We start from the raw sequence: 54675 nt of genomic DNA on the forward strand, positions 1-54675 counted from the left end.
GGCTCAGGATGCCGGACTCGGCGTGATCTTCGGCTGCATGATGGAGGCGCACGTCGGCGTGACCGCGGCAGCACATCTCGCCGCGGCCCTGTCGCCGGACGTCGTGCACGATCTGGATGCGGCACAGTGGCTGCGCACGTCTCCCGTGATCGGAGGCGTCGCCTTCGACGCGGACGAGATCATCCTTCCGGCGGGCGCGGGGCTTGGGATCGCCGGGCTCGCCGCCGACGCCGAGGCTGTCGTGCTCGCAGATGTGCGGGCATTGTCGAGAGGAAGGATCGCATGAGCGCAGCATCCGCCCTTGCCGCCGTCCTCGCGCACCCCGCCGCACCCCTCGGTGCTGTCGTCGGGGTGGACTCCTCTGCAGAGCGCGATGTCGCCGTCGGGGGTTCGGCGACCCCGGACGGCGTCGCCGTCACCCGCGACACCTCGTTCGACCTCGCCTCGGTCACGAAGGTGGTGGGAACGACCACGGCCGTGCTGCGCCTGGTGCATCTCGGCCTGCTGCGCCTCGACGATCCGGTGTCCCGGTTCCTGCCGGATTCGCCGTGCGCCCCCGAAGCGACCGTGCGTCATCTGCTGCTGCACCGCGCAGGGCTCTGGGAGTGGCAGCCGCTCTACTTCGCCGACACCGACCCCTTCGCCACGATCGCCGGGCTCCCGCCGCGCTACGCCCTCGATGCGGGCAGGCACTACTCGGATCTCGGGTTCCAGCTGCTGGGCCGTGTCGTCGCGCAGGCGGCCGCGGCGCCGCTCGACCAGTCCATCCGGGCGCTCGTCACAGAGCCCCTCGGGCTGGCCCGCACGGCATTCGGCCCCGCAGACGCGCCGGTGGCATCGAGCGCCATCGGCGACGCCGCAGAACAGCAGATGACGCGCACCGGCATCCCGTACCCGATCCTGATCGACGATCCGGGCTTCGCCTGGCGCGACAGCGAGATCACCGGCGCCGCCAACGACGGCAACTGCTTCCACGCCTTCGGCGGTATCGCCGGCCACGCGGGTCTCTTCAGCACCGTCGATGACCTGCTCGACCTCGGCTCCGCGCTCGCCGCACCGGACGAGAACGCCGACCTCTGGCATCCGGATCTCGTCGCCGAGTTCTTCCGTGACGGCCCCGACGACGGCCAAGCGATCGGGTGGCGATCCGAGAACGTCGTCATCGACGGTCGAGAAGAGCGGACGCTGTGGCATCCAGGATTCACCGGCTGCGCTCTCGGCATCGTCCCTGCCCTCCGCACCACCGCCGTCCTCCTGAGCAACAGACTTCTCGCCCCCGAACCCATGCCGACCCAGACGCTCTGGCACACCGCACTTCCCGAACTCCTCGGCGGACGCACCGCCACCGAAGAAAGAACGACACCATCATGAGCACCGAGCCCGTTCTGAGCATCCGCGGCCTGGCAGTCGCGTTCCGCACCGGCGCCGACCTCGTCACCGCGATCAGCGACATCAACATCGATGTCGCCGCCGGTGAGACCGTCGCCATCGTCGGCGAATCCGGTTCCGGGAAGTCGACGACGGCGGCCGCCGTGAACCGTCTGCTTCCGGAGAACGGTGTGATCACGGCCGGAAGCATCCGCTTCGACGGCAAGGAGATGACCGAGCTTCCGGAGAGCGCGCTCGTCTCGCTGCGCGGTGCCGGCATCGGCCTCGTCCCGCAGGATCCGATGTCGAACCTCAACCCGCTCATGCGCGTCGGCACGCAGATCGGCGAAGCCCTCGAAGTGCACGGCTACACGTCGGGGGAGGCGACGCAGGCCCGCGTCGTCGAACTGCTGGAGATGGTGGGAATCCCGGATGCCGCGCAGCGCGCCAGCCAGTACCCGCACGAGTTCTCCGGAGGCATGCGCCAGCGCGTCCTCATCGCGATGGGGCTCGCCTGCCGTCCGCGACTTCTGATCGCCGACGAGCCGACCTCCGCGCTCGACGTCACGGTGCAGCGCCGCATCCTGGATCAGCTCGACACGCTCACCACGGAACTCGGCACGGCGGTGTTCCTCATCACCCACGACCTCGCGCTCGCCGCAGAGCGCGCGGACCGCATCGTCGTGATGTTCCGCGGAAAGATCGTCGAGGAGGGGACCTCCGCGCAGGTGCTCGGCAACCCGCAGCACGAGTACACGAAACAACTGCTGGCCGCCGCCCCCAGCCTCGCCTCACAGCGCGAGATCGAGGCGCGCCCCGCCGATGCCTCCGAGGGGCAGCCGTTCGTCGAGATCCGCGACCTGCGCAAGGAGTTCGCGCTGCGCTCGCCGAAGGCGGGCCAGCCGCAGACCTTCACCGCCGTTGACGGCGTGAGCTTCGAGATCCGCCGGGGAACCACGGTCTCGATCGTGGGCGAGTCCGGTTCCGGCAAGTCGACGACGGCGAACATGGTGCTCGGCCTTGAGGACGTCACGAGCGGATCCATCCTGTTCGACGGACTGGATCTGACGAAGCTCCGCCGCAAGGAGCTCTTCGCCCTGCGCCGTCGAGTGCAGCCGGTCTTCCAGAACCCCTACGCCTCGCTCGACCCGCGTTACACGGTCGAGCAGTCGATCGCCGAACCCCTGAAGGTGCATAAGGTCGGCACAGCGGCAACGCGTCACGCCCGCGTGCTCGAACTGCTGGAGCAGGTCGCACTGCCTGCGGCGATGGCCGAGCGTCTGCCGCATGAACTCTCGGGCGGACAGCGCCAGCGTGTCGCGATCGCGCGCGCCCTGGCTCTGGAGCCTGAGCTCGTCGTGCTCGATGAGGCCGTGTCGGCCCTCGACGTGCTCGTGCAGGCGCAGATCCTCGATCTGCTCAGCGATCTGCAGAAGCGCCTCGGCCTCAGCTACCTCTTCATCAGCCACGACCTCGCCGTGGTGCGGATGATCTCCGACGAGGTGCACGTCATGCAGCGCGGCGTGATCGTCGAGAGTGGCACGCCGGAGCGGATCTTCGACGCGCCCCAGCATCCGTACACCCGCGAACTGCTCGCGGCGATCCCCGGAGCGTCGCTGGCGTCGTGATGGCGCGCTCTAGACTGATTCCGTGACCGCGCGTACCCCTGAACTCGAAGCCGACCGCCAGGCCCTCATCGCCCTCATCAAGGATGAGGCGGTGTTCCACGGTGACTTCACGCTCTCCAGTGGCAAGAAGGCGACGTACTACGTCGACATGCGCAAGCTCACCCTCGACCACCGGGCGGCTCCGGCGATCGGCCGCATCATGCACGATCTCGTCGCCGACCTCGACGTCGTCGCCGTGGGCGGTCTGACGCTCGGCGCCGACCCGATCGCGAACGCCGTCATGCACGCGTCCGCGGGCCTCGACAAGCCGCTCGACGCGTTCGTCGTGCGCAAAGAGCCGAAGGATCACGGCCGTGGCCGTCAGATCGAGGGCGCAGACGTCAAGGGCAAGCGCGTCGTCGTGCTCGAAGACACCTCGACGACGGGCCAGTCGGCACTCAAGGCGGTCGAGGCTCTGCGCCGCGAGGGTGCAGAGGTCGTCGCCGTCGCCGTGATCGTCGACCGCAAGACCGGCGCGCAGGCCGCGATCGAAGACGCAGGACTCACCTGGTACGCAGCCATCGACCTCGACGACCTCGGGCTCGCCCCGCAGTAATCGTGGCGCAGCGATCGGGGGAGGGCTCGGGTCGCTCCGGCCGTCCGACGATGAAGGATGTCGCGGCGCACGCCGGCGTCGGACTCTCCACCGTCTCCCGAGTCGTCGCGGGCTCTCCGGGCGTGAGCATCGAGAAGACGCAGGCCGTCGAAGATGCGATCGCTGCTCTCGGCTTTCGCCGCAACGACTTCGCGCGCACACTCCGCACGGGTGCCACGCACACGATCGGCGTCGTGGTGACGCGGATCTCGGATCCGTTCTATGCCACCCTCGTCGGCGCGATCGAGCGACGCGCGCAGGCGCAGAACATGCTCGTGCTCGTCGCCTCCGGCACGGATGACCCCGACGAGGGTGTGCGGGTGCTGCAGCGTGTGCTGAGCCGCCAGCTCGACGGACTGATCCTCGTCGCGCACGAGGACGCCGACTATGCCTTCCTCGCTCAGGAGCAGCGCGCCGGTGCGCCGTTCGTCTTCGTGGATCGACCGCCTCGGGGAATCGTCGCCGACCTCGTGACGGTCGGCAACGAGGAGGGGGCGGCCGCGGCAGTCGCGCACCTCGTCGCCGCGGGCCATCGTCGGATCGCGTGCATCGCGCATGTGTCCGGCCGGTTCACCTCGGAACGGCGGCAGGCCGGGTACCGCGCGGGGTTGCGCGCCGCGGAGATCCCGGTGGATCCCGAACTGGTCGTGGCCGTCGAGGACGACGTGGATGCCTGCGTCGACGTGCTGCGAGCGCTTCTCGCCGCGGATGCTCCGCCGACGGCGCTCTTCACGACGAACAGTCGTACGACCACCGCGGTGCTGCAGGCACTTCGGGCGCTCGGTGAGGCACCGGCGCTGGTGGGTTTCGACGACTTCGCACTCGCGGACCTCATGACGCCACCGACGACGACGGTCGCGCAGGATCCGATCGCGATCGGTGAAGCGGCCGTCGATCTGCTGTTCGAGCGCATCGCGGGGACGGCCGGTCAGCCGCGGCACGTGGAACTCGGAACCCGGCTCGTCGCCCGCGGCTCCGGCGAGATCTCGCCTCGCTAGAAGGCGGCTTCCGCGCTGCACTTTTCGCTCTGCGTGAGGGATGGTAACGTTTTCAAGATTCCGTGGAGACGTGCCGCGGACGCGCGCCTGGAGGATCCCGTGACCCGTTTCGCCCTCGCCATCGACGTCGGTGGCACCAAGATCGAAGCCGCGCTCGTGAGCGAGCGGGGCGCCGTCATCGAGGGCACGCGCAGCCGCCGGGCGACGGGACCGACCGCCACTCCCGACGACATGCGTGCCGCGATCGCCGCCGTCGTCGACCACGCGCTGTCGTCGGATGCCGCCCGCGGGGGCACGCTCCTCGGCGCGGGCGTAGGAAGCGCCGGGCCGATCGACAAGACCACCGGCACGATCCACCCGGTGAACATGGTGCAGCTGCGCGGCTTCCCTCTCGAAGAGACCGTGCGCGACGCCGCATCCGCCTCCTGGGGCAGCGATGTGCACACGGTCTTCGCGCACGACGGCGGATGCCTCGCCCTCGCCGAATCGTGGCTCGGCGCCACCCGTGATGCACGGGTCTCGTTCTCGATGGTCGTCTCGACCGGGATCGGCGGCGGATTCGTCCACGACGGTCGCTACGCTCCCGGCGCCTCCGGCAACGGCGGGCACATCGGTCAGATGCGCGGCGGCGAGGGGTTGCGACTGGAGCCCACCGCCTCCGGGCCTGCGAGCGCCGCCTGGGCGCGGGCGCAGGGCTGGACGGGCGAGACCGGCGAAGACCTCGCTCGGGATGCGGCTGCGGGTGATCCGATCGCCCGTGCGGCCATCGAGCGCTCGGCCCGGGCGGTCGGTGCGGCCCTCGCTGACGCCGTCACGCTCGTCGACGTCGACATGGTCGCGATCGGTGGCGGTTTCTCGCACGTGTCCGAGGACTACGTCGACCTCGTGCACGCAGCTCTTGTCGAGAACGCGGTCCTCGATTACGCAGCGCGGGTGCAGGTCGTGCGCGCGGGACTGGGCGGAGAAGGCCCGCTGATCGGCGCGGCCGCGCTCATCCTGCGCCAGGGGTGACCGTCGGCGTGGTTCGATAGGCGGATGACTGCAGGGATTGTCGAGCGCTCCTTCGAAGGCTTCTACGCGGATCTCGATCAGGTGCGCTCCGCGACGGGCGCACGGCACATGGTCAAGCGGTTCCGCCGTCGCGGCATCGCCGAACCCGAGTCGCGTGCCCTCGCGCTGCTGCGTGCGCACACCCCGGCCGAGATCGCCGTGCCCGCGCTGCTCAGCATGGACCTCGACGGCGCGGACGAGACGCTCGTGCTCAGCTACATCGACGGTGAGCCCGCAGAGGACGCTCAGAACCTGGATGCTGTCGCCGAGCAGATCATCGACGTTGTGACCTACTGGCACGCCCAGCGCGGCAGCACCTTCGAGGATCTCGACGGCGCGCAGCATCCGGACTTCGTGAGCGCCTACCGCGCCGACATCACGCGGCTGAGCGACTGGCTGCGCACGGCTGACCGCTTCGACGAGACCGTGCGCCATCGGATCCTCGCGCTCGTCGCCGACGTGCCCGTCCTGCTCGCACCGCTCGCCGACGACGCCCCGGTGTTCATCCACGACGATGCGCACGCGGGCAACTTCCTCGCCGCGGACGACCGGCTCGTCGGTGTGATCGACCCGGGCCGCGCCCGCTTCACACATCGCGAACTCGACGTCTTCCACCTCGCGGACGCGGGGGCCGCGCTTGACCTCCTGCCGCGCTACCTCGCCCGCGCACCCCTGGCCGCCGGATGGGAACAGCGACGGCTGCTGTTCAGCATCTGGGACGACGTGAAGCATGCCCGTGACGCCGACTGGCGTGACGACGCGTGGTTCACGACGAAGCTCGACGCCTTCGGAAAGACGTCGAGCTCGTTCGGGTAATGGCGCGGATCAGCGCACGACGGCGGTGACCGACGCCAGGCGCTGCAGCACCTCGTGGCTGATCGAGCCGAGCAGGAAGGTTCGCAGGCGGCCGTGTCCACGCGAGCCGACGACCGTCAGACGTGCGCTCTCACCGAGCTTGTTGAGCACTTGCGAGGGATACCCCTCAACGACGCGCTCGGTGATCTCGAGGTCGGGGTAGCGGCTGCGCAGCCCCCCGAGCGACAGTGACAGCGCCTCCTGGGCTGCGCCCTGCATGCCCGAGCGGTACATCTCCGGAACCACGGCGAGTGAGTTGCGGGGTGCGGAGATGGGCGTCCACACCGTGACGGCCGTGAGCGGTTCGCCCAGTCGGTCGGCCTCGGCCGCGGCGAAGGCGATCGCCCCCTCAGAGACGGGGGAGCCGTCCACGCCGACGACGACGCCGCGGCGATCGGCCACGTCAACATCGAAATCGGGGACGACGATCACCGGGCTGTGTGCGGCAGCGGCGATGCGGATGCCGTGCGCACCGCGGGCGGGACCCTGGCCCGGGCCACGGTAGTCACTGCCGATGACGAGGAGCGCCGCGCTTCGGGACGCCTCGATGAGAATGTGCACCGGGTTGCCGGCTTCGACACGGGTCATGACGACGAGCCCATCGGTGGCGATGCGCGCTGCTTCAGCCTCGAGATTCGCGCTTGCCTCGGCGAGGGTCGCGGTGAGGATGTCGGCTTCGCCGACGGCCCCGATGGCCCCTCCGACGATGCTCACGAGCTCCAGCTGCTGCTTGCGCGCGATCGCTCGGGCGGCCGCCCAGTCGACAGCGCGACGGCTGGCTGCGGCTTCGGTGACGCCGACGACGATCTTCTCAGTCATTGCGGTTCCTCCTCGTTCGGTGCGGCAAGTCTACGAACAAAGTGCGAAGCGGGGGTGGGCTGAGCGCCGTGGAAATCGGCGCCGCCTAGCGCTCGTCGTCCCAGGGGCCTTCCCACCAGTTCCCGCCGTTGCCGCGTCCGCGGCGGGAACGCACCCATTGCACGATCACGACCACGAGGGTGGTCGAGATGATGCCGATCATCACGAGGAACATGACATCGCGACTGTTCATGGGCGCTTCCCCTCTGCGGCGTCGGCGACGATCTTGGCGATCCGTGCGGCGCGGGTCTCGTCTCGCTTGGCCATGGCGATGTTCGTCAGGCCGAGCTTCTTGACCGACTTCGGAAACGCATCCCAGTGCGCGCGGGCGGCGGGCAGGGCGTCGAGTGCGACGGTCAGCGCGGGCGGTTCGATGCCGGCTTCGGGGCCGTCGAGCATCGTCCACGAGCCGTCCTGTCGTGCCTTCTCCAGCACGCGGATGCCCGCCGGGGCGAGCAGGCCCGCCGCCTCCAGCTCGACGAGGCGAGCCTTGTTCGTCGCCGCCCAGCCGCTGCCCGGGCGGCGCGGCGAGAACCACTGGCCGTTCGAACCGTCGTCGAACGTGCGCACGGGCCCGTCGATCCACCCGAAGCACAGTGCCTGGCGGACCGCGTCCTCATAGCTGACGCCGTCGATGGCCGCGCCGCGGACGTTCAGCAGCCATACGCCGGCTGTACGCGTGTGATTCTCTTCGAGCCAGGCGCGCCAACGCGTAGCATCCGCCGCGCTGATGCGCTCGCCCTCGTCGAGAACACCCATGGTCAGTCCTCGGTGGACGCGCTCTCGCGAGGAAGCAGATCGGCCACCGAGTTCACGATCTCATCGGGACGGAACGGGTACTTTTCGATCTCGGCCTGGTCGCTGATGCCGGTGAGGACGAGCACCGTGTGCAGCCCCGACTCGATGCCGGCGACGATGTCAGTGTCCATGCGGTCGCCGATCATGCCCGTCTTCTTCGAGTGCGCATTGATCTTGTTGAGGGCCGAGCGGAACATCATCGGGTTCGGCTTGCCGACGACGTACGGCTCTTTGCCGGTGGCCTTCGTGATGAGCGCGGCGATCGCACCGGTCGCAGGCAGCGGGCCATCGGCGCTCGGTCCCGTGGCATCCGGGTTCGTGACGATGAAGCGCGCACCCTTGTTGATGAGGCGAATCGCCTTGGTGATCGCATCGAAGGAGTAGTTGCGGGTCTCGCCCACGACGACGAAGTCGGGGTTCGTCTCGGTCATGATGAAGCCCGCGTCGTGCAGAGCCGTGAGGATGCCCGCCTCGCCGATGACGAAGGCCGAGCCGCCGGGCACCTGCTGCTTGAGGAAGTCGGCGGTCGCGAGCGCGGAGGTCCAGATGCGGTCTTCCGGGACGACCAGGCCGCTCGCGCGCAGGCGAGCCGACAGGTCGCGCGCGGTGAAGATCGAGTTGTTCGTGAGCACAAGATACGGGATGCCGCGAGCCTCCCAGCCCGCGAGAAGCTCGGATGCCCCAGGGATGGCGATGTTCTCATGGACGAGAACGCCGTCCATGTCGGTCAGCCAGCATTCGATGTCATCGCGGTGTGCCATGTGCCCAGCCTATTGGGCGGGGGCGACGCAGGAGATCACGTGTCGGCACGCGGCGCGGTGGACGAGTCCCCTCGTCTCAGACGCTGAGCCACACCACTTCGGCCGTGCCCTCGGGCAGTTCCACGGCGACGCCGTCGAGCTCGATCCCCGAAGCCGTGATCGCGATCGTGGAACCGACCGTCAGCCCCAGAGCCTCCAGCGAGCGCAGCAGGGCGGGATCGCGGTCGCTGACCCGCAGTACGCGGCCGCTGTGACCGGGGGTGGCGTGCGCGAGCAGGACGAAATCCTCTCGGATCACCGCACCCCTGGCATCCGGAATCGCATCGCCGTGCGGATCGAATCGCGGTCGCCCCAGCCGCACGTCGATGCCCTCGAGTAACCGATCGCTGATCGCGTGCTCGAGCACCTCGGCCTCGTCGTGCACCTCATCCCAGGCGTAGCCGAACTCGCGCACGAGCCAGGTCTCGATCAGGCGGTGGCGGCGGATGACGGTGAGCGCCCGCTGCTCGCCCTCGTCAGTCAGGCGCACAGCCCCGTAGGGCACATGCGAGACCAGGCCCGCCGCGGCGAGCTTCTTCACCATCTCCGTCACGGACGACGGGGCGATCCCGAGGCTTGCGGCGAGCACCGACGGGGTGATCGGAGCATCCTGCCATTCCGTGTGCGCGTAGACCGTCTTCAGGTAGTCATCGGCGGCGGGGGATCGCATGTCAGCTTCCGAGGGACAGAAGGACGTTGAACGCTGCCGCGCCCGCGAAGAACAGGGTGATGAATCCGAGGATCGCGGCGAGCAGTGACAGGCGTCCGTCGTAGTCGTTCACGCCGCGGCTGCCGATCGAACGCGCACGGAACGCGAGCACGAGCGTGATCACGCCGAGTGCAAGCTGCACCCAGGGGGCGCCGACGGTGAGCAGATCCGGCCAGGTGATGAGCACGACGCCGAGGACGCCGGTGCCGACGGCGAACCAGGTGCTCAGGCTCATCGCCCGCCGTGCGGCGGAATCATCGCGGGCGGGCGTCTTGTCGCGGGCGGAAGGCATGCATCGAGCCTACCCGCGCGGCGACTCAGCCGCCGGTCGTCACCAGCCACAGCAGCGTCGCGTTCAGCGCGATCAGCAACACGGAGGCGATCACACCGGCGACCGTCGTCAGAATGCGGTTGCTGAACGCCCCGAGCGTGCGCCGCTGCGCCGTCAGAGCCACCAGCGGAATCAGGGCGAACGGGATGCCGAACGACAGCACGACCTGGCTGAGAACGAGAGCGAAGGTGGGATCGACACCGAGGCCCAGGATCAGCAGAGCCGGGATGAGCGTGACCAGGCGCCGGGCGAGCATCGGGATGCGAACTTTCAGGAGCCCGTGCAGGATCTCCCCACCCGCGTAGGCGCCGACCGCGGTGGATGCCAGGCCGGATGCGAGCAGGCCGACGGCGAAGAGCGCGGCCACGACCGGGCCGAGCCCTGCGGCGAGTGCGGCATGCGCGCCTTCGAGGGAGTCGGTGCCCTCGACGCCGGCGAGGTTCGCGGCGGCGAGCAGCAGGATCGCCAGGTTCACGGAGCCGGCGATGAGCATCGCGACCGATACATCCCAGCGGGTCGCGGTCAGCAGGGTGCGCACGCGTCCGGCGTCGGTGGTGTGGATGCTGCCACCGAAGCGATCGCGCGTGAGGGCGGAATGCGCGTAGATCGCGTGCGGCATGATCGTCGCGCCGAGGATCGAGGCTGCGAGCAGCACCGAACCGGTGTCCGCGAAGCGCGGCACCAGACCGCCGACCACGCTCGCGGGATCGGGCGGCCCGACGAAGACCCCCGCGGTGAACCCGACGGCGATGATGACGAGCAGTCCGATGATCGCGAACTCGAAGGGCCGCGCACCGCGGCGCGCCTGCACCAGGAGCAGCCCGATCGAGACGGCACCCGTGATCGCCCCGCCGAGCAGCAGGGGAATGTCGAACAGCAGGTACAGGGCGACAGCTCCGCCGATGACCTCGGCGATGTCGGTCGCCATCGCGACGAGCTCGGCCTGCAGCCAGTATGCGCGACGAGCCCACGGATTGCGGATGCGCTCGCCGAGGACCTCGGGAAGGCTCTTGCCCGTGACGATTCCCAGCTTCGCGGACAGGTACTGGATGAGCCAGGCCATGACGTTGCCGACCACGACGACCCAGACGAGCAGATAACCGTAGCTCGCGCCGGCGGTCATGTTGCTGGCGACGTTGCCGGGGTCGAGGTAGGCGACGCCGGCGACGAGGGCGGGGCCGAGCAGCCAGAGGCCGCGCGGAAGGGGCGTCGCGGGCCGGGTGTCGGTCAGCGAGCGAGGGACCACGATGTCCGACGCAGAATTCTTCGGCATGCCGAAATCATAGGCTGTTTTCGGTGCACCTAAAAGCGGACCCTGCGCTCGGCGTCAGCCAGTCTCGAGGCGCGGGATACGCTTCTGAGATGGAAGAGCGGATGCCCGAGCCCGTCCCGACCACCCCGGCGGATGTCCCTGCGACCCCCGAGTTCTCGACCCATGGGGTCGGCCCCTGGCCCGGCGGTGAGGCCGAATGGCCGCGCGAGGAGTGGTTCGATCCGGAGCTCCTCGCGAACGGCGACACCCGCAACGTCATCGACCGCTACCGGTACTGGCGGATGGAGGCAATCGTCGCCGATCTCGACACGCAGCGGCATCCGTTCCATGTCGCGATCGAGAACTGGCAACACGACATGAACATCGGCTCGATCGTGCGCAGCGCCAACGCCTTCCTCGCGGACACCGTGCACATCATCGGTCGCCGTCGCTGGAACAAGCGCGGGGCCATGGTCACCGACCGCTACCAGCATGTCGTGCACCACGAGAGCGTCGAGGCGTTCACCGAGTGGGCCGCCGTTGAGGAGATCCCGATCATCGCCGTCGACAACGTCGGTGATGCGGTGCCGGTGGACAGAGCCGAACTGCCCCAGCGGTGCGTGCTGCTCTTCGGTCAGGAAGGGCCGGGGCTCACGGACGAGGCCATGGCCGCCGCATCCGGACATATCGAGATCACCCAGTACGGATCGACCCGGTCCATCAACGCGAGCGCCGCGGCGGCCGTCGTCATGTACGAGTGGTGCCGTCGATACGCGGCCTGACTCTCAGCCCCCGGCGGTGACCCAGCGCCCCGTGCGGATGCGTGCGCCCAGGGTGATCAGTCGGGCGATCAGGTAGACGCCGAAGAACGCCACGGCGAGCCAGATCAGGCCGACCGTGCCATCGACGCCGGTCGCGGCGACGACCCAGAGCGCGGGCAGGAACGGCACGAGGTTGAGGCCACCGGCAATCGCGAGATATCGGGCATCGCCCGCGCCGATCAGGACACCGTCCAGGACGAACACGATGCCGGCGATAGGCTGCGCGATCGCGAGCACCAGCATCGCGGGTTGGATGAGGGCGGCTACAGCGGGATCGCCCGTGAAGACGAGGCCGATCACCCCCGACAGCGCCGCCAGCAATCCGCCGACCAGCACGCCGAACCAGGTGCCCCAGGCGACCGTGCGCGCGAGCACATGCTTCGCGTCGTCGACATCGCCAGAGCCCAGGCTCTTGCCGATGAGCGCCTGTGCGGCGATCGCCAGTGCATCGAGCGCGAATGCCGCCGCAGAGAAGATGGTGAAGACGATCTGCCATCCTGCTAGCTCGTCCGTGCCGATGCCCGTCGCGACGGCGACCGTCGCGAGCAGGGCGATGCGCAGACTGAGCGTGCGCAGGAACATCCAGCCGCCCGAACGTGCGGACCCGCGGATGCCCTCGCGCTGTGCGCGCACCGACGCGGAGTGCGTGCGGGCCAGGCGGCCCACCACCACGACGTAGGCCGCCACCATGCCCCACTGCGCGAGCACGGTGCCGACCGCGGAACCGGCGATGCCCCAGCCGAGTCCGTAGATGAAGAGCACGTTCAACGCGGCGTTCGCGGCGAAGCCGAGACCTGCGATCCACAGCGCCGTCATGGTGTCTTGCATGCCGCGCAGCAGACCCGTCGCAGCGAAGACGATGAGCATGGCCGGCAGACCCCACACCGAGATGATCAGGTAGGTGTTCGCCTGCTCGGCGACCGCGTCGCTCGCCCCGAACAGGCTCACGAGCCAGGGGGACAGCAGCGCACCGGCCGCAGCGAGAACGGCGCCGAGGCCGAGTGCAAGCCACATTCCGTCGATGCCGACCGAGACCGCATCTCCGGGCTTCCCTGCGCCGAACTTGCGCGCGACGGCGGGCGTCGTGGAGTACGCGAGGAAGACCATCAGGCCCACGAAGGTTTGCAGCACTGCGCCCGCGATGCCCAGACCCGCCAGCGGAACGGTGCCCAGGTGGCCGACGAGAGCCGCGTCGATCATCAGGAACGCCGGTTCGGCGATGAGAGCTCCGAGTGCCGGGACCGCGAGTCGGACGATCTCGCGGTTGAGCGAGGAGGAGCGAGTGGTCACGGTGACGAGCCTAGACGGGGGTTCGGACACCTGCCGCCGTCGCTAGGCTTGCGCCGTGAACGCCCGATCACTGCCGCACCATCCCATCAGGGTGCTGGCGCATGCGGTCGCCCGACTTCCAGAGCCGCTCGTCCTGGTCATGGCCGTGATCGGCCTCGTCGCCGGCGGCTTCCTTCTGGTGCGCCCGACGACCTCGCTCGACGTCCTGGTGTCGGTGATCGGGATAGGGCTGATCGCCGCAGGCGGGATGGAGCTCGCGCTGCCGGGCACGCGGCGCGAGGGGAGCCGCGGCGTGCTGTCGATCGGATGGGTCGTCTCCGGCGTCGCCATCCTCTTCCTGCCGGGATTGACGGTACGCGCCCTTGCTGTGCTCGTCGGGTTGCTGCTGATCGCGCGCGGCGTCGTCGGCCTCATCTCGCCCTGGCGCTCGACGCTCGGTGCGCCACGTCCGATCGATGCGCGGATCGCCTCGGGGCTGCTGGGCGTCGGCGGCATCGTGTTCGGGGTGCTGGCGATCGTGTGGCCCGATATCACGCTGCTCATCGTGGGCGTGCTCTTCGGTGTGGCGTTGATGACCGCCGGTGCCGTCGTGCTGCTGCGGGCACTGCGTCGGCGTCGCGCCCGCCGCGCGGCGGCTGCGGCCGAGGGGGACATCCTGGACCTCACGGTGCAGCCGACGCCTGGCGCTGGGGAATGGGGAGCGCGGTCGCGGTGGGTGCGCACGATCGGGGCCGTGCTGGTCGTGGCGATCGCCACGACGGCCGCAGGGCTCACGATCACACTGCACGATGCGACGACCGTCGCCGACGAGTTCTACGCGCCGCCTCGCGGGGTGCCGGACGAGGCGGGGCAGCTCATCCGAGCAGAGCCGTTCACCCGCGGAGTACCTGAGGGGGCGATCGGCTGGCGGATCCTCTACACGACGTCGCTCGATGACGATGAGCCCACGGTCGCGAGCGGCCTCGTCGTCGTGCCTGAGGAGGGCACGGATCATCCGGTGATCGCGTGGAACCACGGCACGACCGGTTTCGATCGCTCCTGTGCGCCCTCGCTCGCGGAGCAGCCCTTCGAATCAGGCGCGCTGTTCACGCTCGATCGGATCGTCGACCACGGCTGGGCCCTCGTCGCGACCGACTACATCGGGCTGGGTACGCCCGGACCCCACCCGTACCTCGTCGGGGAGGCGAGCGGTCGCGCCGCGCTCGACGCGGTGCGGGCCGCGCGTCACCTCGAAGACGTCACCCTGGGCGCGCAGACGGTGCTCTGGGGGCATTCACAAGGCGGGGGATCGGCGATGTGGGCAGCGGCGATCGCCGAGGACTACGCCCCTGACCTTCCCATCGCCGGTGTGGCTGCCTTCGCGCCCGCGAGCGACCTCGTGGGGCTCGTGGGCAATCTGCCGAATGTGACCGGCGGCAGTGTGTTCGCCTCGTTCGTGCTCGCCTCGTTCACCGAGATCTACCCCGACATCACGCACAGCGGCTATGTGCGACCCGGTGCGGAGGTGACGGTGCGCGAGCTCGCGAAGCGCTGCCTGTCGGGCCCGAGCATGATGGTCATGCTGCTCAATGTCGTGGCGCTCGCCGACGATCCGAATCTGCTCACCAGCGATCCCACGGCGGGGGCGATGGGCGCGCGACTGCAGCAGAACGTCCCGCCGAGCAGCATCACCGTGCCGTTGCTGCTCGGGCAGGGTGAGGACGACACGCTCATCGCGCCGGATGTGCAGTCGCGCTTCGCGGATCGACTCTGTCGCGCCGGCGTCGACGTCGACTTCCGACGCTATCCGGGTCTTGATCACGTGCCGCTCGTGGAGGCGGACTCTCCGGCGATGACCGATCTCTTCGCTTGGACGACCAAGCTGCTCGCGGGCGAAGACGTGCGCGTCGACTGCCGCTGATACACCGGGGCTCGAGCATCCGCCGTGAGATGACTGCGCCTGCGGTTGCTTTCGGTGTGCCTAAAGCCTATGTTTTCGGCATGCCTAAAAATTCTTCCATCGGTGTTGTCTTGGGGATAAGCGCACTCGCGCTGCTGTCGCTGTCGGGGTGTGCTGCTGCGCCCGTTGAGGCTGCGGGTGAAGAGCGTCCGGTCGTGCTCACGACCTTCACGGTCCTCGCCGACATCGCCGCGAACGTCGGGGGAGACCACATCCAGGTCGAGTCGATCACCAAGGCCGGTGCCGAGATCCACGGCTACGAGCCGACCCCAGGCGACGTCGCCAAAGCCTCGAAGGCCGACCTGATCCTCGACAACGGACTCAATCTGGAGTCGTGGTTCGCGCAGTTCGTCGAGGCGGTCGACGTGCCGCACGTGGTCGTCACCGAGGGCATCGACGTCATCGACATCTCCGGAGACGCCTACGCCGGGCTTCCCAACCCGCACGCCTGGATGAGCCCCGCGAACGTCGAGATCTACGTCGACAACATGGTCCGCGCCTTCGGCGAGCTCGCCCCCGAGCATGCCGAAGACTTCGCGATGAACGCGGGGGCCTACAAGGCCGAGCTGCGCGACATCCGGACCGATCTGACGGATGCGCTGTCTGTGCTCCCTCCGAACCAGCGCGCGCTCGTGACCTGCGAGGGGGCATTCTCCTACCTGGCCCGCGATGCCGGGCTGACCGAGGCCTACATCTGGCCCGTGAACGCCGAGCAGCAGGCGACGCCGAAGCAGATGGCCGCCGCGATCGACTTCGTGCGCGCGAATGATGTGCCCGCGGTGTTCTGCGAGTCGACCGTGTCGGACAAGCCGATGCAGCAGGTCGTCTCCGCCACGGATGCGGTCTACGGAGGCGTGCTCTACGTCGACTCCCTCTCCGAGGCTGGCGGGCCGGTGCCGACGTATCTCGACCTCATCCGTCACGACGCCGACACCATCGTCGCGGCTCTCACAGGAGGTGCACGATGACCGCGGCCATCGAGGTCGCCGACGTCAGCGTCCGCTACGACAGTGTCGCCGCGCTCGACGGCGTGACGCTCGCGGTCGAGGCGGGACGCGTCACGGGGCTGATCGGCATGAACGGATCGGGCAAGTCGACGCTCTTCAAGAGCATCACGGGCGTCGTCAAGCCGGGGCGCGGCAGCGTGCGCATCGATGGTGCAGCACCGGCCCTCGCGCGCAGGCGGGGACTTCTGGGGTATGTGCCGCAGAGCGAGGACGTCGATTGGACGTTTCCCGTCTCGGTGCGGGATGTCGTGATGATGGGGCGGTACGGACACCTCGGCGTACTGCGCTCGCCGCGCGCGCGCGACCGCGCCGCCGTGGACGAGGCGCTTGCCCGTGTCGAACTGAGCGACTTCGCCGACCGTCAGATCGGGCAGCTGTCGGGTGGGCAGAAGAAGCGCGCCTTCGTCGCACGGGCGCTCGCCCAGGATGCGCGCATCCTGCTGCTCGATGAGCCCTTCGCGGGCGTCGACAAGAGATCCGAGGGCACAATTGTTCAGCTGTTGCGCGAACTCGCCGCTGACGGCCGCACGGTGCTGGTGTCGACGCACGATCTGCATGCCCTTCCCGCACTTGCCGATGAGGCGGTGCTCCTGCGCCATCGGGTGCTGTTCCACGGATCTGTGCGCGAGGCACTGCGACCCGAGCGGCTCGCGCAGGCGTTCGGGCTGAATCTCGCCCTTGAGGAGGAGGCGGCATGACCGTGATCGACATCCTCTTGGAACCCCTGCAGTACGAGTTCATGACGCGTGCACTCGTGACGACCGTGATAGCCGCAGTCGTGTGCGCTGTGCTCTCCTGCTGGCTCGTGCTCGTCGGCTGGTCTCTCATGGGAGATGCGGTGTCGCACGCGGTGCTCCCCGGTGTCGTGCTCGCGTATGTCGTGGGGGCGCCATTCGCTCTCGGTGCGCTCGTCTTCGGCGTGCTCGCGGTCGTGCTGATCGGGGCGATCCGTGGGACGAGCCGCGTCAAGGAGGATGCCGCGATCGGCATCGTGTTCACGACGCTGTTCGCCCTGGGGCTCGTGCTGATCTCGGTCACACCGAGTCAGACCGACCTCAACCACATCATCTTCGGCAATGTGCTCGGTGTCTCGGTGAGCGACATGGTGCAGATCGGGGTGCTGGCGGCGATCGCGTTCGGCGCTCTCATGATCAAGCGGCGCGACCTCACCCTCTACGCCTTCGACCCCATGCACGCCTTCGCGATCGGACTGTCGCCCAGGTTCCTCGGCGCGCTTCTCCTCGGGGTGCTCGCACTCACGGCCGTCGTCGCCCTGCAGGTGGTGGGTGTGATCCTCGTCGTCGCGATGCTCATCATCCCGGGAGCCACCGCCTATCTGCTCACCGACCGCTTCGGACGGATGCTGGTGATCGCGCCGACTGTGTCTGCGCTGTCGTGCGTGGTCGGAATCTACCTGAGCTACTGGATCGATGCTGCGTCGGGCGGACTGATCGTGGTCGTGCAGGGGGCGGTGTTCTTCCTGACGTACCTGTTCAGTCCGCGCCAGGGCGTGATCGGGCGTCGAATCGCTCGGCGACGTGCCTCCATGTCGCAGCCCCCGCATATCCTGGTCGCATGACCGATGCTCTGCCCGCAGGCCTTGCCCTCGATGACCTCAGCTCCGACATCCGCCCCCAGGACGACCTGTACCGGCACGTCAACGGCGCCTGGTTCGCGCGCACCGAGATCCCGGAAGACAAGGCGCGCTGGGGGTCCTTCCACCTGCTCGCCGAGCAGGCCGAGAAAGACGTCCGCGCGATCATCGACGAGTCGCAGACGGCCGAGGCGGGCAGCGAGCAGCGCAAGATCGGCGACCTGTACGCGAGCTTCATGGACACGACGCGCATCGACGAGCTCGGCACGCAGCCGCTCGCCGCGACCCTCGAAGAGATCGACGCGATCTCCTCGGTCTCCGAGTTCCTTGCCGCCGTCGGTGCGTACGACCGTGATGGCCGCGCCTCGGTCATCGGCCTCTACGTCGACGGCGACCCGGGCAACCCCGAGCGATACCTGCCGATTCTCGTGCAGGCGGGACTCTCGCTGCCCGACGAGAGCTACTTCCGGCTCGACACATTCGCGGGCACGCGTGCCGCGTACCACGTGCACCTCGAGCGCCTGCTCGTGCTGGCGGGAGTGGCGGATGCGACGGCGAACGCCGACCGTTCGATCGCCCTCGAGACCGAGCTCGCCGGCCACCACTGGGACAACGTGCGCAGCCGTGATGCGGTGGCCACCTACAACCTGAAGACCTGGGACGAGCTGCAGGCGCTCGCCGGTGTCGACCTCACACCGTGGCGTGAGGCCGTGACGCCGTCCAACCCCGCGGCCTTCGACGAGGTCGTCGTCGCGCAGCCGAGCTTCTTCGAGGGGCTCGGATCCCTCCTCACCGCGGAACGCCTGGACGACTGGAAGGCGTGGCTGCGCGCGAAGGTTGTGCACACGGCTGCCGCCTATCTCACCGACGATCTCGTGCAGGAGAACTTCTCGTTCTACGGCACCGAGCTCACCGGCGTCCCCAGCATCCGTGAGCGCTGGAAGCGCGGCGTCTCGCTCACCGAGGGCGCACTCGGCGAGGCGATCGGCAAGGTCTACGTCGCCCGGCACTACCCGCCGACGGCGAAGGCCGCCATGGACGAGCTGGTCGCGAACCTCATCGAGGCGTACCGCCAGAGCATCACCGATCTCGAGTGGATGACTGCCGAGACCCGCGAGCGCGCGCTCGCGAAGCTCGACTCCTTCACTCCGAAGATCGGTCACCCGGATGTCTGGCGCGACTACTCCACCCTCGAGATCGACGCGGCCGACCTCATCGGCAACGTGCGGCGAGCCGCGATCTTCGAACACGACCGCAACATCGACAAGGTGGGCGCGCCGATCGATCGCACCGAGTGGCACATGCCGCCGCAGATGGTCAACGCCTACTACAACCCGTCGATGAACGAGATCGTGTTCCCGGCGGCGATCCTCCAGTACCCGTTCTTCGACGCCGAGCGCGACGCCGCTGCGAACTACGGCGGCATCGGCGCGGTCATCGGGCATGAGATCGGCCATGGTTTCGACGACCAGGGCAGTCGCTACGACGGTTCCGGAAAGCTCGAGGACTGGTGGACGGACGCCGACCGCGCCGCCTTCGAAGAGCGCACGAGCTCGCTCATCGCCCAGTACGACGCGCTCGTGCCCGAGGGTCTCGACTCCGAGCATCACGTCAACGGCGCGCTCACGATCGGTGAGAACATCGGAGACCTCGGCGGTCTGGGTATCGCGCTGAAGGCCTACGAGCTGTCGCTGGGGGCGGATGCTCCTGCGGAGGGCCCGGTCGTCGAGGGCTACACCGGCGTGCAGCGCCTGCTGCTGTCGTGGGCGCAGGTGTGGCAGCAGAAGAGCCGCGACGCCGAGACGCTGCGCCTGCTGACGATCGACCCGCACTCGCCGAACGAGTTCCGCTGCAATCAGATCGTCCGCAACATCGGCGCGTTCTACACGGCGTTCGGTGTCACCGAGAGCGATGAGCTCTGGCTGGCGCCCGAACAGCGCGTAGAGATCTGGTGACCAACAGGGGCGGCTGAGAGTCGCCCCTGTGAACCTGCACTCGTGCAGGGTTACGATGTCCGTGACGTTTGAGGGAACGCGCGTAGTTGTCTGTGCCTGTGGCGTGGGTCCGCAGGTTTCATCCCTCGACTTTCCGCGGAAGGAGCATGCGTGGGCACCTCCTCCGAGCCTTCGCCGTCACGTGTCACGGTGCGCCGATCGCAGCGCTCGACGCGCCGACTGCCACGCCGTGCGGCGCTGGGGCGCCGCTCGTTCGACACCACGTTGCGCACGCTGGATCGGCTTGCCGCATCCGGTGCGCAGGTGGGCGTGCATGTCGTCGATCTCGACAGCGGCGAGGAGGTGCTCCTCGGCGACGATCACGTGACGCTGCCGATCGCCGGGTTGGGCATCGTGCCGCTGTTGATCGAAGTCGCGGCGGGTTTCGCCGACGGCACGCTCGAGCCGTTGGAGATCATCGAGCGCAGCTCGCTCGACCCGGTGACGACCGCGGGAACGTGGCGGCATCTGAAGGCACCGGCCTTGCCGTTGTGCGATCTCGCGGTGCTGGCGGCGGCGACGGGCGACCCCCTGGCGTCGAATGCGCTCCTGGAGCGGGTGACGCACGAGAAGGTCCGCGCCCGCATCGAGTCGCTCGGTCTGACGCGGACGGCACTGCTCGACCGCTACCGGGACCAGCGCGGACCCGATGACGCGCCGCGGCTCGCGGTGGGGTCGGCGCGCGAACTGGCCAGGCTGTTCTCGGAGCTCGTGAACACGCGCGTCGTAGACCCCGCGGTGAGCGCGCAGGTCTCGGAGTGGCTGAGCCTCAACCACGATCTGAGCCTGGTGGCATCGGCGACGGGGCTCGACCCGTTCGCGCACGACAATGACGCGCACGGGGTGCTCTTCGTGAACAAGACGGGCCGCGAAGCGGGCATCCGCGCAGAAGCAGGCGTGCTCGCCGGGCCGCGCGCCGGAATCTCCTACGCGCTGATCGTGGCCTTCGATGATCTGTCGATCATGCACCGCCTGCGCGTGCACGATGCCTTCCGCGTGCTGGGTGTCGAACTCATGGAGTACGCCTTCTAGTCGCCACTCTCGTCCGGCGCCTGATCGGGCATCGGTCCGAAGCGGTGCTGTGGATCGAGTCCTGCGACGATCGGCGCGAGGGCATCGGCGAGCGTGTTCAGCTGGGTCTCGTCCAGGTGATCGAGGACGAGCCGGTGCACGGTGTCGAAATGTCCGGGCGTCGCGTGCACGAGCTGACGGCGTCCCGTGCCGGTGAGCCGGATCTCCACGCTGCGGCGGTCGGTCGTGTGGTCGACGCGTTCGACGAGGCCGCGTTCACGCAGGCGGGTGACGACTTTGGATGCGCGGGGGAGGGTGGCGTTGGTGGCCGCGGCGAGGTCGCTCAGGCGCTGCGGCCCGCGCCGTTGCAGCGTGCTGAGCAGGATGAACTCGTAGTGCGTGAGGGCGTCGTCGCGTTGGAGCTGCGCGTCGAGTGCGACGGGGAGCAGCTCGGCGACGGTGATCAGTGACAACCATGCGCGCGACTGCGCGGGGGTCATGCGGGCGAGCTTCTCGGACATGGATCCATTCTGCCGGGAATAGTTGCCGATGCAAGTGAGTTGTTGTTGATAGTTGCCAAGGCAACAAATTTGAGACTCTCTCTGAGGAAGGCAAGACAATGACTGCGATCACCGTCATCGGAACAGGAAACATGGGCCAGGCCATCGCCGGCATCGCCGTCAAGGGTGGTGCGTCGGTGCAGATCCTGGGACGCGATCTGGAGAAGGCCGGATCGGCGGCTGCGCCGCTGCGTGCGAGCGCCGGAGTCGTGGGAGATCCGATCACCGGCGAAATTGTCATCGCCGCAGTGCCCTACCCGGCGCTGGCGGAGCTTGCCGAGACCTACGGCGCACAGCTCGCCGGGAAGATCGTCATCGACATCACCAACCCGCTCGACTTCACGACCTTCGACGCGCTGGTCGTTCCCGCGGACTCCTCCGCGGCAGCTGAGCTCGCCGCGATGCTGCCCGGTGCTCGCGTGATCAAGGCGTTCAACACGAACTTCGCCGCGACCCTGGTCGGCGGAGAGCTGGGCGGCGAGCCCACTACGGTGCAGCTCGCCGGCGATGATGACGCTGCGAAGAAGCTCCTGGCAGACGTCATTGTCGCTGCCGGGCTTCGTGCTGTGGATGCAGGCGCGCTGAAGCGAGCGCGTGAGCTCGAAGCTCTCGGCTTCCTGCAGCTCGTTCTCGCTGCGCGTGAGCAGATCGGCTGGACCGGCGGCTTCGCGGTTCGCGCCTGAGCGAGCTGGCACGGTGAGCGCCGGAACGCAGGTCCCGGCGCTCACTCGCGCGGCTACGCTGGGGCGCATGGTTGCAGCCGACTGGACTCCGCACCGTCGCGATGACGGTGAACTTCTCGGATGGATCCACCCCGACGGTGAACTGTGGGTGTCTGTCGACGTGCTCGGGCGCCCCGTCTCCGAGCCGAGCGAGTGGCTGGACGCGGAAGCGGCGCTCGACGCGCACGGCATCGGCTGGCTCGCGGATGCCTGGATGCTGGAGAATGAGGCCGATCGTCCGCTGCGTGTCGGCATCGTCGAGGTCACGCCGACAGCGAATGCTCGTGCGGGGCGTATCGTCGTCAAGATCGACGATTTCGGCGATACGAGTCGGCCCGCCACCGAGCCGTACGTCCTGGAATGGCCGCTGCCGGCGCGCCTGCGTCCGCCGCATGACGGCGATCCGGATCCGCGCGTGCTCTGAGGTGAATGCGCGGACTCCCGCTCTGACGCGGGGCTCGCGGCTACCGCAGCGCGGCGTGCGGCAGCGGCTTCGGGCGCGGGATCATCAGCGACAGGATGACGGTGACGACGCCCGCGCCGATGGCCAGCCAGAAGCACAGCAGGAATGCCTCGCGGGTCGGAACCATGGCCCCGGCGACCTCGACGCTCATTCCGGCGAGCACGGCACCCATGACGGCAGATGCCGTTGACGTCCCGACCGAGCGGAACAGGGCGTTGAGCCCGTTGGACGCCCCGGTCTCATCGGCGGGCACGGAGCGCATGATGATCATCGGCATCGCCGCGAACGTGAAGCCGATGCCGACGCCGATGAACAGGTTCGCGACGAGGATGTGCCACACCTCGGTCGACCAGAGCAGCACGAACACGTAGGCGAGCACGATCGCCGCCGCGCCGACCGTGAAGAGCGGCCGAGGCCCGACCGTGCGCTCCAGCCATCCGGACAGCGGTGAGATCACCATCATCACGAGACCTGCGGGCATGATGACGAGGGCGGCGCCGAGCATGTCGAGGCCGAATCCGCCGCCGAGTTCTTCCGGCATCTCGAGCATCTGCGGGAAGGTCACGTTCGACGCGAAGAGGGCGAAGCCCATCCCGATGCCGGCGATGTTGGTCAACAGCACCGCGGGGCGCGCGGCGACGCGCAGGTCCAGGAGCGGATCTGTCGTGCGCAGCTGATACCAGCCCCACAGCAGCAGCATCCCGATTCCGCCGACCGCGCACCCGAGCGCGAGGGGTGAGGTCCAGCCCCATTCGGCGCCCCGAGAGATGAAGAGCAGGATGCCGCTGAGTCCCGCAGCGAGGCCGATTGCGCCCCGCCAGTCGAGACGCCCGGGTGAACGCAGCACATCCTCGGGAACGACCAAGAAGACGAGCACGAGTGACAGCACGCCGAGGCCGGCCCCGAGCCAGAACAGGGCGTGCCAGTCGGCGTTCAGGGCGATGAACGCGGCGAGTGGCATGCCCACAGCGCCGCCGACGCCCATCGTCGCGCTCATGAGCGCGACGGCGGTGCCGAGTCGCTGGGGCGGGAGCACGTCGCGCATGATCGCGATGCCCAGCGGGACGACACCGCTGACGGCACCCTGCAGACCCCGGCCGATGATGACACCGATGATCGAGGTGGACAGCGCGGCGATCGCGGATCCGACGACGAGGGCGAGGAGCAGGGCGATGACGACCCGGCGCTTGCCGTACATGTCGCCGAGGCGTCCTGCGATCGGGGTGGCGACCGCGGCGACGAGAAGCGTGATGGTGATGACCCATGTGGTGTCTTCGCGGGTGGCGTTCAGCAGCCGTGGCAGGTCGGCCTGCAACGGCACCACGAGAGTGAACATGAATGACGAGCACATGCCCATGAAGGCGAGTGCCGCGACGATCGCCCACCGGGGAGGGGTTCGGGAGAGACGATTTCGGGCGCGGGCATCATCTCTCATCGATCCAGGCTATCCCTGCCGGGATGACTCTTCGGCCGCCGCTCGTGAACCCGCACCTTCCGATGCGGTGCGTAGCTTCAGGCGGGGTGCGGCTCGTCGAGGTGGGGGAGCAGTGCTTCGGAGATGTCGCGCAGCTGCTGCAGCTGTTCTGAGCTGAGCGCCTGGGTCACGTAGCGACAGACGGCCGCGTCGTACGTCTCTTTCGCCGTCGCATGGGCGGCCCGACCTGCGGTGGTGATGGTGATTTCGAAGCCGCGCCCGTCGTCGGCGCAGCTCTCGCGGGTCAGTAGGCCGCGCTGTTCCATGCGGCGCAGCTGGTGCGAGAGGCGGCTCTTCTCCCAGTCGAGTTCGCAGCCGAGTGCTGTTGGTCGCACGGGGCGATCTTCGCGGACGAGCGCGCCGAGGATCTCATAGTCAGCTTCGGAGAGCCCGGTTGTGGCGAGCTCGCGGGCGATGCGCGCCGAAAGCCGTTGCCGCATGCGCTGGTAGGAATCCCAGGCCTGCAGGTCAGTGGCGGTTGCGTGCTCCATCCCTCCAGTGTAGTTGATGCATCATCTAGTTCTGCTATCATCGTTGACGCATCAACAAAACTCGTCGCCACAGGCGGCAGGAAGGGAGTGGACGTGCTCACGAAGATCGCCGTCCTCGGTGTCGGACGCGTCGGAGCCGCTGTCGCACGCACGGCCATCGCCGCGGGCCTGGAGGTCACGGTCGCCGGATCCGGTGCGGCAGAAGACATCGCACTCCTCGCCGAGATCGTGATCCCCGGCGCGAAGGTCGCCACGGCGGCGGATGCCGTCGCTGATGCCGACCTCGTCGTCGTGGCCGTGCCGCTGCACAAGTTCCGCTCTGTCGACCCGGCCATTCTCGCCGGCCGCATCGTGATCGACGCCATGAACCACTGGGCGCCGATCGACGGAGAGCTTCCCGAGTTCAGGGATCCCGAGGTGGGCACGAGCGAGGTCGTCGCCGCGTACTTCGCAGAGTCCCGCATCGTGAAGGCGCTCAACCACATCGGCTACCACGAGCTCGAAGAAGACGCCCGGCACGACAGTGCTGACGGCCGTCGGGCACTCGCCTACGCCTCGGATGACGCGGAGGCGGCCGCATCCGTCCACGAACTGCTCGACCGCTTCGGCTTCGATCCCATCTCCGCGGGCCGCCTCGCCGTCGGCATCGCCTTCGAAAGCGGCACCCGCATCTTCACCTCCCGGCTCGACGCCGCGGGCATGCACGCTGCGCTGTCCGAGGCCGCGGAAGACTCCGCGCTCGCCGCCTGACGATCTCTCAGACCAAAGGAACCCTTATGGAAATCGGTGTCTACAGCTTCGGCGACTCTCAGCGCAACGAGGACGGCTCCCTGCGCAGCACGACCGAGGCGATCACCAACCTCTTCGACGCGATCGTTCATGCCGACCGTGTCGGCGCGGACTTCTTCGGCGTCGGCGAGCACCACACGCTCGAGATGCCCGCCTCGTCGCCGGGCGCGATGATCGCCGCCGCCGCAGCGGCGACGACGCAGATCCGCCTCGGCAGCGCCGTATCGATCATCAGCACCGACGACCCGGTGCGGGTGTACCAGCAGTTCGCGACGGCGTCGGCGATCTCGGGTGGTCGTGTGGAGATCACCGCCGGTCGAGGATCCTCTGTCGAGTCGTTCCCGCTGTTCGGCTACGATCTCGTCGACTACGAGCGCCTGTACGAAGAGAAGCTCGAACTGCTCATGGCGATCAACAACGCCGGCGACGACGCCAAGGTCACCTGGAGCGGCACCGTCCGCCCTGCGCTCGACGGCCTCGAAGTCGTCCCACGCCCTGCCGGGGGAAAACTTCCCATCTGGATCGGCACCGGCGGCAGCGCACCCTCCAGTGTGCGCGCAGGGCGACTCGGGATGCCCGTGACCTACGGCATCATCGGCGGAGCCCCCGCGCGCTTCGCCCCGCTCGTCGAGCTGTACCGTCGCACCTTCGCGCAGGGCGGGCATGCGATCGAGAACCAGAAGGTCTCGGTCGCCGCGCTCGGCCTCGTCGCGAAGACGAAGCAGGAGGCGCTGGAGCGCGCATACCCGGGCTGGTACAACATGAACCTCGAGATGGGCCGCCGTCGCGGCTGGCCCGCGCCACAGCAGGATGCGTTCCTCGCGCAGGCGCACGGTGCCGGCGCGTACTACATCGGCGACCCCGACGACGTCGCCGAGCGCATCGTCGACCTCCACGGCCACCTCGGCCACATGCGACACTTCCTGCAGATGGACATCGGCAGCCTCCCGCAGCCGCACTACCTCGAATCGATCGAGCTGCTCGCCACCGAGGTCAAACCCCGCGTCGCGCGCCTGCTCGCGAAGAAGTAGCGGGCGGATGCTGCGTCATGGCCCCTGTGTTTACATAGGGGCCATGACGACAGACGGCGACTTCGCGCAGCATCCGGCTGATTCCGAGTGGCACCGCAGGCTCACCTTCGGTGAGCGCCCCGACGGATCCTGGATGACGCAGGGCCCAGCGCACGCCTACGAGAGCGTCGTGATGCGACCGCTGGAGCCGATGTTCGTCCCGGAGAAGCCACGCCATGGCGAACTCGACCCGGAGAAGTGCGGATCGTGTGCACCCTCGGAGCACACGATCTGGGCGGATGAGCACTGGCAGGTGCGTGCGGGGTGGGAGACCGGCGGGCTTCCGTTCATCGGCGCGATCGCGCCGCGCGCGCACTGGCTGCTGGAGGATGCGCCGCTCGAGGTGATGGCGGCACTCGGGCCGCTGATGCAGCGGATCTCCGAAGCCGTGAAGACGATTCCCGGCGTCGCGCGGTGCCACTTCAGTCGCTGGAACGACGGATCTGCGCACCTGCATCTGTGGGCTTTCGCACGCCCTGCAGGCATGATGCAGGGGCGCGGTGCGGTGCTCTCGTACTGGGACGGGATGCTGCCGGAGATGACCGAGGAGATGATGAACGAGTACATCGGCATCGTCGCGCATGCGCTCGCCGCCGGCGGAGGAGAGGCGTTCCCGCACCGCGCGGTGTGAACGGTCGAGCATCCGGGGCCGCAAAGGGGCAGACTAGACGCGTGCGCACCATTCGTGATCTGGACACCGTCGAACTCATCATCACGGCGCAGGAGCTGCTGGATTCGATCCGCGGCCCCGAGCGCGTGATCGATGCGGGCACGCTGCGTGCCCTGGAACAGTCGGGCAACTACGTCGTCGGCCTCTTCGACGGCGAGGGTGCGGATGAGCGCATGGTCGGCGCATCCATCGCCTTTTTCGGCGTGCCCGCCCAGCGCACGATGCACTCACACATCACGGCGCTGCTGCCGGAGTACCGCGGGCGCGGCTGGGGGCGCGAGCTCAAAGAGCACCAGCGCCAGTGGGCCTTCTCGCGTGAGGTCGGACGCATCACGTGGACGTTCGACCCGCTCGTCGCCCGCAACGCGCACTTCTTCCTGTCCGTGCTCGGTGCGCGCGTGACCGGCTATTCGGTCAACAACTACGGCATCTTCGGCGGCGGCGACGCCGGCGACGAGAGCGACAGGCTCGACGTCGAGTGGAAGCTCGCCGACATCGCGAAGGCTCCTGCGGCTGATGCGGTCGCGGCGACGCTGGAGATCCCCGACGACGTCGAGGCGATGCGCCTGAGCGATCCGGATGCTGCGCACGAGTGGCGTCTGCGCCTTCGTGACGAGATGCAGCAGCTGCTCGGCCAGGGCCTGCGCCCGGTCGGATTCGAGGCGGGTCGCGGCTACCTCTTCACGGCGTAGGCTCCCGCCTCAGCGCACACCCTTCATCAGGGTGAGCACGGGGCGAGAGGTGAGAAGCAGGGCGACGCCAATTCCGATCGCGATGGCGCCGAGGATGAGGAAGTACGGCACCTCGTTCGACGGGTCGTAGAACTGGGCCAGCCAGCCGGCGATCGCCGTGCCGAGTGCGACCGACAGGAAGTACAGCGCCACCATCTGGGTGTGGAACCGTTCTGGGGCGAGCTTCGTCGTCACCGAGAGTCCCGGAGGCGAGATGAAGAGCTCGGCCATCGTGAAGACCAGCAGGATGAACACGATCGCGATCAGCGGGCTGGAGTTCGGCGCGCCGTTCGCCCACGGCAGGAACAGCAGGAATGCGGCGCCCATGATGATCGCGCCGAGCGAGAACTTCACCGGTGCCGACGGTGCCCGGGTGCCGAGCTTCGACCAGATCGCGGCGAACACCCCCGACAGCACGATGACGAAGATCGGGTTGATGGAGTTGACCCAGGACACCGGCATCTCCCACCCGATGATCGTGCGGTTCAATCGTTCATCGGAGTAGATCGTCAGCACCGTGAACTGCTGCTGGTACAGCGACCAGAAGCCGACGTTCACGACGAACAGCGGGATGAACCCGATCACGCGCGAGCGCTCGTCGCCGCTCAGCTCCCGCGAGGAGATGATGACCGCGAAGTAGGCGATCGCTGCACCGAGCGTGACCAGGATCACCACGCCGGCCAGGTTGTCTGCGCGGATCACCCCGGTCAGCACGAGTGCCACGAGAGCGACGATGACGAGAGCGGCGATGCCGAGAAGGAGCGGCCGGCGGCTCGCGGGCAGCGGGTTGGCGATGACCCGGGAGGACTCCGGCAGCTGCCTGCGGCCGATCGAGTACTGCAGCAGGCCGAGGGCCATGCCGACAGCGGCCGCGCCGAAGCCCCAGTGGAAGCCGATGCTGTCCTGCAGCAGGCCGGTGATGATCGGGCCGAGGAACGCACCGAGGTTGATGCCGAGGTAGAACAGTGAGAAGCCCGCGTCGCGGCGGATGTCGCCGGCGGCGTAGAGGGTTCCGACGACGGCTGTTGCGTTGGCCTTGAGTCCGCCCGATCCGACCGCGACGAGGACGAGCCCGAGGCCGAGACCCCAGACGCTCGGCAGCAGCGCGAGCGCGATGTGGCCGGCCATGATCACCCAGGCGCTGTAGAACAGCACCCGCTCCGACCCCAACAGGCGGTCGGCCGCCCAGGCGCCGAGGATCGACGAGAGGTAGACCGTGCCGCCGTAGGCGCCGACGATGCCGGTCGCGATGCCCCGGTCCAGGCCCAGACCGCCGTCCGTGACCGAGTAGTACATGTAGATCAGCAGGATTCCCTGCATGCCGTAGAAGCTGAATCGTTCCCACATCTCGATGCCGAAGATGTGGGTCAGTGCCCAGGGCTGCCCGAAGAAGCGGGTGTCGTTTCTGTCGGTGCGCGGCTGATCTGCCTCTGCGGTGCTCATGCATTCGACGGTAGTCCCGACAGGCGCCGGAGTGTGAGCCGCGGCCTCTCTCGTCTGCGGCCTCGCGGCTAGGATTGAGGATGCCGCGGCATCGCCGTGCGCGCACCCCGGATTCCGCCCTCCGACCATTGGAGCCACCGTGGCCGAACAGTCCCGCCTTGATAAGGTCATCGCCCTCGCCCGTCACCGCGGGTTCGTGTTCCAAGCGGGTGAGATCTACGGCGGTTCGCGTTCGGCATGGGACTACGGCCCCCTCGGTACCGAGCTCAAAGAGAACATCCGCCGTCAGTGGTGGCAGACCTTCGTGCGCGGCCGTGGTGACATGGTCGGCCTGGACTCGTCGATCATCCTCCCCAAGCGCGTGTGGGAGGCCTCCGGCCACGTCGCGACCTTCACCGACCCCCTCGTCGAGTGCCTGAGCTGCCACAAGCGCTTCCGCGCCGACAACCTGATCGAGGACTTCGAGGCACGCAAGGGCCGCGCGCCCGAGGGCGGCCTCGCCGGCGTGCCCTGCCCCAACTGCGGCAACAAGGGCCAGTTCACCGAGCCCAAGGCCTTCTCCGGCCTGGTCAAGACCTACCTCGGCGTCGTCGACGACGAGAGCGGCCTGCACTACATGCGTCCCGAGACCGCGCAGGGCATCTTCGTGAACTTCGCCAACGTCGTCACCGCGAGCCGCAAGAAGCCGCCGTTCGGCATCGGCCAGGTGGGCAAGGCGTTCCGCAACGAGATCACCCCCGGAAACTTCATCTTCCGCACCCGTGAGTTCGAGCAGATGGAGATCGAGTACTTCACGCCCCCCGCCGAGGCCCAGCAGTGGTTCGACCACTGGGTCGAGGTCTGCTGGAACTGGTTCCTCGACCTGGGCGTCAACCCCGAGAACATGCGTCAGTTCGACGTTCCCAAGGAAGACCGCGCGCACTACTCGGCCGGAACCATCGACTTCGAGTACCGCTTCGGCTTCCCCGGCAAGGAGTGGGGCGAGCTCATGGGCGTCGCCAACCGCACCGATTACGACCTCTCCAGCCACACCGAGGCATCCGGTCAGAGCCTGACGTACTTCGACCAGGCGTCGGGCGAGCGCTACACGCCCTATGTCATCGAGCCCTCCTTCGGCCTCACCCGCGCGATGATGGCCTTCCTCGTCGACGCGTACGTCGAAGAAGAGGTCCCCAACGCCAAGGGCGGCACCGACACGCGCACCGTGCTGAAGCTTGACCCGCGCCTCGCGCCGGTCAAGGTCGCCGTGCTCCCGCTGTCGCGCAACGAGAACCTCTCACCGCTCGCACGCGAGGTCGCCGACCAGCTCCGCGGCCGCTGGGTCATCGACTTCGACGACAGCGGGGCGATCGGTCGCCGCTACCGTCGTCAGGACGAGGTCGGAACCCCGTTCTGCGTCACGGTCGACTTCGACTCGCTCGACGACCGGGCCGTCACCGTCCGCGACCGCGACACGATGGCTCAGGAGCGCGTGTCGCTCGAGAACCTCGACGCGTACCTCTCGGAGCGCCTGAAGGGCGCCTGATCCGAGCGAAGGGGCGGATGCTGCGGCATCCGCCCCTTCGGCGTCTCCGGCGTGGCCGGGGGCCGTCGATAGGCTGGGCGGATGATCGACCGGACGTTCACTGCCCCTTCGACCACGTTCCGCAACGTCTGGATTCTCGCGGGCGGGCTGCTGGTGGCCTCGGGCGTTCTCAGCGTCCTGCACTCCCCGCTTCTCGCGGGCCCGCTGGGGCTCGCCGACGGAGGCCTGACGCCACTCGTCGTCCTGCTGTTCGGCGCAGGGGGGATGCTGTTCGCGCTGGGATTCCGTGGCGTGGGGAGCGTCACTGCCCGACGCCCGTTCGGGACGACGGCGATCATCCTGCTCGTCGCGATCCTGCCGTTCGTGCGTCTGTTCGTCTGGGACGCGGTGTCTCCGTCCGTCTATGCGTCCGGATGGCTGTTCTTCTATACCGGGATCGACCTTCTCGTGGAGTTCGCGCTCGCGCTGGTGGCGGCGATTGCGATCGCCCGCGCCGGTGTCGTCCCGGCACCCTGGTGTCGTGCACCGCTGTGGGCGGTGGGAGTCTCGGCGGCTGCTGAGGTCGTGCGCGTCGTCGTCGGCGTCCTCGGGGACGGCGCGTTCGCGGATGTCATCGTGGGGATCGCGCACATCCTTCCTGCGCTGGCGACCGCGTCGCTCGGCGTCATCGCGATCCTGCTCGTGACCCGGGGGCGTTTGGCGAGGTAGCTCGCCGGCGGGGCGCGTCCTCGACCAGGCGCTCGGCTACGCTGTGGCCATGACCGAAGCGACGACGCTCGACCATCGCATGCGCCTCCGGCGTGTCTGGGCCATCGGCGGCATCCTGTTGCTGGGCTACGTGCTGATCGGCCTCGCGCTGCCGATGATGGCGGGTGCGGCAACGGTGACGCGGATCGCCTTTGCCGCAGCGACGGTGCTGTTCGCGATCGGATGGCGCGGTGTCGGCAGCGTCACTGCGCGTAGACCACTCGGGACCGTGACGCTGATTCTGCTCGGCGTGTGGCCCTGGGTGATGGACCTGCTGTGGTTGGTCTTCCCTGCGACGCCGTCGTCTCTGGCCGCGATTCCGATCGTTCCCGTGGGTACTGTCGTGCAGCTCCTGCTGGCGATCATCGCTGTGACGCAGATCGCGCGGGCGGGCGTTGTGCCCCCGCCGTGGTCGTGGGCGCCGACGATCGCGTTGGTGATCGTCGTCCTCGCACAGGTGCTGATGATGGCGTTCGCTTCGATCACTCAGGACCAGACGGCGCTCGTGGCTGCGATGGACGTCGCGGCGCTGGCGCAGGCGGTCGCCGTTGCCGGGGTGGGTGTCGTGGCGATCATCCTCGCAACTCGCATTGAGCCGCGCGCACAGCTGTAGCCCTCGGGTCAGACACCCAGGGCGCGGACCATCTCGTCCCTCATGACGGCGCCGAGCAGTGTCTGGGTGAGTGCACCCTCGCGATAGATCTTGACCACCGGCACGGAGGAGATCCCCTCGCTGGTCACGAGGTCGGGATGCTCGTCGATGTTGATCTTCACGAGCAGGATCTTCTCGGCGTGTTCTTCTGCGATACCGGCCAGCATGGGCGACATCGAGCGGCACGGGCCGCACCAGGGTGCGCCGAAGTAGAGGATCACGGTCTCCTGGCGAGAGAGGAGTGCCGCGTCGATGACGGGTGACTCAAGCGAGATGACTGCGGTCATGGAGGGTTCCTTCGTTGAAACGGATGCTCTGACAGTGCACTGGAGTGACCATAATGACAATGACGAGTTTGATTGAGGCAAAATAACGAAAGCTTATGAACGCCGACAACGTGCCCCTCCGGACGACTCAGAAGTCAGCAATTTTTCCTTATATGTCCTAGAAGGAACTCATCGTTGTACTTATGCGAATTCGCCTGACAGGCTGTGACTCACACCTCGTGCTCGAAGGAGAGATAAATGACCGTACGTAGACGTGTCGTCGCCATCGCGGCTCTTGCTGCCGCCACTCTCGCGCTCGGTGCCTGCGCGCCCGCCGGCCCGGCGGCCGCGGGCGCAGGCAGCGGCGACGACGGCGCCACCAAAATCACGTTCATGTACTCCCCGTATGCCGACTACGCCGGGTTCTTCGTGGCAGAGGAGAAGGGCTACTTCGACGAGGCGGGCCTCGACGTCGAGCTGATCCCCAAGGGCGGCAGCTCCGGCGAGACGTTCCAGCACGTCAGCACGGGCAACGTCAACGGCGGCGGCGCGTCCTGGGGTGCGGGACTCTTCAACGCCACGGCGGCCGGATCATCCCTCGCTGTCATCGCCGGCGTCTCCCGCGTCCCCGACTCCGGACCGAACCCCGCTCCGCTCATGGCCTCCGAGGCCTCGGATATTGAGGACCTCAAAGATCTCAAGGGCAAGAAGATCGGTACTCCGGGGCAGACTGGCTTCGGGATCTACTCGATCTACAAGGCACTCGACTCGGTTGGCCTCACCCTCGACGACGTCGAGCTGATGAACCTGAGCCCCGGCGACATCATCCCCGCGATGGCCAACGGTTCGATCGACGCGAGCTGGACCATCGAGCCCATCTCCTCGGCCCTGAAGCAGCAGGGGATCGCCCACGAGATCACCGACACGAGCTATCACGCCGGCACTGAGCTCGGCATGATGCTCTTCAACGCGAAGTTCGCCGATGAGAACGAGGAAGCGGTCGTCGCATTCCTCGCCGCCTACCTCAAGGCCGCGCGTGAGCTGAAGGACGGCGGCTGGCAGGACCCGGAGATCAAGAAGATCGTCGCAGAGTACACCGAGCTCTCCGTCGAGGCACTGGAGTCCATCGCCCTGACCGACGTCGATCTCGACGGCAAGATCGACTGGAAGAGTGTCGCCGAGCAGGAGGCGTACATGCGCGAACTCGGAGTTCTCGAGTTCTCCGGCGAATCCGGCATCGAGAAGGCCTACCGCGATGACATCCGCACGCAGGCCGTCGAGAAGGCCAACCAGATGGCGAAGGGCTGATCCGTCATGAGCGCGGTTTCGCTGAGCAACCTGTGGATGGCGTATCCGAACAAGGATTCTGCCAACGGGCTCCGCGTTGTGCTCGAGGACGTGTCGCTGGAGATCGCTGAGCACGAGTTCGTCTGCATCCTCGGTCCATCCGGATGCGGTAAGAGCACGATCCTGCGAATCGTCGCCGGGCTCGAGAAGCAGAGTCTCGGTACCGTTTCGACCGCGAGCCGGCCATCGGTCGTGTTCCAAGAGCACGGCATCTTCCCCTGGCTGACCGTCGCAGAGAACATCGCATACCCGCTCAAGCTCCGCGGCGTCTCCCGCGCGAAACGCAAGGAGCGAGTGGACGAGCTGCTCGAGCTCGTGGGTCTCGTCGACTTCGCGAAGTACTACCCCGGGCAGATCTCGGGCGGCATGCGGCAGCGCACCTCTGTGGCACGAGCGCTCGCCGACGATGGCGACGTGCTGCTGATGGATGAGCCGTTCGGTGCCCTCGACGAGCAGACCAGGGTGCTGCTGCAGCAGGACCTCCTGCGGATCTGGGACCGCACGTCGAAGGCGGTGATGTTCATCACGCACAGTGTCGACGAGGCACTGCTGCTCGCTGACCGGGTGCTGGTCATGTCGACGAACCCCGGAACCATCATCGAGGACGTGCGGGTTCCCTTCGATCGTCCGCGTGACCTGACCACCCTGCGCCGCGATCCGCGCTACTCCGAGATCACTGACCACCTGTGGTCGGTGCTGGGCAAGAACACCGACACGATCGAGGTGGCATCATGACGAACGTCGCGGAGCGGACGGAGACCGCACCTGCTCTCTCACCAGAGATCGAGTCCCGGCTCACGTCAGCGGTGAAGTCGGCACAGGGCTCGACCGTCATCCGCCGCATCGGCCCGTTCATGCCGCTGCTGATCATCGTGGCGTGGGAGCTCTGCAGCCGGCTCGGGGTCATCGACGCGCGGTTCTTCCCCGCGCCGACCGCGATCCTCGACACGTTCTGGCAGATGCTGGTGAACGGATCCCTCATCGAGGACATCGGGATCACCCTCTCGCGTATCGGCATCGGATTCGTCATGGGAGCCGTGCCGGGGATCGTCCTGGGGCTGCTGCTCGGATCCGTGCGCCCGCTTCGCCAGCTCCTCGAGCCGATCTTCGCCTCGCTGCTCCCGATCCCCAAGATCGCGATCTTCCCGCTGCTGTTGCTGATCTTCGGACTCGGCGAGACGAGCAAGTACCTCATCGTGGCGATCGGCGTGTTCTTCTATCTCTTCTTCAACACGCTCTCGGGTGTGATGCAGACACCGCCGCTCTTCAACGATGTCGCGCGGGCGTCCGGAGCGTCAAAGCTCCAGATGCGACTCACCGTCTCGCTGCCCTACGCGCTTCCCTCGATCTTCACCGGAATACGTCTTGCGACCGGTGGCGCGTTCGTCATCATCGCGGCGGCCGAGTTCGTCGGCTCGAGCAGCGGTCTGGGGTATCTGATCTGGAGTGCGTGGTCGGCGTTCGCCGTCGCGAAGATGTACGTCGGCATCGTGACGATCTCGGCGCTCGGATACGGAATCACGATGCTCGAAGGCGTGATCGAACGCCGCCTCGTGCCGTGGGTCAAGTACTGAGGCGGAGATGAACGTGCGAATGGAGCAGGCGGAACTGCTCGCCGTAGTCGAGCGCGTCCTGCGGGTGCAGCGCAACCGCGCCGGCGTGGCATGGGACGTCGCGGATGTCACGGCAGAAGACGTCACCCGGGCGTCGCGATGGCTGGTCTCCGCGGAGCAGCTGGGACTCGGCTCCTTCGGTCTGAGCATGCTCATCCGCGAGATCGATCGTCTGGGCGCCTCCCCCGAGGGAGAACAGGCCGTCCATGACGGAGACGGCTCCGCCGACGCGACGGTGACGGTCGACGCCGCCCGGATTCCCGGGCCGGTCGCGCTGGCGGTTGCCGTGCGGCGCCTGCTTGCGCCGAGTGCAGGTTCGGCATCACGGGCGATCCGCGCGGTCAGCGTCGAGAACGTGGGGGCCCTGGGCATCCTCGGTCTCGCGGCCCGGGACGTCGCGGAGCAGGGGCTCCTCGCGCTGCTCTGCGCCCGCGCCCCCGCCATGGTCGCACCGTGGGGCGGGCATCAGTCTGCGATCGGCACGAACCCGCTGGCATTGGCCGCGCCGCGTCGCGACCGCGCTCCGCTTGTCCTCGACTATGCGACCTCGTCGATCTCGATGGCAGCGCTGAAAGCTGCGGCATCCGCAGGGGAGCAGCTGGATGCGCCCGGAGGCTTCACCGCCGAAGGCGCACGGACGACGGATGCGACGGAGGTTGCGACCATCGCCCCCGACAGTCGTATCGCGTCTCTGACCGGGCTCGCGGTGGAGCTGCTCACCCGCAGTACGACGGCCCAGCGGCCGGAGCCGACCTCGAGCACTCGCAGCGCGCTGCTGATCGCCATCGATCCGCACAGCTTCGGTGCCGCGTCCTTCCCGGACAGCGTCGCGGATCTCGCCGCCGGCTGGGCAGCAGCCGGAGGACACGTCCCCCGCCGCTTCGATGCGGGGCCCACGGCGACAGCGGTCGAGATCGACGAGGCCCTGGTGCAGACGCTCCGTGGCTACGCGGATGATGGCGCCAACGCGGATCGGAGCGAGCCATGACCGCCGAGCGGACTCTGGGCGTGCGAGTCGTGCCCGCAGACGCAGAGCTGTGGCGACGTCGCACGATCACCATTGAGGGCGCGACGCCCGATGCCGTCGTCACCGTGAAGGCGACGACCGTGCGCAACGGCGTCGAGTGGACGAGCCGGGTGAGCTTTCTCGCCGACTCTGCCGGCCGGGTCGATCTCGATGCGGATGCGCCGATCTCCGGTCGCTTCCGCGTCGCCGACGCCATGGGGCTGCTCTGGTCGCAGACCGCGGTCGACGCGCGCCCCGGCGGACTCGATCCGGAATCCGTCGAGACGCCGCTCGTAACGACGATCGAGGCGTGGAGCGAGGTCGGCACGGGAGCCGGTGCGAGCGGAGCGGGTGAGGAGCGCGGCAGCGCGCAGCTCATCCAGCGCTTCGTCGGCGAGGGCATTCGCCGCGTCGAGGTGCGCGAAGAGGGCCTCGTCGGCACGCTGTTCGTGCCCGATGGAGAGGGTCCCTTCCCGACGATCATCGTCATGAACGGCTCGGGTGGCGGCCTCAATGAGGTGCGCGCGGCGCAGTACGCGTCGCGCGGCATCCAGGCCCTCGCACTGGGGTACTTCCGGGTGCCCGGGCGGTCCCGGTACATCTCGCGCACGCCGCTGGAGTACTTCGAGACGGCCATCGACTACGTCACCAGAGAGCTGGCGCCCCTCGGCGGCAAGCCCCTGGTGAGCGGCCAGTCCCGTGGGGGTGAGCTCACCCTGCTGCTGGCGGCGCGGTTCCCGGAGCGCATCGCGGGGATCGTCGCGTTCGTACCGGCGGCCTTCGTGTTCGGCGCGCAGGGTGCGGCCGATCCCGAAGAGGGATGGGACGGTCCGACCTGGACGTGGCAGGGGGAGCCGCTGGAACACCTCTGGCACGACAACAGCGGCGTGACCTGGCAGCCCTGGGACGGCCTGGTCCACGACGATCCCGATCGGGACGTCTACATCGACGGGCTGCACGACCGGGAGCTCGTCGCTGCAACCCGGATTCCGATCGAGCGCTTCCGCGGACCCGTCGCCTGCGTCTCGGGCCTCGACGATCGGGCGTGGCCGTCCAGCATGGCCTCCCGCCTTGTGATGCGGACTCTCGAAAGATCAGGACACGAGGCTGAGCGGCTTCACCTCGACTTCGAATCCGCCGGGCACATCACTCCGCTCCCGTTCATGCCCACAACGAACATCGACGTGCTGCATCCGGTCTCCGGGGCGCGGTACTCGAACGGCGGCACGGTGCTCGGAAACGCGCGAGCGGCCGAACGGTCCTTCGAAGAGGTCTGCGCCTTCATCCACCGAGCCTCGCGCGAACCGCAGCGCTCATGACGCGAACGCCGCGTGGCGGCGATTCGACGTGTCGACACTGAGAAAGGAAAATCATGTCCACTCTTGAACATCTCGCAGGGCAATGGCGCGAATGGCGGTATGCGCACGTGGCAGACATGTTCCGCCCGTACGGCTGGACATCGCTGGTCGCTCAGTATTGGCTGCACGACGGTGACGTGGATCGCGAGTTCGAGCTGCTCCCCGGCAGCTGGTCGGTGCGTGAGGGCAAGGTGATCTTCACTCCTCCGACCAGCGGGCCGTCCCTCTCTGTCGACGGCGCCTACCCGGAGGGGCCGGTCGAGATCGTGCCCGGACGCAACATGACCTACGGCCATGGCGACAGCCGGCCGGTCTACTACGGCGACTGCGAGGTCGAGACGCTGGTGCGCTCGACCGATGACGGTGAGGCGATCTACGCCGTTCGCGTCCGCGACCCGAAGCATGCATCCGAGCTGGCCGCAGCGGGCATCACCGAGTACCCGTACGAGCCGGCCTGGCGGATCCCCGCACGGTTCACCCCCACGGCTCGCGTCGATGTCGAAGCCGTCACGGTGGAGACGGGCGTCCGCGAGGTGACGCCGCACATCGGCACACTCGAGTTCACCCACGGTGGGCGCGAGTACAGCATCGTCGTGCTCGGCAAGGACACGGACGCTGGGACGGTGCAGCCCGTCGCGCACGTGCGCGACCGGACCAGTGGCCCCATCACGTATGGTGCAGGGCGCACGGTCGAGCTGCAGTTCGCGGACGATTCCGGGGAGCGTATCGATTTCATCGACTTCAACTACGCGGCCGCGTTGCCGTGTGCGTTTACGAACTTCGTGACGTGCCCGCTTCCCCCTCAGCAGAACAACCTCGACTTCGAGGTCACGGCGGGTGAGAAGAAGCCCGTGATCGAGGTCGCGCGCTCCCTGACCTACCAGGGCGCCGGCTCGGGGTTCTGACGGCGGGCAGAGGGCCGTCCATTTGGGGCGGGGGAGAGGCTGGTTTCGCTCTTCTCCGCCTCAGATGCTGAAGGTGGGATGCTCGACCTCGAGCGAGGCGTTGTAGCGTCCGACCGCGTTCTGCAGTTCGAACATGAGCGCTCGTGTCGACGGCTGACGTCGGGCGATCGGGCTGATCATCGCCGCGATGCGACGATCGAGCGTCGGGGTGCAGGGGCGCACCACGACACCGGGGTGCTGCATCGGAAGCAGGTTGAGTCGGGTGATGAGCGCAACGCCGAGACCGGCTGCCACGAGTCCCTGAGCGGCGTTGTGGCTGTCGACCGTGAACCTGATCCGTGGTTCGAAACCCACGGAACGACAGAGATCCGGAAGCGGAGAGCGGTAGGCCGCGGAGATCCACGCCCGGTCTCGGAGATCGCGCAACGCGACGACCGGCTTCTGAGCCAGCGGGTCGGTGCGCGGCAGGACGACCATGACGGGATCGAACAGCAGCGGGATCTCTTCGATCTCGGCATCCGCGTTGTCGACGTAGTCATACAGCACGGCGATGTCGAGGTCGCCGGTCTCCAGCGCGCTGAGCGCGGCATCCGGGCGGGATTCGACCATCGAGACGTCGATGTTGGGGTGCGTCGAGGACATCGAGGCCAGCGCCTGCGGGGCGAGGGTCGCGGCGAAGCTCGGAAATACCGCAAGGCGCACTCGGCCTGCGCTGAGGCCGTTCAGCTCGGCGATCTCCTCTTCCGCTGCCGCGAGACTGGCGATGGCTGTCGCGCCGCGCTGGGCGAGGATGGTTCCTGCCGGGGTGAGGACGAACTGTCCGCCGAGGCGGACGACGAGTTGTGCACCATAGCGCTGCTCCAGCTTGGCCATCTGCTGACTGACCGCGGGCTGAGAGAAGCCCAGCGCCCGGGCTGCGCCGGAGAAGCTCCCCGTTCGAGCGACTTCGCGGAGCATCGCGATCGCGACGAGGTCCTTCATGTACCGCAGTATAGGTCGGGCTTATGGTTTGCCAAAGGCGTATGTCGTTTGATGAATGCTGACCGGCGTCATGAGGTCGGCGCCTCAGCGCTGCGGGTCAGGAGAATCTGCGCGACGAGAGAGTTGCGGATGCAGCCGTGGGACGATGGCTGGGTGGACATGACGACCTTCGCTGCGACCGCCGACTTCCCGCACACCGCTCTCGTCGGGGTGACGAACAGCGCCGAGACGCTCGCGCTGCAGGGCGGTCCGCAGGAGGTGCTCGCGCTCGCATCGGTGACGAAGCCCCTGACCGCGTGGGGTGTTTTCGTCGCGATCGAGCAGGGACTTGTCGATCTCGACGACGCCGCGGGGCCGGAGGGATCGACCCTGCAGAACCTCCTCGATCACACGAGCGGGCTTCCCTTCGAGGGTGAGGAGCCGCAGCACGCACCGGGGGCGCGCCGCACGTATTCGAATGCCGGTTTCGATGCGCTGGCGACACACGTCGCGGGCGCCGTCGGGATGGACTTCGCGCAGTGGATGACGCAGCAGGTCGTCGGCCCGCTGGGTATGACGAGCACCGACGTCACGGGTCGTCCGTCGGCGGGCGCGCAGGCATCGATCGCTGACCTGCTCGCCTTCGCCCGGGAGGTCCTTCGTCCGACGCTGATCACCTCCGAGCTGCGCGACTACGCTCTGACCGTCTCACACGAGGGGCTTCGCGGGCTCGTGCCCGGCTACGGAACCTTCGCCGACAACCAGTGGGGTCTCGGCTTCGAGCTGAAGGGTGCGAAGACTCCGCACTGGACCGGAGACACCCTGCCTGCCGAGACAGCCGGCCACTTCGGGGGGCAGGGAAGCTTCCTGTTCATCGATCGCTCGCACGATGTCGCGGCGGCATTCCTCTCGGGCGTGCCGTTCGGTGATGACCACAAGCGAATCTGGCCGGGTCTGACCGACGAGATCCTCGCTCGCTACGGGCGCTGAGGTCTTCGGTCAGCCGGTGACCGTCAGGCGCGCCTGCTCGGAGCCGCCCGCTTCGCTCCACGCGAGCGAGCGTTCCAGGATGCCCCGCAGCACGTCGAGGTCGACCTGTTCCAGGTCTTTGATGTAGAGACATCCGACGCCGGTGGTGTGAGGTCCGAGGTCGGCGAGCTCGGCGGCGTACTCGTCGGTCGATTCGAGGTAGATCGTCGTGGCCGTCTTGCGGGGTGCGAATGCCAGCAGGGGCATGTCGCCCTCGGTGCCCGTCGGATAGACGTAGTGGCAGGAGCCGAAGCCGATGATCGTTCCCCAGGTGACCGGCTCGCGCCCGGAGATCTCCTGCATGAGTGCGGTCAGCGTCTCGGCGTCTCGACGGCGCGTCGCGGGGGAGGAGCGGGCGATGAGTCCCGCCACATCGGTGCCGGTGGGTTGCATGAGGTCCCCTGTCTAGGCGTGCGCGTTGGCACGTTCGGTGAAGCGAAGGAAGTAGCCGTCAGGATCGAGAAGGCGGAAGTCGATGAGTCCCCAGACGCGGCGCTGCAGATCGTCGAGGAGCGGGATGCCCGCGGCCACGATGCGTTCGCGTTCGGCGACGATGTCATCCACCTCCAGCACGATCTCGACGCCGAAGGGCGGGCGGCGATCACCGACGGTTCCGGGCGATCCGAGCAGGCCGATCCGCACGCCGTCGCGGCGCACGGCCACGTACGGCGTTCCGGTTGCGCGGTCGTCTTTCTCCACGGTGAAGCCGAGTCCCTCCGTGTAGAAGGCGACGGCGCGTTTCAGCTCCGCCGGAAACAGCTCGATGCGCAGCGAGACGGCCATGACCTAGTTCGCGGCCTTCGCCGCGGCCTTCATCGCCTTCTTGTGTGCACGCACCTGGGCGAGCGACTCTGGTGAGACGATGTCGGCGACGCTGCGCAGTGATCCGTCCTCGCCGTAGGGGGCGGATGCCTCGCGCCATCCCTCGCCCGTGAACCCGTACTGCTTGCCCAGCAGGGCGAGGAAGATCTTCGCTTTCTGCTCGCCGAAGCCGGGGAGCTTCTTCAGTCGCTTCAGCACCTCGGCGCCCGTCGGGTCGCCCTGCGTCCAGAGTGCTGCGGCGTCCCCGCCCCAGTCGTCGACGAGTGTCTGACAGAGCGTCTGCACGCGGGTGGCCATGGAGCCGGGGAAGCGGTGCACGGCGGGCGTCTCTTTGAACGCCTCCAGGAACGTCTCCGGATCCATCTGCGCGATGGCGGAGGCATCCGTCGCTCCGGTGCGCTGCTCGATCTTGAGCGGACCCGCGAACGCCGTCTCCATCGGAACCTGCTGATCGAGGAGCATGCCGACGAGCAGTGCGAGCGGGTTCTCGGTCAGCAGGCTGTCAGCCGCGGTGTCTCCGGTGATGTGAAGGGCCATGCATCCAGTGTGGCACCGTGACGCGTCGCGCGGCGTGCAGTCGGTGCGCAACCGTGAGCAGTACGTCGATATGTTTGTTCCCACGAATCCATCGAACGAGGAGCCGACATGATTGACGCCGACCGCGGGAGTACATGGGTGCGGTTCTGGAACACGGGGAACTGGTGGAAGGCGCTGGCGCTGGTCGTCGTCTACTGGGGTGTGTATCAACTTGTGAGTCTGGGCACCTCGACACTCTTCAGCCCTTTCATCGACGTTGACAACGTCCTCTCGAGCCCGCTCAGCATCCTCCTCGGCGTTGCGCTTCCCATACTCATCATGGGGGGACTCTTGATGTTGCTCGCGTTGTCCCTCGGTTGGTCGCGCGAGCTGTTCGCGCGTCAGCCGCTCCGAGGAAGACCGTGGATGTGGATCGCCGTCGCCCTTGTGATCATCCCGATCATTCTGCGGTTGATGGCGACGAACTGGTCTGCATACTCGGTTGCGACCGTGGTGTCGCTGTTGTTCCTCGGCCTCTGCGTCGGTTTCGCGGAAGAGGTGCTGACCCGTGGATTCGTCGTCAACCTGCTGCGCAAGGGCGGGTCAGGAGAGAAAGCGGTGTTCGTCCTGTCGTCGGTCTACTTCGCCGCCCTGCACTCCGGCAACATCGTCTCAGGGCAAGCACCCCTGGCGGTCCTCCTGATCGTGATCTACACGTTCGGATTCGGGGCGATGATGTACCTCTCGCTGCGAGTCACCGGCAGCATCGTCTGGGTGATCCTGCTCCACGCGGCCACCGATCCCACCACGATCCTCGCCACCGGCGGGATCGATGCCCACTCCGCCACGACCGCCGGCTCCGATGGACTCATCGGCTTCGCCGGAATCTTCAACTTCGTCTACATCGCCCTGGGACTGCTGGCCATCATCTTCGTGAAGAACCGCCAGGAGAGATCCGACGCGCACGTGGCAGCGAACGGCCGGGTATCCGCCACGACCGAGAGCTGATCAGCGCGGACCGCGAACCGATGTCGGCGCCCGTTGGCGCTGCGCGCCGACATCGGGCTGAGTCGGTGTCAGAGGCTCAGGCGATGTCTGATGCGTCTGCGGTGTCGACGTCGTCGGCGATGCCGAGTCCGAAGAGTGTCGAGAGTGCGGTCGCGAACTCGTCTCCGCGACCCTCCGCTGCGAGTTCGTGCGCCCGGGCCGTCGGGGTGTGCAGAAGGACTCCGGCGAGGTGGCGCATCGCCTGTTCGACGCGTCCGTCGTCATCACCGCGGCGGCGCGCGCGGTCGATCTCGGCGTCGAGGAGCGCGAAGATGTGGGATCGCAGGGCGACGACCGCGGGGGTGACGCTCTGGCGCTCGCCGACGAGGTGGAAGGTGTCTGCGGCATCGCGCACGATCGTGCGGGCAGCATCTGTCGCCTGAAGCTCTTCGAGAGGCGCGTGCAGTCGGATCGTCTCGAGGTCGAGCAGCGCGACACCCTCGATGCCGGCGACGTCGGGGTCGACGTTGCGGGGCATCCCGAGGTCGATGACCAGCTGGCCGTGGGCTGCGCCCATCGGGCATCCGATGCTCTCAACGGCGACGGGACCGACGCCTGTGCGCAGCAGGGAGGCATTGAGCACCGGCTCGGTGGCGCTCGTGCAGGTGATGATGAGGCTCGACTGGGCGGCGGCGCGCGCATAGTCGGCGGCGTCGAGCGCTGTGATGCCGTACTTCTCGGCGAACGCGACGGCACGGCCGGACGGAGAGTGCACGGAGATGTTCGTGGCCCCGCGCTCGCGAAGGGTTGCGAGGGTCACCGCAGCGTACGCGCCGGTGCCCACGAGCAGGACGCGCTCGGCGGACCAGTCGGCGATCCGGCTGTCGGCCAGTTCCAACGCGAGACGAACGAGCGAGCGCCCTGCCCGTCCGAGCGCCGTGACGTTCTTGACCTTGCGCTGCGCCTGGCTCGCGCGCTGGAAGAGGCGCTCGAGTTCGGGGGAGGTCGTGCCGCTCTTGCGGGCGGAGGTGAGCGCACGCCGAACCTGGCCGGCGATCTCGCCCTCTCCGGAGACGACGGACTCGAGCCCGGATGCGACGGAGAAGAGGTGCTCGGCGACGCGGCGACCCGAGTGCACGCTGTAGGCCCCATCGAGGTCGGCCATCGGGATGCCGGTCGCGGACTCGACGGCTTCGAGGACCGCTTCGACCCCGATCGCGCCGGCGGCCGTCACCGGCTCGTCCATCTCGACGTACGCCTCGAAGCGATTACAGGTCGCCAGAACGACCGCACCCTGCACGCACGGCGCCAACTCCACAAGGATGGGAGCGACGTCTTCGGGGGTGCGGCTGAGGCGTTCGAGAAGGTCGAAGGAGGCGGTCTTGTGACTCGCCGTCACGCAGAGCAACACGTCAACAGGATACGCCTGCCTGCCTTTGGGTCGGCTGAGGTGACCGCGAAAGTCAGAACCCCGGTGCACAACAGACTCATAACCACCGGTGTCAGGATGGCCGCCATGTCCCTTTCTGATGCTCCGCTCCTGCGCGCTCTCGCCGGTGACCGCCCCGATCGCACTCCTGTCTGGTTCATGCGCCAGGCAGGCCGATCGCTGCCCGAGTACCGCGAACTGCGGGTGGGAACGCGGATGCTCGACGCGTGCCTCACGCCGGACCTCGCGGCCGAGATCACGCTGCAGCCGGTGCGTCGTCACGGAGTGGACGCGGGCATCTTCTTCAGCGACATCGTGGTGCCGCTGCGCCTGGCCGGTGTCGAGGTCGAGATCGAGCCCGGCCGCGGCCCCGTGTTCGCCGAGCCGATCCGGACCGCCGCCGACGTCGAGCGCATCACTTCCATCGACCCCGAGTCGCTGGACGCATCCGCTGTCGCCGAGGCGGTGCGCATCGTCGTCTCCGAACTCGGGGAGACGCCGCTGATCGGCTTCGCTGGCGCCCCCTTCACGCTTGCGGCCTACCTCGTCGAGGGTGGCCCGTCGAAGGAGCACATGCGCGCACGTGCGCTCATGCACACCGACCCCGAGTCGTGGCACCGCCTGGCCGGGTGGCTCGCCCAGGTCTCTCGCGTGTTCCTGCAGGCGCAGATCGATGCGGGCGCCTCTGCCGTGCAGCTGTTCGACTCGTGGGCGGGCTCGCTGAGCCGGGCCGACTACCTGGAGTTCGTCGCTCCGCACTCGACCGCTGCGCTGCGCGACGTGACCGCGCCGATCATCCACTTCGGTGTCGGCACCGGACCCTTCCTGGACGACATGCGTCTCGGGGGAATCGCCGACGCCGTGGGTGTGGACTGGCGGATGCCCTTGACCGAGGCGATCTCGGTGCTCGGTCCCGACGTCACGGTGCAGGGGAACATCAACCCTGCGCTGCTCTCGGCGCCGTGGTCGGTCCTCGAAGCCCACGTCCGCGACGTACTCGCCCAGGGCCGCGGCGCGCGTGCGCACATCGTCAACCTCGGCCACGGCGTACCGCCGGAGACCGATCCCGACCAGCTCACTCGGATCGTCGAGCTCGTCCACAGCGTCTGACGCGCGCAATGAAAGGATTGAGCGTATGACCGCTCAGCCCCCGGACCTCGCCGCTCGCGCCGCACAGAAGAACGTCATCGTCATCGGTGGTGGCATCGGCGGACTCATTGCGGCGCGCGAGTGCGCGAAGGTCGGCATGAAGGTCATCGTCCTTGAGGCAGAAGGCTCCGCAGGCGGGGCGATCCGTCGCGCCGAGCTTGACGGCCTCGTGGTCGACGCGGGCGCCGAGAGCTACGCGACCCGCGGCGGAACAGTTCGCGCAGTGCTGGAAGAGCTCGGACTCGCAGATCGCATCGTCACGCCCGCCGCAGGAGGCGCCTGGCTCGCGGGTATCCCCGGCGTCGGCGCGGCACCGCTTCCCATCGGGGGGATCCTCGGCATCCCGGGCAACCCGTTCCAGGATGACGTGCGCCGCATCATCGGGTGGTCGGGGGTGTGGCGGGCGTACGTCGACCGCCTCCGCCCGCCGCTCACGATCGGCCACACGCAGAGCCTCGGACGGCTGGTCTCTTCGCGCATGGGCGCGAAGGTGCACGACCGCCTGGTCGCCCCCGTCGTCACGGGCGTGTACTCGGCGTCTCCGGACGACATCGATGTCGAGGTCGCGGCTCCCGGGCTCAGCGCGGCACTGACCCGCACGGGCTCACTCGCCGGCGCCGTCCAGGTGCTGCGCGGTGAGAGCGCCGAGCGTGCCAAGGCTGCGCCGGGCTCCGCCGTCGAAGGTCTGCGCGGGGGGATGTCCACCCTGATCGACGCTCTTCTCGCCGACCTGGCGCGGTTGGGCGCCGACGTCCAGACCGGTGTGCAGGTCGCTGCCGTCACGCGCGACGGGCAGCGCTGGCTCGTGCGGGCGAACAAGGACGCAGATGCGGCGGCATCCGCTCTCGTGGATGACCAGGAGGTCGCATCGGAGGCGATCGAGCTCGGTGCCGACGCGGTCATCGTCGCCACATCCGAAGACGCCGCGCGCCAGCTTCTGGCGGACGCAGCGCCGGCGCTCGCCGAGACTCCGTCGATCACATCGCCCGAGATCGAGATCCTCACTCTTCTCGTGTCGTCCCCGGCTCTCGACAGCGCCCCGCGGGGCACCGGCGTGCTGACGGTCCCGGGCAGCTTCACCGCAAAGGCGCTCACGCACTCGACCGCCAAGTGGCCGTGGCTGAGCGAGGTCGCGGGCGGCCGCCATGTGGTGCGTGTGTCGTTCGGCGCACAGGGCGAGCCCGCAGCGACCGCGACGATGAACGACGAGGACGCGACGCAGCTCGCGCTGCGCGAAGCATCCACGCTCCTCGGCGTCTCTCTCGGCGAGGCCGATCTGATCGCCTCGCACCGCTCACGGTTCACGCAGTCGCAGCCCGCATCGATCATCGGTTCTGCCGAGCGTCGATCCGCTGCGCGCACCGCCGTCCGCGGGGTGCCGGGGCTCGCCGTCGTGGGGGCGTGGTTGGCGGGAACCGGGCTCGCCCAGGTCATCCCGGACGCTGCGAAAGAGGCGGATCGCTTGCGCGCGAGCCTGCTCTGGGGCGGCGAGGATACAGGTCCGCGTCCTCCCGCGAAAGCCTAGATACCGAAATTGGCATATGGGGTTACGCTGGAGGTTCGCAAGGCCGGACCACAACGTGAGGAGACCCCATGAAGGGGAAGATCGGACTCGTCGTCGGACTCGGCGTCGGATATGTGCTGGGCACCCGCGCCGGACGCGAGCGCTATGACCAGATCAAGACGCAGTGGCTCAAGGTCTGGAACCTCGACCCGGTGCAGGCGCAGGTGTCGAAGGTCAAGGGCTTCGCGAAGGAGCAGGCCGCAGCCGTGCCGCAGGCGTTGTGGAAGGGCGCAGTGAAGGTCGTCAAGGCGGCCAGTGCTGACGGCACTCCCGGCCAGCGCGTCGATGCCGCCGTCGCGACGGCGAAAGATGCGATCGACGACGTGAAGGACGCGGCCGAAGACACGATCGAAGCCGTCGAGAAGAAGGCGAAGGCGGCGTCCAAGCCCGCAGCCAAGCCCGCCGCGAAGCCGGCGGCGAAGAAGTCCACGCAAAGCGGTTCCTGACATGCCCCGCGCATATCGCGATCGCGCCGAAGACAGCTTTCTGTCACTGATCGGCGACCTCCCCGACCTGGTCAGCAACCTCGTCAAGGCCGAGATCAACGCCGCGAAGGTGTGGATCTCGCGCACGGCGAAGGATGCCGGAATCGGCAGCGTCTGGTTCCTCGTTGCGCTGTTCTTCCTGTTCTGGGCCATTCCTCTGCTGCTGACCTTCGCGGTCGCCGGACTCTCGTCCTGGTGGCCGGTCTGGCTTTCGGCGATCGTCGTTTTCGCCGGGCTGCTGCTCGCCGTCGCGCTGTTCGCACTGCTGGGCGTGCTGAAGTTCCGCCGCGTGCTCGCACGTGAGAACCCGGCGCAGGCCGTCGCCGAAGACATCCGACTCGTACGAGAGGCAGACGATGACTCCCTCTGATCACCTTCCCGGTTCGCCGTCTGCGCGTCCCCTGCCTGCTACGGCCGTGCCCGCCGGGATCGTCGATCCCGTGGCATCCGCGCGCGCCGAGCTGAAAGCGGCTCTCGCTGCGATCGAGCAGAAGGGCAACCTGCCCCGCCGCCTCGACAAGGCGGCGAAGCGTGGCGCGGTGCGAGCGCGGGCTTTCGCCGAGCAGAACCCGGCCGGCGCGATCGCTGCGGCCGTGGGCGTTGCGGCGACGGTCGGTGGGATCGTCTGGCTCGTCGCGCGGGCGCTGTCGCGCTGAGCGAACTTCGGTGGATGCTGCCCCGCAGCAACCGCCGGATCTCCTCAATTCGGGTGCAGAAAGCACCCCGGGTTCGCTCCTCGTTGAGAGAAGGGGCAGACTGGGGGGCATGTCCGACGTGCACGCACAAGCGCCCGCTGACCCGTCCGCCTCTCCCGAGGGCTTCACCCTCTGGGCTGTCTGGCGCCGCAACCCCGACTCGCCTGTCCTCGAGACCGACGCGACCGAGCTCGAAGACATCGTGGCCCACATTGAAGCTGGCGGCATTTCTGTCCGTGGCTTCTACGACGTCAGCGGACTCAAGGCCGACGCCGATCTCATGGTCTGGCTGCACGGCGACACCGCGGAAGAGCTGCAACGCGCGCTGCGCCGCCTGCGTCGCACCGAGATGCTGCGCCCGCTGCTTCCCGTGTGGAACGTGCTGGGCGTGCACCGCGACGCGGAGTTCAACCGCTCGCACGTGCCCGGCTTCCTGCGCGGCATCGAGCCGAAGGGCTGGCTGTGCCTGTACCCCTTCGTGCGTACACCCGAGTGGTATCTCATCCCGGAAGACGATCGTCGGCGGATGCTCGCGGAGCACGGACGCAAGGGTGCCGCATTCACGGGCGTCATCGCCAACACGGTCGCGTCCTTCGCGCTCGGCGACTATGAGTGGCTGCTGCCGCTCGAGGCCGACGACCCGAAGGAATTGGTCGATCTCATGCGCGACCTGCGGTACACGGATGCGCGCAACTTCGTGAAGGAAGAGGTGCCGTTCTACACCGGGCGCCGCCTGCGCCTGGACGAGATCGCCGAGGTCCTGCAGTAGCCATGACCAGTCGCATCCGTCTCGGAACCCGTCGCAGCGCGCTCGCGCAGGCGCAGTCGGGGCATGTCGCCCTCGCACTGGAGAAGGTCTCCGGCCGTGCCGTCGAGCTCGTGCCGATCACGTCCGAGGGTGACACGAACCGTGCCTCGCTGTCGGAGATCGGCGGAGTCGGCATCTTCGCCACCAGCCTGCGCGAGTCTCTCCTGCGCGGGGAATGCGATCTTCTCGTGCACTCGCTGAAGGATCTTCCGACGGATGTTCCCGCGGCCCTCACGATCGCGGCCACCCCGCGCCGTGCGGATGCGCGCGATGTCATCGTCACGCGCGACGGCACCCCGATTCACGAGCTCGCTCCGGGGAGCCGCATCGGCACCGGGTCTCCGCGCCGGATCGCGCAGGCGCGGATCCGCGCACCCCGGGTCACGGCGGTCGACATCCGCGGCAATGTGGATTCGCGCCTTGAGCGGGTGCGCTCGGGTGACCTCGATGCGGTCGTGCTCGCCGCCGCCGGGCTCTCGCGCCTCGACGGTGATCCGCTGCACGGTCTGTACGCCGAGCCCATGGGGCTGGCCGAGTGGCCGACGGCACCCGGGCAGGGTGCGCTGGCAGTCGAGACGACGGCGGATGCTTCGGCTGAGCTCATGGAGGCTCTGACCGCGCTCGATGATCTCGACACCCGGATCGCGGTGACCGCTGAGCGGGCGGTGCTGGCTGGACTGGATGCCGGATGCCAGGCGCCGATGGCTGCCCACGCCACCGTGGAGGGTGACAATCTGCGTGTTCGTGCGGTCGTCTACGCGCCGCACGAAGAGTGGCGAATCGGCATCGACGTCACGGAAGCCCTGAACGGGGGGTATATTCGACAGAACGGCAGCAGCAATGGAGCGGACGCTGCCGATGGTGCAGACCCGATCAGCGCAGCGCGCGAGATGGGGTTCGCTGTTGCCCGTCGGCTGCTCGAACGTGGGGCGGCTGACCTCCTCCCACGAGAGCGTTCCTGATTTCCATGACTGAATTGAATGACCCGAAGCCCCTGACCGGTTGGCGCGTGCTTGTTCCGCGCGGTGGCCCCTGGGGTGATGGTGTTGCGGCCAGCCTGCGCGCGCAGGGCGCGGTTCCGGTTGTCGCGCCGCTCATCAACTTCGCGCCGACGACTGACCAGGGTGCTCTCGATGAGGCGCTGGTTCGCCTTTCCGAGGGGGCGTTCGACTGGTTGACGGTCACGAGTGCGACGACGGTCGACGTGCTGTTCGCGCACCGCGCGGTCATCCCTACGAGCACGAAGGTCGCCGCTGTCGGTGAGACGACCGCCGCAGCGCTGCAGGCTGTCGGCTACAAGGTCGACCTCGTTCCGGAGACCGACAACTCCGCCGCGGGTATGGCGCAGCAGCTCATCGCGCTGGAGGCGGAGCCGCGGCAGATCCTGACCCTCCGCAGCGAGATCGCCAAGCCCGTCCTGACGCAGTCGCTCATCGACGCGGGGCACCACGTCGAGAGCGTCGTCGCCTATCGAACGGTCGGCGTCCCTGTCACCGAGCGCATCCTGCGGGATGTCTCGAACGGCCGGATCAACGCGATCCTCGTCACCAGCGGTTCGGTTGCCGAGCAGGTCCGCGAGCAGTTCCCGGAGATTCCCGACACGACGCTTCTCGCCGCGATCGGGCCTCGCACCGCGCAGGACGCCCTGAACGCCGGTCTGTCGGTATCAGTCGTCGCAGACCGGCAGACGGTCGATGCGCTGATCGAGGCGGTCTCCACCTTCACGCTTCCACACGCCTCGGACGAATTCGCACCGTGACCGATTCCTTCCCCGACGCGCGTCTGCGTCGGCTGCGCCAGTCACCCGCCGTGCGGAACCTCGCACGCGAGACCGACCTGTTGCCCCGTCAGCTCGTGCAGCCGCTCTTCGTGCGCGAGGGCATCTCCGAGCCCACTCCGATCGGCTCGATGCCGGGTGTCCTCCAGCACTCGCTCGACTCCCTGCAGCGCGCGAGTGCCGATGCCGCAGCGGCGGGCGTCGGCGGCATCATGCTGTTCGGCGTCCCGGCGGTGCGTGACGCGCGGGGCTCGGGAGCGGACGACCCGCAGGGCATCCTGAACCTCGCGACGGCCGCCGTGGCGTCCGAGGTGGGGACAGCACTCGTCGTGCAGACCGACCTGTGCCTTGACGAGTTCACCGATCACGGGCACTGCGGCGTGCTCGGCGCCCCGGACGCATCCGGAGCCCCCACGGTCGACAACGACGCGACTCTCGAGCGCTACGTCGCGATGGCGCTTTCACAGGCAGAGGCCGGTTCGCAGCTGCTCGGGCTGTCGGGGATGATGGATGGCCAGGTCGCCGCCGTGCGCCACGCGCTCGACGCCGCCGGCCACACTCAGACGTTGCTGCTCGCCTACGCCGCGAAGTACGCGAGCGCGTTCTACGGGCCTTTCCGTGAGGCTGTCGACTCGCAGCTCTCGGGTGATCGGCGCACCTACCAGCTCGACCCCGCGAACCGCCGTGAAGGCGTGCGCGAGGCGCTGTTCGATGAGGCCGAGGGCGCCGACATCGTGATGGTGAAGCCGGCGATGTCGTTCCTCGACGTGCTGCGTGAGGTCCGCGACGCCGTGCGCATCCCGGTCTGGGCGTACCAGGTGTCCGGAGAGTACGCGATGATCGAGGCGGCCGCGGCCAACGGGTGGATCGACCGACGCGGAGCCGTGCTCGAGTCACTGCTTTCGATCCGCCGCGCCGGTGCGGACGCTGTTCTGACGTACTGGGCGACCGAAGCTGCCGGCCTTCTGCGCGATCGCTGAACCAAGGAGTGTGCGATGACTGACCGCAACGATGATCTGTTCGCCGCCGCTCGATCGGTGATCCCGGGCGGGGTCAACTCGCCCGTTCGCGCCTACGGCTCGGTGGGTGGCACGCCGCGCTTCCTCGCGCAGGCGTCCGGGGCGACGGTGACGGATGCGGCGGGTACGACCTACGTCGATCTCGTGGCGTCCTGGGGTCCTGCCCTGCTGGGGCATGCGCACCCGGAGGTCGTCGCGGCCGTGCAAGAGGCCGCCGTGCGCGGCCTCTCCTTCGGTGCTCCCACGGAGGGCGAAGTCGAGCTCGCAGAGCTCATCGCCGGTCGTGTGCAGGCGGGCGGGCTGCGCCCGGTCGAGCGCGTGCGTCTGGTCTCGACGGGTACCGAGGCGACCATGACGGCGATTCGTCTGGCGCGCGGCGTCACGGGTCGCGACCTGCTGGTGAAGTTCGCCGGTCACTACCACGGGCACTCGGATGGACTCCTGGCCGCGGCCGGCTCCGGTGTCGCGACGCTGGCGCTGCCGGGCTCTGCGGGGGTTCCCGCGCCGATCGCCGCGCAGACTCTCGTGGTTCCCTATAACGACCCTGACGCGCTCGCCGAGGTCTTCGCCGAGCACGGCGATCGCATCGCGGCCATCATCGTCGAAGCATCCGCCGCGAACATGGGTGTCGTCGCTCCGCGTCCCGGGTTCAATGCCCTGCTCGCCGAGACCGCGCATGCGCACGGCGCACTGCTGATCCTCGACGAGGTGCTCACCGGCTTCCGTGTGCACTCTGCGGGCTTCTGGGGCCTGCAGGTCGAGGCGGGTGAATCGTATCTGCCCGACATCATCACCTTCGGCAAGGTCGTCGGCGGAGGCATGCCTCTGGCAGCGCTCGGTGGCCGGGCCGAGGTCATGGACATGCTCGCGCCCGTCGGACCGGTGTACCAGGCGGGGACTCTCTCGGGGAACCCGCTGTCCGTCGCCGCGGGGCTCGCGACGCTGCGGCTCGCGACGCCGGAGGTCTACGCCCGGGTGAATGCGGCTGCAGCCCGCGTCTCGACGGCGCTTGACCGAGCGCTCACGGAAGCCGGCGTTGTGCACGCTGTGCCGCACGCCGGAAACCTCTTCGGAGTCGTCTTCGCCCCGGACGCTCCGCACGACTATGCGGCAGCCCTCGCGCAGGAGTCCGCCCGCTACGCGCCGTTCTTCCACTCCATGCGGGAGCAGGGCATCGCACTGCCGCCGAGCGTCTTCGAGGCGTGGTTCCTGACGGCCGCGCACGGGGATTCCGAACTCGAGAAGATCGAAGCCGCACTTCCCGCCGCAGCGCGGGCAGCTGCGGCGGCGGTCTGATCTCACGCGGAATCGACAGCGCGCAGCATCCGGCGCCGTGATTTTTCGCGGATGCTGCGCGAGGCAGGACAAGGATCGTTGCCGTCCTGTGAGGTTGTCACAGTCACACGGCGGGCGTCGCACTGGCAGACTTGACCCATGGTGACCCTGCTGTTGGATCGGACGCAGCTCGAAGTGGTGCTCTCGCCCATCGAGCGCGCGGCAGCCTTCCACCGCGAGAACCTGCGCATCGATCGCGAGTCGATCGTGAAGGTTCAGCTCACCGATGACGCCTGGACCTGGCTGCGCGGAGTCGCAAGCCCCGGTACCCACATCCCCGGCGTCCTCGCCGCGGGCACGTGGAAGTCGGCCACCGGCGAAGACTTCGTGTTCATCCGTCGGCGTCGCCCCAGCGTCATCATCGACCTGGAGAACTGCGAGTATGACCGTCTGATCTTCACCACGCGCAATGGTCTCGCCCTCACGCAGGCGCTGCGCCTCGAGGTCGCAGAAGAGCCGACCGACGTCGTCGAGATCGCCGCAACCGGGGCGATCCCCGTGGCCACTCCGTCGAAGCGCCGCAAGACGACCCCGGTCGTCCGCCCCGTCTGACGCAGAAAGCGCCTCATCGACTCGGAGTCGATGAGGCGCTTCGCTGTCTCGGTGCGGTCTAGAGGCCGCGACGCTCGTCGTTCGCCGTCGTCTCGTCGGCGTTGTCCGCGTCGTTCGTCTCGTCGGCGTCGTCGTCGGTGTCCTCTGAGGAGGACTCTCCATCCGCTTCCGCTTCCGCCTCGCTCTTCGCGAGCGGAACGGTGTCGATCACGCCGGTGATCGCGACGGCCCACGCGGCGCGGATCTCCTCGCCTGCGGCATCCTTCTCAGCCTGCGCCTCCTCGGCCGTCGCCGGTCCGGGCGTGTACGAGGGGGCGTCGCTGTCGTCGCCCTGGAAGTAGGCGCGGGCAGCGGCGGCCAGTGAAGCGCTCATCGCGGCGGCGCGCGGATCCGCCTCCGCAGCTCCTGCGTCGGCATCGGCGGCGTCGTCACTGTCGTCGACGCTGGTGGCGTCATTGCTGTCGTCGGTATCCGTGTCGGATGCCTCGCTGCCGGACGGCTCCGACGCGGGGGCCTCGCCGGTGCTGGCCCGCGGAGACGGCTCCACGGTCTGGATGTTGCCGTCTTCATCGAGGTGGAGAATGTCGACGCCGAGCGTGTCGAAGACTTCGATGCCCTCGACCCTGCCCGTCTCGGTCGAAGGCTCCTGGGTGACGCGCGGCGTGGCGACAGGAGCCTCGTCCTCGGTGCCAGAGGACTCGGGCTCGTCGTCGAGGACCGGGATGTCGAAGCCCTCGACCGTTACCGGTGCCGTCAGCGCGACGTTGGCGTGCAGCGCC

Annotated in this window: 61 protein-coding genes (2 of these 61 running past the window's edge); 42 read left to right on the forward strand and 19 right to left on the reverse strand. The window is 68.2% G+C overall.

Annotated elements, in window-relative coordinates; all coding sequences use genetic code 11:
• From AC1REM_RS04805 to AC1REM_RS04835, 7 genes are all read left to right on the forward strand, one after another.
• On the forward strand, positions 1–286 hold the final stretch of the coding sequence (locus AC1REM_RS04805; protein WP_492513585.1) for a mandelate racemase/muconate lactonizing enzyme family protein. Its footprint begins 851 nt before the window's first position; only the last 286 of its 1137 coding nucleotides appear in the window; its start codon lies off the left edge, out of view; it ends in the stop codon at positions 284–286.
• Positions 283–1371, forward strand: a complete 1089-nt coding sequence (locus AC1REM_RS04810) for a serine hydrolase domain-containing protein (RefSeq protein ID WP_492513586.1) — start codon at positions 283–285, stop codon at positions 1369–1371. The genes AC1REM_RS04805 and AC1REM_RS04810 overlap by 4 nt, the downstream gene beginning before the upstream one ends.
• Entirely contained in the window at positions 1368–2996 is a 1629-nt protein-coding gene (locus AC1REM_RS04815) for an ABC transporter ATP-binding protein (RefSeq protein ID WP_492513587.1), read from the forward strand. The genes AC1REM_RS04810 and AC1REM_RS04815 overlap by 4 nt, the downstream gene beginning before the upstream one ends.
• Positions 2997–3018: 22 nt before the next feature.
• Positions 3019–3591 (forward strand): orotate phosphoribosyltransferase, encoded by a 573-nt coding sequence (gene pyrE, locus AC1REM_RS04820; RefSeq protein ID WP_492513588.1) that lies wholly within the window; start codon positions 3019–3021, stop codon positions 3589–3591.
• Positions 3592–3593: 2 nt separating this feature from the next.
• Complete coding sequence (locus AC1REM_RS04825; protein ID WP_492513589.1) at positions 3594–4628, forward strand: LacI family DNA-binding transcriptional regulator; 1035 nt, start codon at positions 3594–3596, stop codon at positions 4626–4628.
• A gap of 99 nt (positions 4629–4727) precedes the next feature.
• Complete coding sequence (locus tag AC1REM_RS04830; RefSeq protein ID WP_492513590.1) at positions 4728–5639, forward strand: ROK family protein; 912 nt, start codon at positions 4728–4730, stop codon at positions 5637–5639.
• Positions 5640–5663: 24 nt separating this feature from the next.
• The gene (locus tag AC1REM_RS04835) at positions 5664–6494 is read left to right on the forward strand and encodes a phosphotransferase (protein ID WP_492513591.1); all 831 of its coding nucleotides are present in this window, start codon (positions 5664–5666) and stop codon (positions 6492–6494) included.
• A 9-nt stretch (positions 6495–6503) separates the two neighbouring features.
• Here AC1REM_RS04835 and AC1REM_RS04840 read toward each other — a convergent pair whose 3' ends face one another.
• The 7 genes from AC1REM_RS04840 to AC1REM_RS04870 all read right to left on the reverse strand — a co-directional run bounded on the left by AC1REM_RS04840 (position 6504) and on the right by AC1REM_RS04870 (position 11302).
• Positions 6504–7352, reverse strand: coding sequence for a universal stress protein (locus AC1REM_RS04840; protein ID WP_492513592.1), 849 nt, complete (start codon positions 7350–7352; stop codon positions 6504–6506).
• An 85-nt stretch (positions 7353–7437) separates the two neighbouring features.
• Complete coding sequence (locus AC1REM_RS04845) at positions 7438–7584, reverse strand: hypothetical protein (RefSeq protein ID WP_492513593.1); 147 nt, start codon at positions 7582–7584, stop codon at positions 7438–7440.
• Positions 7581–8150 carry a YdeI/OmpD-associated family protein gene (locus AC1REM_RS04850; RefSeq protein WP_492513594.1) on the reverse strand — a complete coding sequence of 190 codons (570 nt, stop codon included), beginning with the start codon at positions 8148–8150 and terminating at the stop codon, positions 7581–7583. The genes AC1REM_RS04845 and AC1REM_RS04850 overlap by 4 nt, the downstream gene beginning before the upstream one ends.
• A gap of 2 nt (positions 8151–8152) precedes the next feature.
• Entirely contained in the window at positions 8153–8950 is a 798-nt protein-coding gene (locus AC1REM_RS04855) for an HAD-IIA family hydrolase (RefSeq protein WP_492513595.1), read from the reverse strand.
• A 76-nt stretch (positions 8951–9026) separates the two neighbouring features.
• Entirely contained in the window at positions 9027–9659 is a 633-nt protein-coding gene (locus AC1REM_RS04860) for a metal-dependent transcriptional regulator (RefSeq protein WP_492513596.1), read from the reverse strand.
• A gap of 1 nt (position 9660) precedes the next feature.
• Positions 9661–9990 (reverse strand): hypothetical protein, encoded by a 330-nt coding sequence (locus AC1REM_RS04865; protein WP_492513597.1) that lies wholly within the window; start codon positions 9988–9990, stop codon positions 9661–9663.
• A 25-nt stretch (positions 9991–10015) separates the two neighbouring features.
• Entirely contained in the window at positions 10016–11302 is a 1287-nt protein-coding gene (locus AC1REM_RS04870) for an Nramp family divalent metal transporter (RefSeq protein ID WP_492513598.1), read from the reverse strand.
• An 89-nt stretch (positions 11303–11391) separates the two neighbouring features.
• Here AC1REM_RS04870 and AC1REM_RS04875 point away from each other — a divergent pair, with 89 nt between their 5' ends.
• A complete protein-coding gene (locus AC1REM_RS04875) occupies positions 11392–12063 on the forward strand; it encodes a TrmH family RNA methyltransferase (protein ID WP_492513599.1) in 672 nt (223 codons plus the stop codon).
• A gap of 3 nt (positions 12064–12066) precedes the next feature.
• Here the strand turns inward: AC1REM_RS04875 and AC1REM_RS04880 are convergent, their stop codons facing one another.
• Positions 12067–13392: an MATE family efflux transporter gene (locus AC1REM_RS04880; RefSeq protein WP_492513600.1), complete on the reverse strand. Its 1326-nt coding sequence runs from the start codon at positions 13390–13392 to the stop codon at positions 12067–12069.
• A gap of 55 nt (positions 13393–13447) precedes the next feature.
• Between AC1REM_RS04880 and AC1REM_RS04885 the strand changes: the two genes are divergently transcribed.
• From AC1REM_RS04885 to AC1REM_RS04910, 6 genes are all read left to right on the forward strand, one after another.
• The gene (locus AC1REM_RS04885; protein WP_492513601.1) at positions 13448–15292 is read left to right on the forward strand and encodes a lipase family protein; all 1845 of its coding nucleotides are present in this window, start codon (positions 13448–13450) and stop codon (positions 15290–15292) included.
• Between the two features lie 80 nt (positions 15293–15372).
• Positions 15373–16299 (forward strand): metal ABC transporter substrate-binding protein, encoded by a 927-nt coding sequence (locus tag AC1REM_RS04890; RefSeq protein WP_492513602.1) that lies wholly within the window; start codon positions 15373–15375, stop codon positions 16297–16299.
• Positions 16296–17036, forward strand: a complete 741-nt coding sequence (locus AC1REM_RS04895; protein ID WP_492513603.1) for a metal ABC transporter ATP-binding protein — start codon at positions 16296–16298, stop codon at positions 17034–17036. Before AC1REM_RS04890 ends, AC1REM_RS04895 begins: the two co-directional genes overlap by 4 nt.
• On the forward strand, positions 17033–17917 hold the full coding sequence (locus AC1REM_RS04900) for a metal ABC transporter permease (RefSeq protein ID WP_492513604.1): 885 nt from the start codon (positions 17033–17035) through the stop codon (positions 17915–17917). The genes AC1REM_RS04895 and AC1REM_RS04900 overlap by 4 nt, the downstream gene beginning before the upstream one ends.
• Positions 17914–19887, forward strand: coding sequence for a M13 family metallopeptidase (locus tag AC1REM_RS04905; protein WP_492513605.1), 1974 nt, complete (start codon positions 17914–17916; stop codon positions 19885–19887). Before AC1REM_RS04900 ends, AC1REM_RS04905 begins: the two co-directional genes overlap by 4 nt.
• 150 nt (positions 19888–20037) lie before the next feature.
• Positions 20038–20958 (forward strand): serine hydrolase, encoded by a 921-nt coding sequence (locus tag AC1REM_RS04910; RefSeq protein ID WP_492513606.1) that lies wholly within the window; start codon positions 20038–20040, stop codon positions 20956–20958.
• Here the strand turns inward: AC1REM_RS04910 and AC1REM_RS04915 are convergent.
• Entirely contained in the window at positions 20955–21458 is a 504-nt protein-coding gene (locus tag AC1REM_RS04915) for a MarR family winged helix-turn-helix transcriptional regulator (RefSeq protein ID WP_492513607.1), read from the reverse strand. The genes AC1REM_RS04910 and AC1REM_RS04915 overlap by 4 nt on opposite strands.
• Positions 21459–21556: 98 nt before the next feature.
• Here AC1REM_RS04915 and AC1REM_RS04920 point away from each other — a divergent pair, with 98 nt between their 5' ends.
• Both AC1REM_RS04920 and AC1REM_RS04925 read left to right on the forward strand, forming a co-directional pair.
• Positions 21557–22180: an NADPH-dependent F420 reductase gene (locus AC1REM_RS04920; protein ID WP_492513608.1), complete on the forward strand. Its 624-nt coding sequence runs from the start codon at positions 21557–21559 to the stop codon at positions 22178–22180.
• 67 nt (positions 22181–22247) lie between these two features.
• A complete protein-coding gene (locus AC1REM_RS04925; RefSeq protein ID WP_492513609.1) occupies positions 22248–22643 on the forward strand; it encodes a hypothetical protein in 396 nt (131 codons plus the stop codon).
• A 40-nt stretch (positions 22644–22683) separates the two neighbouring features.
• On the opposite strand, the gene AC1REM_RS04930 is transcribed toward AC1REM_RS04925, so the two are convergent.
• Both AC1REM_RS04930 and AC1REM_RS04935 read right to left on the reverse strand, forming a co-directional pair.
• Positions 22684–24117 carry an MFS transporter gene (locus AC1REM_RS04930; RefSeq protein ID WP_492513610.1) on the reverse strand — a complete coding sequence of 478 codons (1434 nt, stop codon included), beginning with the start codon at positions 24115–24117 and terminating at the stop codon, positions 22684–22686.
• A gap of 77 nt (positions 24118–24194) precedes the next feature.
• The gene (locus AC1REM_RS04935; protein ID WP_492513611.1) at positions 24195–24647 is read right to left on the reverse strand and encodes a MarR family winged helix-turn-helix transcriptional regulator; all 453 of its coding nucleotides are present in this window, start codon (positions 24645–24647) and stop codon (positions 24195–24197) included.
• A 93-nt stretch (positions 24648–24740) separates the two neighbouring features.
• Between AC1REM_RS04935 and AC1REM_RS04940 the strand changes: the two genes are divergently transcribed.
• The 4 genes from AC1REM_RS04940 to AC1REM_RS04955 are packed head-to-tail and all read left to right on the forward strand — an operon-like array spanning position 24741 to position 27868.
• Positions 24741–25397 carry an NADPH-dependent F420 reductase gene (locus AC1REM_RS04940; protein ID WP_492513612.1) on the forward strand — a complete coding sequence of 219 codons (657 nt, stop codon included), beginning with the start codon at positions 24741–24743 and terminating at the stop codon, positions 25395–25397.
• Between the two features lie 26 nt (positions 25398–25423).
• A complete protein-coding gene (locus AC1REM_RS04945) occupies positions 25424–26467 on the forward strand; it encodes an LLM class flavin-dependent oxidoreductase (protein ID WP_492513613.1) in 1044 nt (347 codons plus the stop codon).
• A gap of 43 nt (positions 26468–26510) precedes the next feature.
• The gene (locus tag AC1REM_RS04950) at positions 26511–27137 is read left to right on the forward strand and encodes a hypothetical protein (protein ID WP_492513614.1); all 627 of its coding nucleotides are present in this window, start codon (positions 26511–26513) and stop codon (positions 27135–27137) included.
• A 41-nt stretch (positions 27138–27178) separates the two neighbouring features.
• On the forward strand, positions 27179–27868 hold the full coding sequence (locus tag AC1REM_RS04955; RefSeq protein ID WP_492513615.1) for a GNAT family N-acetyltransferase: 690 nt from the start codon (positions 27179–27181) through the stop codon (positions 27866–27868).
• A 9-nt stretch (positions 27869–27877) separates the two neighbouring features.
• On the opposite strand, the gene AC1REM_RS04960 is transcribed toward AC1REM_RS04955, so the two are convergent.
• The gene (locus tag AC1REM_RS04960) at positions 27878–29350 is read right to left on the reverse strand and encodes a peptide MFS transporter (protein WP_492513616.1); all 1473 of its coding nucleotides are present in this window, start codon (positions 29348–29350) and stop codon (positions 27878–27880) included.
• Between the two features lie 139 nt (positions 29351–29489).
• Here AC1REM_RS04960 and AC1REM_RS04965 point away from each other — a divergent pair, with 139 nt between their 5' ends.
• The 3 genes from AC1REM_RS04965 to AC1REM_RS04975 all read left to right on the forward strand — a co-directional run bounded on the left by AC1REM_RS04965 (position 29490) and on the right by AC1REM_RS04975 (position 32235).
• Positions 29490–30875: a glycine--tRNA ligase gene (locus AC1REM_RS04965; RefSeq protein WP_492513617.1), complete on the forward strand. Its 1386-nt coding sequence runs from the start codon at positions 29490–29492 to the stop codon at positions 30873–30875.
• Between the two features lie 81 nt (positions 30876–30956).
• The gene (locus AC1REM_RS04970) at positions 30957–31583 is read left to right on the forward strand and encodes a hypothetical protein (RefSeq protein WP_492513618.1); all 627 of its coding nucleotides are present in this window, start codon (positions 30957–30959) and stop codon (positions 31581–31583) included.
• Between the two features lie 49 nt (positions 31584–31632).
• Positions 31633–32235 carry a hypothetical protein gene (locus tag AC1REM_RS04975; RefSeq protein WP_492513619.1) on the forward strand — a complete coding sequence of 201 codons (603 nt, stop codon included), beginning with the start codon at positions 31633–31635 and terminating at the stop codon, positions 32233–32235.
• A gap of 8 nt (positions 32236–32243) precedes the next feature.
• Here the strand turns inward: AC1REM_RS04975 and AC1REM_RS04980 are convergent, their stop codons facing one another.
• The gene (locus AC1REM_RS04980) at positions 32244–32561 is read right to left on the reverse strand and encodes a thioredoxin family protein (RefSeq protein WP_492513620.1); all 318 of its coding nucleotides are present in this window, start codon (positions 32559–32561) and stop codon (positions 32244–32246) included.
• 237 nt (positions 32562–32798) lie between these two features.
• Between AC1REM_RS04980 and AC1REM_RS04985 the strand changes: the two genes are divergently transcribed.
• Genes AC1REM_RS04985 through AC1REM_RS05010 form a run of 6 tightly spaced genes read left to right on the forward strand, consistent with a single transcriptional unit; the run spans position 32799 to position 38769 of the window.
• Positions 32799–33848, forward strand: a complete 1050-nt coding sequence (locus AC1REM_RS04985) for an ABC transporter substrate-binding protein (protein WP_492513621.1) — start codon at positions 32799–32801, stop codon at positions 33846–33848.
• Between the two features lie 6 nt (positions 33849–33854).
• On the forward strand, positions 33855–34622 hold the full coding sequence (locus AC1REM_RS04990) for an ABC transporter ATP-binding protein (RefSeq protein ID WP_492513622.1): 768 nt from the start codon (positions 33855–33857) through the stop codon (positions 34620–34622).
• Entirely contained in the window at positions 34619–35461 is an 843-nt protein-coding gene (locus AC1REM_RS04995; protein ID WP_492513623.1) for an ABC transporter permease, read from the forward strand. The genes AC1REM_RS04990 and AC1REM_RS04995 overlap by 4 nt, the downstream gene beginning before the upstream one ends.
• Before the next feature lie 7 nt (positions 35462–35468).
• Positions 35469–36488: an Ldh family oxidoreductase gene (locus AC1REM_RS05000; protein WP_492513624.1), complete on the forward strand. Its 1020-nt coding sequence runs from the start codon at positions 35469–35471 to the stop codon at positions 36486–36488.
• On the forward strand, positions 36485–37825 hold the full coding sequence (locus AC1REM_RS05005) for an acyl-CoA thioester hydrolase/BAAT C-terminal domain-containing protein (protein WP_492513625.1): 1341 nt from the start codon (positions 36485–36487) through the stop codon (positions 37823–37825). The genes AC1REM_RS05000 and AC1REM_RS05005 overlap by 4 nt, the downstream gene beginning before the upstream one ends.
• Positions 37826–37878: 53 nt before the next feature.
• Positions 37879–38769 carry a DUF1684 domain-containing protein gene (locus AC1REM_RS05010; RefSeq protein WP_492513626.1) on the forward strand — a complete coding sequence of 297 codons (891 nt, stop codon included), beginning with the start codon at positions 37879–37881 and terminating at the stop codon, positions 38767–38769.
• A 60-nt stretch (positions 38770–38829) separates the two neighbouring features.
• On the opposite strand, the gene AC1REM_RS05015 is transcribed toward AC1REM_RS05010, so the two are convergent.
• Positions 38830–39750 (reverse strand): LysR family transcriptional regulator, encoded by a 921-nt coding sequence (locus tag AC1REM_RS05015; RefSeq protein ID WP_492513627.1) that lies wholly within the window; start codon positions 39748–39750, stop codon positions 38830–38832.
• A gap of 159 nt (positions 39751–39909) precedes the next feature.
• Here AC1REM_RS05015 and AC1REM_RS05020 point away from each other — a divergent pair, with 159 nt between their 5' ends.
• On the forward strand, positions 39910–40719 hold the full coding sequence (locus tag AC1REM_RS05020; RefSeq protein ID WP_492513628.1) for a serine hydrolase domain-containing protein: 810 nt from the start codon (positions 39910–39912) through the stop codon (positions 40717–40719).
• 9 nt (positions 40720–40728) lie between these two features.
• Here AC1REM_RS05020 and AC1REM_RS05025 read toward each other — a convergent pair whose 3' ends face one another.
• Genes AC1REM_RS05025 through AC1REM_RS05035 form a run of 3 tightly spaced genes read right to left on the reverse strand, consistent with a single transcriptional unit; the run spans position 40729 to position 42117 of the window.
• On the reverse strand, positions 40729–41151 hold the full coding sequence (locus AC1REM_RS05025) for a DUF1801 domain-containing protein (RefSeq protein WP_492513629.1): 423 nt from the start codon (positions 41149–41151) through the stop codon (positions 40729–40731).
• A 12-nt stretch (positions 41152–41163) separates the two neighbouring features.
• Positions 41164–41541: a VOC family protein gene (locus tag AC1REM_RS05030; RefSeq protein WP_492513630.1), complete on the reverse strand. Its 378-nt coding sequence runs from the start codon at positions 41539–41541 to the stop codon at positions 41164–41166.
• 3 nt (positions 41542–41544) lie between these two features.
• Positions 41545–42117, reverse strand: a complete 573-nt coding sequence (locus tag AC1REM_RS05035) for an HhH-GPD-type base excision DNA repair protein (protein WP_492513631.1) — start codon at positions 42115–42117, stop codon at positions 41545–41547.
• Positions 42118–42225: 108 nt separating this feature from the next.
• Between AC1REM_RS05035 and AC1REM_RS05040 the strand changes: the two genes are divergently transcribed.
• The gene (locus tag AC1REM_RS05040; protein ID WP_492513632.1) at positions 42226–43104 is read left to right on the forward strand and encodes a CPBP family intramembrane glutamic endopeptidase; all 879 of its coding nucleotides are present in this window, start codon (positions 42226–42228) and stop codon (positions 43102–43104) included.
• Between the two features lie 76 nt (positions 43105–43180).
• Here the strand turns inward: AC1REM_RS05040 and AC1REM_RS05045 are convergent, their stop codons facing one another.
• Entirely contained in the window at positions 43181–44494 is a 1314-nt protein-coding gene (locus tag AC1REM_RS05045) for a glutamyl-tRNA reductase (RefSeq protein WP_492513633.1), read from the reverse strand.
• Between the two features lie 105 nt (positions 44495–44599).
• Between AC1REM_RS05045 and hemE the strand changes: the two genes are divergently transcribed.
• From hemE to AC1REM_RS05100, 11 genes are all read left to right on the forward strand, one after another.
• Positions 44600–45622, forward strand: coding sequence for a uroporphyrinogen decarboxylase (gene hemE, locus AC1REM_RS05050; RefSeq protein ID WP_492513634.1), 1023 nt, complete (start codon positions 44600–44602; stop codon positions 45620–45622).
• A 25-nt stretch (positions 45623–45647) separates the two neighbouring features.
• Positions 45648–47186, forward strand: a complete 1539-nt coding sequence (locus AC1REM_RS05055) for a protoporphyrinogen/coproporphyrinogen oxidase (protein ID WP_492513635.1) — start codon at positions 45648–45650, stop codon at positions 47184–47186.
• Between the two features lie 68 nt (positions 47187–47254).
• Positions 47255–47671 carry a hypothetical protein gene (locus AC1REM_RS05060; protein ID WP_492513636.1) on the forward strand — a complete coding sequence of 139 codons (417 nt, stop codon included), beginning with the start codon at positions 47255–47257 and terminating at the stop codon, positions 47669–47671.
• Between the two features lies 1 nt (position 47672).
• Positions 47673–48080, forward strand: a complete 408-nt coding sequence (locus AC1REM_RS05065; protein WP_492513637.1) for a phage holin family protein — start codon at positions 47673–47675, stop codon at positions 48078–48080.
• Positions 48067–48366: a hypothetical protein gene (locus AC1REM_RS05070; protein ID WP_492513638.1), complete on the forward strand. Its 300-nt coding sequence runs from the start codon at positions 48067–48069 to the stop codon at positions 48364–48366. The genes AC1REM_RS05065 and AC1REM_RS05070 overlap by 14 nt, the downstream gene beginning before the upstream one ends.
• A gap of 109 nt (positions 48367–48475) precedes the next feature.
• Positions 48476–49174, forward strand: a complete 699-nt coding sequence (hemQ, locus tag AC1REM_RS05075) for a hydrogen peroxide-dependent heme synthase (RefSeq protein ID WP_492513639.1) — start codon at positions 48476–48478, stop codon at positions 49172–49174.
• 2 nt (positions 49175–49176) lie between these two features.
• Positions 49177–50175 carry a hydroxymethylbilane synthase gene (hemC, locus tag AC1REM_RS05080; protein ID WP_492513640.1) on the forward strand — a complete coding sequence of 333 codons (999 nt, stop codon included), beginning with the start codon at positions 49177–49179 and terminating at the stop codon, positions 50173–50175.
• 5 nt (positions 50176–50180) lie between these two features.
• A complete protein-coding gene (locus AC1REM_RS05085; RefSeq protein WP_492513641.1) occupies positions 50181–50972 on the forward strand; it encodes a uroporphyrinogen-III synthase in 792 nt (263 codons plus the stop codon).
• Positions 50969–51970 (forward strand): porphobilinogen synthase, encoded by a 1002-nt coding sequence (gene hemB / locus AC1REM_RS05090; RefSeq protein WP_492513642.1) that lies wholly within the window; start codon positions 50969–50971, stop codon positions 51968–51970. Before AC1REM_RS05085 ends, hemB begins: the two co-directional genes overlap by 4 nt.
• Positions 51971–51985: 15 nt before the next feature.
• The gene (hemL, locus tag AC1REM_RS05095) at positions 51986–53305 is read left to right on the forward strand and encodes a glutamate-1-semialdehyde 2,1-aminomutase (protein ID WP_492513643.1); all 1320 of its coding nucleotides are present in this window, start codon (positions 51986–51988) and stop codon (positions 53303–53305) included.
• 138 nt (positions 53306–53443) lie between these two features.
• The gene (locus tag AC1REM_RS05100) at positions 53444–53896 is read left to right on the forward strand and encodes a hypothetical protein (RefSeq protein WP_492513644.1); all 453 of its coding nucleotides are present in this window, start codon (positions 53444–53446) and stop codon (positions 53894–53896) included.
• A gap of 58 nt (positions 53897–53954) precedes the next feature.
• Here the strand turns inward: AC1REM_RS05100 and AC1REM_RS05105 are convergent, their stop codons facing one another.
• Positions 53955–54675 carry the 3' portion of an ATP-binding cassette domain-containing protein gene (locus tag AC1REM_RS05105; RefSeq protein ID WP_492513645.1) on the reverse strand. 2003 nt of this gene lie beyond the right edge of the window, so the window shows 721 of its 2724 coding nt (coding positions 2004–2724); the start codon falls outside the window, past its right edge; it ends in the stop codon at positions 53955–53957.

It is taken from the genome of Microbacterium sp. GW823-FHT02G05 (genome assembly GCF_058797175.1).

Coding starts and splice junctions, on each gene's coding strand:
- AC1REM_RS04810 (WP_492513586.1), top strand. CDS start 283: ATGAGCGCAGCATCCGCCCTTGCCGCCGTCCTCGCGCACCCCGCCGCA.
- AC1REM_RS04815 (WP_492513587.1), top strand. CDS start 1,368: ATGAGCACCGAGCCCGTTCTGAGCATCCGCGGCCTGGCAGTCGCGTTC.
- AC1REM_RS04835 (WP_492513591.1), top strand. CDS start 5,664: ATGACTGCAGGGATTGTCGAGCGCTCCTTCGAAGGCTTCTACGCGGAT.
- AC1REM_RS04840 (WP_492513592.1), bottom strand. CDS start 7,352: ATGACTGAGAAGATCGTCGTCGGCGTCACCGAAGCCGCAGCCAGCCGT.
- AC1REM_RS04845 (WP_492513593.1), bottom strand. CDS start 7,584: ATGAACAGTCGCGATGTCATGTTCCTCGTGATGATCGGCATCATCTCG.
- AC1REM_RS04850 (WP_492513594.1), bottom strand. CDS start 8,150: ATGGGTGTTCTCGACGAGGGCGAGCGCATCAGCGCGGCGGATGCTACG.
- AC1REM_RS04855 (WP_492513595.1), bottom strand. CDS start 8,950: ATGGCACACCGCGATGACATCGAATGCTGGCTGACCGACATGGACGGC.
- AC1REM_RS04860 (WP_492513596.1), bottom strand. CDS start 9,659: ATGCGATCCCCCGCCGCCGATGACTACCTGAAGACGGTCTACGCGCAC.
- AC1REM_RS04865 (WP_492513597.1), bottom strand. CDS start 9,990: ATGCCTTCCGCCCGCGACAAGACGCCCGCCCGCGATGATTCCGCCGCA.
- AC1REM_RS04870 (WP_492513598.1), bottom strand. CDS start 11,302: ATGCCGAAGAATTCTGCGTCGGACATCGTGGTCCCTCGCTCGCTGACC.
- AC1REM_RS04875 (WP_492513599.1), top strand. CDS start 11,392: ATGGAAGAGCGGATGCCCGAGCCCGTCCCGACCACCCCGGCGGATGTC.
- AC1REM_RS04890 (WP_492513602.1), top strand. CDS start 15,373: ATGCCTAAAAATTCTTCCATCGGTGTTGTCTTGGGGATAAGCGCACTC.
- AC1REM_RS04895 (WP_492513603.1), top strand. CDS start 16,296: ATGACCGCGGCCATCGAGGTCGCCGACGTCAGCGTCCGCTACGACAGT.
- AC1REM_RS04900 (WP_492513604.1), top strand. CDS start 17,033: ATGACCGTGATCGACATCCTCTTGGAACCCCTGCAGTACGAGTTCATG.
- AC1REM_RS04905 (WP_492513605.1), top strand. CDS start 17,914: ATGACCGATGCTCTGCCCGCAGGCCTTGCCCTCGATGACCTCAGCTCC.
- AC1REM_RS04915 (WP_492513607.1), bottom strand. CDS start 21,458: ATGTCCGAGAAGCTCGCCCGCATGACCCCCGCGCAGTCGCGCGCATGG.
- AC1REM_RS04920 (WP_492513608.1), top strand. CDS start 21,557: ATGACTGCGATCACCGTCATCGGAACAGGAAACATGGGCCAGGCCATC.
- AC1REM_RS04925 (WP_492513609.1), top strand. CDS start 22,248: ATGGTTGCAGCCGACTGGACTCCGCACCGTCGCGATGACGGTGAACTT.
- AC1REM_RS04930 (WP_492513610.1), bottom strand. CDS start 24,117: ATGAGAGATGATGCCCGCGCCCGAAATCGTCTCTCCCGAACCCCTCCC.
- AC1REM_RS04935 (WP_492513611.1), bottom strand. CDS start 24,647: ATGGAGCACGCAACCGCCACTGACCTGCAGGCCTGGGATTCCTACCAG.
- AC1REM_RS04945 (WP_492513613.1), top strand. CDS start 25,424: ATGGAAATCGGTGTCTACAGCTTCGGCGACTCTCAGCGCAACGAGGAC.
- AC1REM_RS04950 (WP_492513614.1), top strand. CDS start 26,511: ATGACGACAGACGGCGACTTCGCGCAGCATCCGGCTGATTCCGAGTGG.
- AC1REM_RS04960 (WP_492513616.1), bottom strand. CDS start 29,350: ATGAGCACCGCAGAGGCAGATCAGCCGCGCACCGACAGAAACGACACC.
- AC1REM_RS04970 (WP_492513618.1), top strand. CDS start 30,957: ATGATCGACCGGACGTTCACTGCCCCTTCGACCACGTTCCGCAACGTC.
- AC1REM_RS04975 (WP_492513619.1), top strand. CDS start 31,633: ATGACCGAAGCGACGACGCTCGACCATCGCATGCGCCTCCGGCGTGTC.
- AC1REM_RS04980 (WP_492513620.1), bottom strand. CDS start 32,561: ATGACCGCAGTCATCTCGCTTGAGTCACCCGTCATCGACGCGGCACTC.
- AC1REM_RS04985 (WP_492513621.1), top strand. CDS start 32,799: ATGACCGTACGTAGACGTGTCGTCGCCATCGCGGCTCTTGCTGCCGCC.
- AC1REM_RS04990 (WP_492513622.1), top strand. CDS start 33,855: ATGAGCGCGGTTTCGCTGAGCAACCTGTGGATGGCGTATCCGAACAAG.
- AC1REM_RS04995 (WP_492513623.1), top strand. CDS start 34,619: ATGACGAACGTCGCGGAGCGGACGGAGACCGCACCTGCTCTCTCACCA.
- AC1REM_RS05000 (WP_492513624.1), top strand. CDS start 35,469: ATGAACGTGCGAATGGAGCAGGCGGAACTGCTCGCCGTAGTCGAGCGC.
- AC1REM_RS05005 (WP_492513625.1), top strand. CDS start 36,485: ATGACCGCCGAGCGGACTCTGGGCGTGCGAGTCGTGCCCGCAGACGCA.
- AC1REM_RS05010 (WP_492513626.1), top strand. CDS start 37,879: ATGTCCACTCTTGAACATCTCGCAGGGCAATGGCGCGAATGGCGGTAT.
- AC1REM_RS05015 (WP_492513627.1), bottom strand. CDS start 39,750: ATGAAGGACCTCGTCGCGATCGCGATGCTCCGCGAAGTCGCTCGAACG.
- AC1REM_RS05020 (WP_492513628.1), top strand. CDS start 39,910: ATGACGACCTTCGCTGCGACCGCCGACTTCCCGCACACCGCTCTCGTC.
- AC1REM_RS05025 (WP_492513629.1), bottom strand. CDS start 41,151: ATGCAACCCACCGGCACCGATGTGGCGGGACTCATCGCCCGCTCCTCC.
- AC1REM_RS05030 (WP_492513630.1), bottom strand. CDS start 41,541: ATGGCCGTCTCGCTGCGCATCGAGCTGTTTCCGGCGGAGCTGAAACGC.
- AC1REM_RS05035 (WP_492513631.1), bottom strand. CDS start 42,117: ATGGCCCTTCACATCACCGGAGACACCGCGGCTGACAGCCTGCTGACC.
- AC1REM_RS05040 (WP_492513632.1), top strand. CDS start 42,226: ATGATTGACGCCGACCGCGGGAGTACATGGGTGCGGTTCTGGAACACG.
- hemE (WP_492513634.1), top strand. CDS start 44,600: ATGTCCCTTTCTGATGCTCCGCTCCTGCGCGCTCTCGCCGGTGACCGC.
- AC1REM_RS05055 (WP_492513635.1), top strand. CDS start 45,648: ATGACCGCTCAGCCCCCGGACCTCGCCGCTCGCGCCGCACAGAAGAAC.
- AC1REM_RS05060 (WP_492513636.1), top strand. CDS start 47,255: ATGAAGGGGAAGATCGGACTCGTCGTCGGACTCGGCGTCGGATATGTG.
- AC1REM_RS05065 (WP_492513637.1), top strand. CDS start 47,673: ATGCCCCGCGCATATCGCGATCGCGCCGAAGACAGCTTTCTGTCACTG.
- AC1REM_RS05070 (WP_492513638.1), top strand. CDS start 48,067: ATGACTCCCTCTGATCACCTTCCCGGTTCGCCGTCTGCGCGTCCCCTG.
- hemQ (WP_492513639.1), top strand. CDS start 48,476: ATGTCCGACGTGCACGCACAAGCGCCCGCTGACCCGTCCGCCTCTCCC.
- hemC (WP_492513640.1), top strand. CDS start 49,177: ATGACCAGTCGCATCCGTCTCGGAACCCGTCGCAGCGCGCTCGCGCAG.
- AC1REM_RS05085 (WP_492513641.1), top strand. CDS start 50,181: ATGACTGAATTGAATGACCCGAAGCCCCTGACCGGTTGGCGCGTGCTT.
- hemL (WP_492513643.1), top strand. CDS start 51,986: ATGACTGACCGCAACGATGATCTGTTCGCCGCCGCTCGATCGGTGATC.
- AC1REM_RS05100 (WP_492513644.1), top strand. CDS start 53,444: ATGGTGACCCTGCTGTTGGATCGGACGCAGCTCGAAGTGGTGCTCTCG.